Source organism: Paenibacillus albiflavus, from assembly GCF_004344915.1.
Lineage (GTDB): Bacteria > Bacillota > Bacilli > Paenibacillales > NBRC-103111 > Paenibacillus_AM > Paenibacillus_AM albiflavus.
The window spans coordinates 57,672-115,342 of record NZ_SKFG01000016.1 but is presented as its reverse complement, the minus strand read 5'-3'; the positions used below and the strand labels follow the sequence as shown (position 1 = coordinate 115,342).

General features: G+C 41.7%; 58 protein-coding genes, 1 riboswitch and 1 other annotated feature (2 of these 60 cut by a window edge). Of the genes, 41 read left to right on the top strand and 17 right to left on the bottom strand.

The genetic code is table 11. The features are described 5' to 3' along the window. On the bottom strand, positions 1 to 735 hold the 5' portion of the coding sequence (locus E0485_RS15935) for a methyl-accepting chemotaxis protein (RefSeq protein ID WP_132419058.1). The gene continues 519 nt to the left of window position 1, outside the view; 735 of the gene's 1,254 nt are visible here — the first part of the coding sequence; its start codon is at positions 733 to 735; its stop codon lies beyond the left edge, outside the window. Between the two features lie 275 nt (positions 736 to 1,010). On the opposite strand from E0485_RS15935, the gene E0485_RS15930 reads away from it, so the two are divergent. Further along, positions 1,011 to 1,388, top strand: coding sequence for an O-methyltransferase (locus E0485_RS15930; RefSeq protein WP_207910995.1), 378 nt, complete (start codon positions 1,011 to 1,013; stop codon positions 1,386 to 1,388). A gap of 95 nt (positions 1,389 to 1,483) precedes the next feature. Here the strand turns inward: E0485_RS15930 and E0485_RS15925 are convergent, their stop codons facing one another. Continuing rightward, positions 1,484 to 1,708, bottom strand: coding sequence for an alpha/beta-type small acid-soluble spore protein (locus tag E0485_RS15925; RefSeq protein WP_132419057.1), 225 nt, complete (start codon positions 1,706 to 1,708; stop codon positions 1,484 to 1,486). 176 nt (positions 1,709 to 1,884) lie between these two features. Here E0485_RS15925 and rnhA point away from each other — a divergent pair, with 176 nt between their 5' ends. Both rnhA and ilvD read left to right on the top strand, forming a co-directional pair. Continuing rightward, positions 1,885 to 2,529 (top strand): ribonuclease H, encoded by a 645-nt coding sequence (gene rnhA / locus E0485_RS15920; RefSeq protein ID WP_132419056.1) that lies wholly within the window; start codon positions 1,885 to 1,887, stop codon positions 2,527 to 2,529. Between the two features lie 115 nt (positions 2,530 to 2,644). Then, complete coding sequence (gene ilvD, locus E0485_RS15915; RefSeq protein WP_407944856.1) at positions 2,645 to 4,315, top strand: dihydroxy-acid dehydratase; 1,671 nt, start codon at positions 2,645 to 2,647, stop codon at positions 4,313 to 4,315. Between the two features lie 67 nt (positions 4,316 to 4,382). Here the strand turns inward: ilvD and E0485_RS15910 are convergent, their stop codons facing one another. Then, complete coding sequence (locus E0485_RS15910; protein WP_132419054.1) at positions 4,383 to 5,339, bottom strand: aldose 1-epimerase; 957 nt, start codon at positions 5,337 to 5,339, stop codon at positions 4,383 to 4,385. A gap of 138 nt (positions 5,340 to 5,477) precedes the next feature. Next, positions 5,478 to 5,737, top strand: a binding site (T-box leader). A 70-nt stretch (positions 5,738 to 5,807) separates the two neighbouring features. On the opposite strand from E0485_RS15910, the gene trpS reads away from it, so the two are divergent. Continuing rightward, positions 5,808 to 6,788 (top strand): tryptophan--tRNA ligase, encoded by a 981-nt coding sequence (trpS, locus tag E0485_RS15905; protein WP_132419053.1) that lies wholly within the window; start codon positions 5,808 to 5,810, stop codon positions 6,786 to 6,788. A gap of 25 nt (positions 6,789 to 6,813) precedes the next feature. On the opposite strand, the gene E0485_RS15900 is transcribed toward trpS, so the two are convergent. After that, complete coding sequence (locus E0485_RS15900; RefSeq protein WP_132419052.1) at positions 6,814 to 7,020, bottom strand: DUF5325 family protein; 207 nt, start codon at positions 7,018 to 7,020, stop codon at positions 6,814 to 6,816. A 111-nt stretch (positions 7,021 to 7,131) separates the two neighbouring features. On the opposite strand from E0485_RS15900, the gene E0485_RS15895 reads away from it, so the two are divergent. Continuing rightward, positions 7,132 to 7,341, top strand: a complete 210-nt coding sequence (locus tag E0485_RS15895) for an alpha/beta-type small acid-soluble spore protein (protein WP_132419051.1) — start codon at positions 7,132 to 7,134, stop codon at positions 7,339 to 7,341. Between the two features lie 154 nt (positions 7,342 to 7,495). Here E0485_RS15895 and E0485_RS15890 read toward each other — a convergent pair whose 3' ends face one another. Further along, the gene (locus E0485_RS15890; protein WP_132419050.1) at positions 7,496 to 8,479 is read right to left on the bottom strand and encodes a metal-dependent hydrolase; all 984 of its coding nucleotides are present in this window, start codon (positions 8,477 to 8,479) and stop codon (positions 7,496 to 7,498) included. A 336-nt stretch (positions 8,480 to 8,815) separates the two neighbouring features. Here E0485_RS15890 and cyoE point away from each other — a divergent pair, with 336 nt between their 5' ends. Then, positions 8,816 to 9,787 (top strand): heme o synthase, encoded by a 972-nt coding sequence (gene cyoE / locus E0485_RS15885; RefSeq protein ID WP_132419049.1) that lies wholly within the window; start codon positions 8,816 to 8,818, stop codon positions 9,785 to 9,787. Positions 9,788 to 9,790: 3 nt separating this feature from the next. After that, positions 9,791 to 10,447, top strand: coding sequence for an SCO family protein (locus E0485_RS15880; protein WP_132419048.1), 657 nt, complete (start codon positions 9,791 to 9,793; stop codon positions 10,445 to 10,447). 27 nt (positions 10,448 to 10,474) lie between these two features. On the opposite strand, the gene E0485_RS15875 is transcribed toward E0485_RS15880, so the two are convergent. Next, the gene (locus tag E0485_RS15875; RefSeq protein ID WP_132419047.1) at positions 10,475 to 10,834 is read right to left on the bottom strand and encodes a toprim domain-containing protein; all 360 of its coding nucleotides are present in this window, start codon (positions 10,832 to 10,834) and stop codon (positions 10,475 to 10,477) included. Positions 10,835 to 11,015: 181 nt separating this feature from the next. Next, positions 11,016 to 12,170, bottom strand: a complete 1,155-nt coding sequence (locus E0485_RS15870; RefSeq protein WP_132419046.1) for an MFS transporter — start codon at positions 12,168 to 12,170, stop codon at positions 11,016 to 11,018. 113 nt (positions 12,171 to 12,283) lie between these two features. Here E0485_RS15870 and E0485_RS25170 point away from each other — a divergent pair, with 113 nt between their 5' ends. From E0485_RS25170 to E0485_RS15830, 9 genes are all read left to right on the top strand, one after another. Beyond that, positions 12,284 to 12,436, top strand: coding sequence for a hypothetical protein (locus E0485_RS25170; RefSeq protein WP_165921203.1), 153 nt, complete (start codon positions 12,284 to 12,286; stop codon positions 12,434 to 12,436). A gap of 39 nt (positions 12,437 to 12,475) precedes the next feature. Beyond that, complete coding sequence (locus tag E0485_RS15865) at positions 12,476 to 12,910, top strand: hypothetical protein (protein WP_132419045.1); 435 nt, start codon at positions 12,476 to 12,478, stop codon at positions 12,908 to 12,910. Between the two features lie 135 nt (positions 12,911 to 13,045). Further along, positions 13,046 to 14,062, top strand: a complete 1,017-nt coding sequence (locus tag E0485_RS15860; protein ID WP_235857597.1) for a transglutaminase domain-containing protein — start codon at positions 13,046 to 13,048, stop codon at positions 14,060 to 14,062. A gap of 23 nt (positions 14,063 to 14,085) precedes the next feature. Further along, on the top strand, positions 14,086 to 16,395 hold the full coding sequence (locus E0485_RS15855) for a peptidoglycan D,D-transpeptidase FtsI family protein (protein WP_132419043.1): 2,310 nt from the start codon (positions 14,086 to 14,088) through the stop codon (positions 16,393 to 16,395). A 169-nt stretch (positions 16,396 to 16,564) separates the two neighbouring features. Beyond that, positions 16,565 to 18,439, top strand: coding sequence for an asparagine synthase (glutamine-hydrolyzing) (gene asnB / locus E0485_RS15850; RefSeq protein ID WP_132419042.1), 1,875 nt, complete (start codon positions 16,565 to 16,567; stop codon positions 18,437 to 18,439). A gap of 53 nt (positions 18,440 to 18,492) precedes the next feature. Beyond that, positions 18,493 to 19,236 (top strand): Cof-type HAD-IIB family hydrolase, encoded by a 744-nt coding sequence (locus tag E0485_RS15845; protein ID WP_132419041.1) that lies wholly within the window; start codon positions 18,493 to 18,495, stop codon positions 19,234 to 19,236. A gap of 1 nt (position 19,237) precedes the next feature. Then, positions 19,238 to 19,717 carry a DUF456 domain-containing protein gene (locus tag E0485_RS15840; protein WP_132419040.1) on the top strand — a complete coding sequence of 160 codons (480 nt, stop codon included), beginning with the start codon at positions 19,238 to 19,240 and terminating at the stop codon, positions 19,715 to 19,717. 30 nt (positions 19,718 to 19,747) lie between these two features. After that, positions 19,748 to 21,418: a putative polysaccharide biosynthesis protein gene (locus tag E0485_RS15835; protein ID WP_132419039.1), complete on the top strand. Its 1,671-nt coding sequence runs from the start codon at positions 19,748 to 19,750 to the stop codon at positions 21,416 to 21,418. Between the two features lie 121 nt (positions 21,419 to 21,539). Continuing rightward, entirely contained in the window at positions 21,540 to 23,063 is a 1,524-nt protein-coding gene (locus E0485_RS15830; protein ID WP_132419038.1) for a copper amine oxidase N-terminal domain-containing protein, read from the top strand. A gap of 75 nt (positions 23,064 to 23,138) precedes the next feature. Here E0485_RS15830 and E0485_RS25535 read toward each other — a convergent pair whose 3' ends face one another. Both E0485_RS25535 and E0485_RS15820 read right to left on the bottom strand, forming a co-directional pair. Beyond that, positions 23,139 to 23,354: a hypothetical protein gene (locus E0485_RS25535; RefSeq protein WP_132419037.1), complete on the bottom strand. Its 216-nt coding sequence runs from the start codon at positions 23,352 to 23,354 to the stop codon at positions 23,139 to 23,141. 9 nt (positions 23,355 to 23,363) lie between these two features. Continuing rightward, positions 23,364 to 24,221 carry an SPFH domain-containing protein gene (locus E0485_RS15820; protein WP_132419036.1) on the bottom strand — a complete coding sequence of 286 codons (858 nt, stop codon included), beginning with the start codon at positions 24,219 to 24,221 and terminating at the stop codon, positions 23,364 to 23,366. 224 nt (positions 24,222 to 24,445) lie between these two features. On the opposite strand from E0485_RS15820, the gene E0485_RS15815 reads away from it, so the two are divergent. Genes E0485_RS15815 through E0485_RS15805 form a run of 3 tightly spaced genes read left to right on the top strand, consistent with a single transcriptional unit; the run spans position 24,446 to position 26,630 of the window. Continuing rightward, on the top strand, positions 24,446 to 25,369 hold the full coding sequence (locus E0485_RS15815; RefSeq protein ID WP_132419035.1) for a COX15/CtaA family protein: 924 nt from the start codon (positions 24,446 to 24,448) through the stop codon (positions 25,367 to 25,369). Between the two features lie 31 nt (positions 25,370 to 25,400). Beyond that, a complete protein-coding gene (locus E0485_RS15810) occupies positions 25,401 to 26,102 on the top strand; it encodes a Cthe_2314 family HEPN domain-containing protein (RefSeq protein ID WP_132419034.1) in 702 nt (233 codons plus the stop codon). Between the two features lie 27 nt (positions 26,103 to 26,129). Continuing rightward, complete coding sequence (locus tag E0485_RS15805) at positions 26,130 to 26,630, top strand: GNAT family N-acetyltransferase (protein ID WP_132419033.1); 501 nt, start codon at positions 26,130 to 26,132, stop codon at positions 26,628 to 26,630. A gap of 42 nt (positions 26,631 to 26,672) precedes the next feature. On the opposite strand, the gene E0485_RS15800 is transcribed toward E0485_RS15805, so the two are convergent. Further along, entirely contained in the window at positions 26,673 to 26,918 is a 246-nt protein-coding gene (locus E0485_RS15800; protein WP_132419032.1) for a NifU family protein, read from the bottom strand. A 121-nt stretch (positions 26,919 to 27,039) separates the two neighbouring features. Here E0485_RS15800 and E0485_RS15795 point away from each other — a divergent pair, with 121 nt between their 5' ends. Then, a complete protein-coding gene (locus E0485_RS15795) occupies positions 27,040 to 27,276 on the top strand; it encodes a YuzB family protein (RefSeq protein ID WP_132419031.1) in 237 nt (78 codons plus the stop codon). Between the two features lie 20 nt (positions 27,277 to 27,296). On the opposite strand, the gene E0485_RS15790 is transcribed toward E0485_RS15795, so the two are convergent. Continuing rightward, positions 27,297 to 28,361: an NAD(P)/FAD-dependent oxidoreductase gene (locus tag E0485_RS15790; RefSeq protein ID WP_132419030.1), complete on the bottom strand. Its 1,065-nt coding sequence runs from the start codon at positions 28,359 to 28,361 to the stop codon at positions 27,297 to 27,299. A gap of 18 nt (positions 28,362 to 28,379) precedes the next feature. Next, on the bottom strand, positions 28,380 to 29,480 hold the full coding sequence (gene mqnE / locus E0485_RS15785; protein ID WP_132419029.1) for an aminofutalosine synthase MqnE: 1,101 nt from the start codon (positions 29,478 to 29,480) through the stop codon (positions 28,380 to 28,382). Positions 29,481 to 29,808: 328 nt separating this feature from the next. Here mqnE and E0485_RS15780 point away from each other — a divergent pair, with 328 nt between their 5' ends. Together E0485_RS15780 and E0485_RS15775 are read left to right on the top strand one after the other, a co-directional pair. After that, on the top strand, positions 29,809 to 30,000 hold the full coding sequence (locus E0485_RS15780) for an aspartyl-phosphate phosphatase Spo0E family protein (RefSeq protein ID WP_235857596.1): 192 nt from the start codon (positions 29,809 to 29,811) through the stop codon (positions 29,998 to 30,000). A gap of 120 nt (positions 30,001 to 30,120) precedes the next feature. Continuing rightward, positions 30,121 to 30,480 (top strand): HesB/IscA family protein, encoded by a 360-nt coding sequence (locus tag E0485_RS15775; protein ID WP_132419027.1) that lies wholly within the window; start codon positions 30,121 to 30,123, stop codon positions 30,478 to 30,480. A gap of 431 nt (positions 30,481 to 30,911) precedes the next feature. Here E0485_RS15775 and E0485_RS15770 read toward each other — a convergent pair whose 3' ends face one another. Then, positions 30,912 to 31,913 carry an NAD(P)/FAD-dependent oxidoreductase gene (locus E0485_RS15770; RefSeq protein ID WP_132419026.1) on the bottom strand — a complete coding sequence of 334 codons (1,002 nt, stop codon included), beginning with the start codon at positions 31,911 to 31,913 and terminating at the stop codon, positions 30,912 to 30,914. Positions 31,914 to 32,235: 322 nt separating this feature from the next. Between E0485_RS15770 and E0485_RS15765 the strand changes: the two genes are divergently transcribed. From E0485_RS15765 to dnaI, 5 genes are all read left to right on the top strand, one after another. Continuing rightward, positions 32,236 to 33,432 (top strand): NAD(P)/FAD-dependent oxidoreductase, encoded by a 1,197-nt coding sequence (locus E0485_RS15765; RefSeq protein ID WP_132419025.1) that lies wholly within the window; start codon positions 32,236 to 32,238, stop codon positions 33,430 to 33,432. Positions 33,433 to 33,434: 2 nt separating this feature from the next. Next, the gene (locus E0485_RS15760; protein WP_132419024.1) at positions 33,435 to 33,716 is read left to right on the top strand and encodes a hypothetical protein; all 282 of its coding nucleotides are present in this window, start codon (positions 33,435 to 33,437) and stop codon (positions 33,714 to 33,716) included. Positions 33,717 to 33,920: 204 nt separating this feature from the next. Then, positions 33,921 to 34,199, top strand: coding sequence for a YuiB family protein (locus tag E0485_RS15755; protein ID WP_132419023.1), 279 nt, complete (start codon positions 33,921 to 33,923; stop codon positions 34,197 to 34,199). Positions 34,200 to 34,304: 105 nt separating this feature from the next. Beyond that, the gene (locus tag E0485_RS15750; RefSeq protein ID WP_132419022.1) at positions 34,305 to 35,840 is read left to right on the top strand and encodes a replication initiation and membrane attachment family protein; all 1,536 of its coding nucleotides are present in this window, start codon (positions 34,305 to 34,307) and stop codon (positions 35,838 to 35,840) included. A 39-nt stretch (positions 35,841 to 35,879) separates the two neighbouring features. Next, positions 35,880 to 36,827: a primosomal protein DnaI gene (dnaI, locus tag E0485_RS15745; protein WP_132419021.1), complete on the top strand. Its 948-nt coding sequence runs from the start codon at positions 35,880 to 35,882 to the stop codon at positions 36,825 to 36,827. A gap of 85 nt (positions 36,828 to 36,912) precedes the next feature. On the opposite strand, the gene E0485_RS15740 is transcribed toward dnaI, so the two are convergent. Continuing rightward, positions 36,913 to 37,059: a YqzM family protein gene (locus E0485_RS15740; protein WP_132419020.1), complete on the bottom strand. Its 147-nt coding sequence runs from the start codon at positions 37,057 to 37,059 to the stop codon at positions 36,913 to 36,915. 226 nt (positions 37,060 to 37,285) lie between these two features. Here E0485_RS15740 and trxA point away from each other — a divergent pair, with 226 nt between their 5' ends. The 4 genes from trxA (at position 37,286) to E0485_RS15720 (ending at position 42,134) form a co-directional block, all read left to right on the top strand. Then, positions 37,286 to 37,597 carry a thioredoxin gene (trxA, locus tag E0485_RS15735; protein WP_132419019.1) on the top strand — a complete coding sequence of 104 codons (312 nt, stop codon included), beginning with the start codon at positions 37,286 to 37,288 and terminating at the stop codon, positions 37,595 to 37,597. A gap of 138 nt (positions 37,598 to 37,735) precedes the next feature. Further along, positions 37,736 to 39,622 carry an excinuclease ABC subunit UvrC gene (uvrC, locus tag E0485_RS15730; protein WP_132419018.1) on the top strand — a complete coding sequence of 629 codons (1,887 nt, stop codon included), beginning with the start codon at positions 37,736 to 37,738 and terminating at the stop codon, positions 39,620 to 39,622. Between the two features lie 166 nt (positions 39,623 to 39,788). Further along, positions 39,789 to 39,989, top strand: a riboswitch (cyclic di-AMP (ydaO/yuaA leader). 88 nt (positions 39,990 to 40,077) lie between these two features. Then, positions 40,078 to 41,430, top strand: a complete 1,353-nt coding sequence (locus E0485_RS15725; RefSeq protein WP_235857595.1) for a TrkH family potassium uptake protein — start codon at positions 40,078 to 40,080, stop codon at positions 41,428 to 41,430. A 35-nt stretch (positions 41,431 to 41,465) separates the two neighbouring features. Next, positions 41,466 to 42,134 (top strand): potassium channel family protein, encoded by a 669-nt coding sequence (locus tag E0485_RS15720; protein WP_132419017.1) that lies wholly within the window; start codon positions 41,466 to 41,468, stop codon positions 42,132 to 42,134. A gap of 92 nt (positions 42,135 to 42,226) precedes the next feature. Here E0485_RS15720 and E0485_RS15715 read toward each other — a convergent pair whose 3' ends face one another. Continuing rightward, the gene (locus tag E0485_RS15715; RefSeq protein WP_132419016.1) at positions 42,227 to 43,126 is read right to left on the bottom strand and encodes a LysR family transcriptional regulator; all 900 of its coding nucleotides are present in this window, start codon (positions 43,124 to 43,126) and stop codon (positions 42,227 to 42,229) included. A gap of 195 nt (positions 43,127 to 43,321) precedes the next feature. Between E0485_RS15715 and E0485_RS15710 the strand changes: the two genes are divergently transcribed. The 4 genes from E0485_RS15710 to E0485_RS15695 all read left to right on the top strand — a co-directional run bounded on the left by E0485_RS15710 (position 43,322) and on the right by E0485_RS15695 (position 47,540). Continuing rightward, on the top strand, positions 43,322 to 43,969 hold the full coding sequence (locus E0485_RS15710; RefSeq protein WP_132419015.1) for a succinate dehydrogenase cytochrome b558 subunit: 648 nt from the start codon (positions 43,322 to 43,324) through the stop codon (positions 43,967 to 43,969). 64 nt (positions 43,970 to 44,033) lie between these two features. Further along, on the top strand, positions 44,034 to 45,794 hold the full coding sequence (gene sdhA, locus E0485_RS15705) for a succinate dehydrogenase flavoprotein subunit (RefSeq protein ID WP_132419014.1): 1,761 nt from the start codon (positions 44,034 to 44,036) through the stop codon (positions 45,792 to 45,794). Positions 45,795 to 45,796: 2 nt separating this feature from the next. Next, the gene (gene sdhB / locus E0485_RS15700; protein WP_132419013.1) at positions 45,797 to 46,552 is read left to right on the top strand and encodes a succinate dehydrogenase iron-sulfur subunit; all 756 of its coding nucleotides are present in this window, start codon (positions 45,797 to 45,799) and stop codon (positions 46,550 to 46,552) included. Between the two features lie 100 nt (positions 46,553 to 46,652). Beyond that, positions 46,653 to 47,540 carry an EamA family transporter gene (locus E0485_RS15695; RefSeq protein WP_132419012.1) on the top strand — a complete coding sequence of 296 codons (888 nt, stop codon included), beginning with the start codon at positions 46,653 to 46,655 and terminating at the stop codon, positions 47,538 to 47,540. 27 nt (positions 47,541 to 47,567) lie between these two features. Here the strand turns inward: E0485_RS15695 and E0485_RS15690 are convergent, their stop codons facing one another. Continuing rightward, positions 47,568 to 48,341: a hydroxypyruvate isomerase family protein gene (locus E0485_RS15690; protein WP_132419011.1), complete on the bottom strand. Its 774-nt coding sequence runs from the start codon at positions 48,339 to 48,341 to the stop codon at positions 47,568 to 47,570. 256 nt (positions 48,342 to 48,597) lie between these two features. Here E0485_RS15690 and E0485_RS15685 point away from each other — a divergent pair, with 256 nt between their 5' ends. After that, entirely contained in the window at positions 48,598 to 50,280 is a 1,683-nt protein-coding gene (locus tag E0485_RS15685) for a hypothetical protein (protein ID WP_132419010.1), read from the top strand. A gap of 255 nt (positions 50,281 to 50,535) precedes the next feature. Beyond that, positions 50,536 to 51,912: a hypothetical protein gene (locus E0485_RS15680; protein ID WP_132419009.1), complete on the top strand. Its 1,377-nt coding sequence runs from the start codon at positions 50,536 to 50,538 to the stop codon at positions 51,910 to 51,912. 164 nt (positions 51,913 to 52,076) lie between these two features. Here the strand turns inward: E0485_RS15680 and E0485_RS15675 are convergent, their stop codons facing one another. Next, positions 52,077 to 52,565 carry a metal-dependent hydrolase gene (locus tag E0485_RS15675; protein ID WP_132419008.1) on the bottom strand — a complete coding sequence of 163 codons (489 nt, stop codon included), beginning with the start codon at positions 52,563 to 52,565 and terminating at the stop codon, positions 52,077 to 52,079. A 115-nt stretch (positions 52,566 to 52,680) separates the two neighbouring features. Here E0485_RS15675 and E0485_RS15670 point away from each other — a divergent pair, with 115 nt between their 5' ends. From E0485_RS15670 to E0485_RS15655, 4 genes are all read left to right on the top strand, one after another. Then, positions 52,681 to 53,403 (top strand): hypothetical protein, encoded by a 723-nt coding sequence (locus E0485_RS15670; protein WP_132419007.1) that lies wholly within the window; start codon positions 52,681 to 52,683, stop codon positions 53,401 to 53,403. A 235-nt stretch (positions 53,404 to 53,638) separates the two neighbouring features. Continuing rightward, positions 53,639 to 55,270: a hypothetical protein gene (locus E0485_RS15665; protein ID WP_132419006.1), complete on the top strand. Its 1,632-nt coding sequence runs from the start codon at positions 53,639 to 53,641 to the stop codon at positions 55,268 to 55,270. Positions 55,271 to 55,467: 197 nt separating this feature from the next. Then, complete coding sequence (locus E0485_RS15660) at positions 55,468 to 55,797, top strand: ArsR/SmtB family transcription factor (protein WP_132419005.1); 330 nt, start codon at positions 55,468 to 55,470, stop codon at positions 55,795 to 55,797. Between the two features lie 169 nt (positions 55,798 to 55,966). Then, positions 55,967 to 57,671: the 5' portion of a SulP family inorganic anion transporter gene (locus E0485_RS15655; RefSeq protein WP_132419004.1), read on the top strand. The gene runs 26 nt beyond the window's last position; the window shows 1,705 of its 1,731 coding nt (coding positions 1-1,705); the start codon lies at positions 55,967 to 55,969; the stop codon falls past the right edge of the window.

Below are 57,671 nucleotides of genomic sequence, written 5' to 3'. Positions count from 1 at the left end.
CTCCGCAATTTCGGAAATAACACGGGTAACCTTCGAAATGCCAACAACTTTTTCAGCAAGCAGATGAATAGCAGTGGATACTTGAGAAGTAGCATCTACGTTACGTTTCATCCCTACCCCTTGTTGCTCTACAGCATCTTGACCTTTGGTAATAAGCGAAATCATGTTCGTCGAGTGAGAATCCATTTCTCTAGTGGATTGCGCATAGCCAGCAACCTTATGTTCAATATCTTTAGTCGATTGGGAGACCGATGATACTTCCTCAGAAATTTGACCTGCTCCAGAAGCTAGTTCATTAGATGATTGACTTACTTGCTCCATTAAATCTCTTAAATGCTCATTCTTGGTGTAGATGTCTCTACTAGAATCGGTTACACGTTTCGTGATTCCACCTGTTTCTTTCAAAATATCCCGCAGTTTATCAATCATTTGGTTGAATGATTTACCTAACTCGCCAAAAGCATCATCTGAATTGACATCAACCTTCTGAGAGAAATCGCCTTTGGCAATATTTAGTGCAACACGAGAGATACTATTGACATTCTCTGACAGACTAGCTTCAATCCATTTGACGAGTGGAACACTAGAAATCGCCATAAGTGCTATAAAGAAAATCCCTAATACGGTGTTTCCGAAAATAAGCAATAATAACAAAAAAAGGATTTCAATTGCTACTAGCGTGTACAGAATATAATGCAGCTTTTGCTTAAAAGAAAGAGAAGAAAATCGATTCATATCGGTGGTCTCCTTTTTTTCTGATAATATATGTACATTTTATGAATGTGTTTAATATGATCGAATTATAGCATTTTTTGGTTATTAGGGTCTACAACAATAAAAATATCAATTTTCGACAGCATTAAATTAATAATGTCAATAAAATGTCTTTATTTTTACAAATAATGTGATAATATTGAATATTATGATTGTTTGATACAAATTAACACATTATAATGTAAATACTAACATAACCTGCAGAAAAAATTTCATTTTTAAATGAGAGAGAGGGTATGATGTTATTGAGTCCATTTTCTTTGGCGAGGCAAGTCGATTTAGCTTTTTGGGAGCTGAAGGACGAATTATGTCAGATTCGGTCTGGAACGATTACGATTCAAGTACGTGATAATGTGATTGGAAAGTTTGGTGTGAAACATCTGCCAATGGAGAGTCGGGATGGGAGATTGGAACATCATGATGAGAAAGGCTTGTCTGAAGCACAGTTTATCTCACTCAAAAGTATGGCTATCGACAGCCTGAAGTACAAGAAGAATTGGACACATGGTGAAATCGCTTTTGATTTTACAATCAGGAACAACGTATTATTTGCTTCCGTACAATTTGAATCTAACTACAATATGGCGAATTTGACCAAAAGTAAGAGTGTATAATTTAGGTGTCAAATGAACAGGGCTGTCTATAGGGTCAATGAATTGACCTGTAGGCGGCCCTGTATTTTGTCTGAATTAAGTTTAAGTATAAACGATCAACTGTAACGACCTGCTAGATTTTGTTCCGCCATTTGTACAAGACGGCGTGTAATGTTGCCTCCGATGTGGCCTGCATCTACTGTCAAAATATTACCGTTGTAGCCGTCCTTGGATAGTTGGATTCCAAGCTCTTGCGCTACTTCATATTTCATTTGATCAAGTGCTGCAATTGCTTGAGGTACAACTAGCGTATTACTGTTGCGGGATTGACCTTGAACCATGTTATCACCTCCAGTAATAGGTAGTATAAACGGAAAAAGGATTATTACGCGGACTTGGAATTGGTAAATTAAAGGAGATATTAAGCGGTGGCAAATGCACCCGACTTAAAGGACGGTGAAACCGTTTCTTCTTGTTTACCTATAGTTCTGATATAATTTTGACGAGGTGTTGAGATATGGCGAAGAGCAAATATTACGTTGTCTGGGTTGGACATGAGCCTGGCATTTATCAAACATGGGCAGAGTGTCAAGCTCAGGTGAATGGCGTTACGGGTGCAAAATACAAATCTTATGAATCTAAAACGGAAGCAGACGAAGCTTATAAGCGTGGATGGAAGCAATCCTTAAACTTTACGAATAACAGCAGCAAATCGAATGGAGCAAGTAAAGCAACGAATGTCACGAGCTCGGAAGAGATTGATTATGATAGCTTATCTGTAGATGTGGGCTGTTCCGGTAACCCTGGGATTGTCGAATATAAAGGTGTCGATACAAGGACCGGAGAAATCTTATTTTATCATGGACCCATATCGAAAGGCACAAATAATCTCGGAGAGTTTCTAGCAATCGTACATGGACTAGCTTATTTAAAACAGCTTGGCAGCGAAAAGACGATTTATTCGGATTCGATGACTGCGCTTAAATGGATTCGGACTAAGCAGGTTGCTACAAATTTAGTTCGCGATGAATCAACTGCTGAAATTTGGGAACTTGTGGACCGGGCCTTGATGTGGCTAAATACGAATTCATATCCGAATAAAATCTTAAAATGGGATACCAAACGTTGGGGAGAAATTAAAGCTGATTTTGGTCGTAAATAGTATCTTTGTGATAAAGTTTATGTTAGAATTTTATAAATTTAAAGTAATAAAGTTATAAAGTTATACCCATATGGGATGGGAGAAACATAGGAGGAATCGGAAGATGGCAACAAAAATGCGAAGCGACATGATCACCAAAGGTTTTGACCGTGCTCCTCACCGCAGCTTGCTTAGAGCGGCAGGAGTGAAAGAAGAGGATTTTGGCAAACCGTTTATTGCGGTATGTAACTCCTATATTGATATTGTACCTGGTCACGTTCATTTACAGGAGTTCGGTAAAATTGTTAAAGAAGCGATTAGAGAAGCGGGCGGCGTGCCGTTCGAATTCAATACAATTGGTGTAGACGATGGGATTGCCATGGGCCACATTGGAATGCGTTATTCGCTGCCAAGTCGTGAAATCATTGCAGATTCACTTGAAACTGTCGTAAATGCACACTGGTTTGATGGAATGGTATGTATACCGAATTGTGATAAAATCACCCCTGGAATGATGATGGGAGCATTGCGCGTTAATATTCCGACAATGTTCGTATCAGGCGGACCAATGAAAGCTGGTAAAACAAGTGATGGACGCTCCATCTCACTTTCATCTGTTTTTGAAGGAGTAGGTGCTTACCAAGCAGGCTCTTTGGATGAAAAAGGATTGCTGGAGCTTGAACAATATGGTTGCCCAACTTGTGGATCTTGTTCAGGCATGTTTACTGCCAACTCAATGAACTGTCTAGCAGAAGGATTAGGACTTGCAATGCCTGGTAATGGGACGATCCTTGCTGTTTCTGAGGAGCGCAAAGAGTTCGTTAAGCGTTCTGCTAAACAATTAATGGAATTGATTAAGCTGGATATCAAACCTCGTGATATCGTAACGGTTGAAGCGATCGATAACGCATTTGCACTTGATATGGCAATGGGTGGATCAACGAATACAGTTCTCCATACGCTTGCATTAGCACATGAAGCTGGTATTGAATATCCGATTGCACGGATCAATGAAATTGCAGCTCGTGTTCCGCATCTAGCCAAAATTGCGCCAGCATCTGATTACCACATCGAAGATGTTCATAATGCTGGTGGGGTAAGCGCAGTTATTCATGAGCTGCTTAAGAAGCCTGGAGCTATTCATGGTGATCAAATTACGGTCACTGGCCAAACACTGCGTGAGAATGTTGCTGGTTGCGAAATTCAGAATACTGATGTTATTCATACTCTTGATAATCCACATAGCGAACGCGGCGGACTTGCTGTATTATTCGGTAATCTGGCTCCTGAAGGATCGATTATTAAGGTTGGTGCAGTTGATAAATCCGTCGGCGGACGCCATGTTGGACCTGCGATCTGTTTCGATTCACAAGAGCAAGCGCTTGAAGGGATCGCAAGTGGCAAGGTGAAGGAAGGTCATGTTGTAGTTATCCGCTTTGAAGGACCTAAAGGCGGACCTGGTATGCCGGAAATGCTAGCTCCCACCTCCCAAATCGTAGGTATGGGTCTTGGCGCGAAAGTCGGTCTAATTACAGATGGTCGTTTCTCTGGGGCTTCACGCGGTATTTCGATCGGGCATATTTCTCCGGAAGCAGCGGAGGGCGGACCTATTGCCTTTGTTGAGGATGGAGATATCATTGAGCTTGATTTAGACGGTCGTAGAATTGAACTTCAGATCTCTGATGAAGAAATGGAGCGCCGTCGTGCGAATTGGAAGGGATTTGAACCGAAGATTAGCAGCGGCTATCTAGCTCGTTATTCGAAGCTTGTAACGAATGCATCAATGGGTGGCGTTTTGAAGATCTAATTGGATAAAAGAGTGAAGGAGCAGCTTATTGCTGCTCCTTTGCTTTATTTCGGCTGTCCACCGCTGCTTATTTGTATGAAATATCCAAAAGGATATCTAATTCGATCGATTCTCCAGATGGAATACCGATGATGCCCGTTAACTCAGCATCCCGAGGCACATTTGGTGCATTCGTCACCCAAGTGTAAGGCTCGGCACAGATGAAATTATCTGCTTCTCCTTTTGTATAAATGACCCAATGCTTGAATTTATCAGATGGCGCGGAGTAACGAATGATGCATCTGTCATCTTCAAGTGTCGCAACATGAGGATATTCTTCATTGCCGATATGGAATACAGTGTCAAAGTCCGTTCCTTTAAGGGATATTCCCTCAGGTAAGCCTTGTAATTCGCCAAGCGGTAGGATTTGCCCTGTTGGCATGAGATCACTTCCAAGCTCCCATATTCCAGAAACGGGGAGTGTGAATTTCCAGTCTTGCGGTTTGTGATCGAGCAAGAACCAGGTATGTAGTCCATAGCCAAATGGTGCCTTGAGTTCACTATAGTTTGTCGCCTTCACTTTATGATTAAGTGTGGAGCCAACGAGCTCATATGTAACCTCTAATTCAAAATCATGCGGAAATTGCTCCATCACCACGGGATGGTCGAATGTACGGAAAGTGGAAGTAATGGAGATGACTTCTTGATCCTCGTGTACCTGTTTAACTTTCCATGGAAGCGCCTGTAGGACGCCATGATTATGCATATTGTTCGGACGGTTAATTAAGAATTGATAAGGTCTTCCATCAAATGTAAATGCCCCACCTATAATCCGATTCGGCGGCATAAGGATTGGTGTGCCAAAATGCGCCGGATTCGCACGTAACGCTGCTGGATCATCAGGAACGCGGAGCACCTCGCGCTCTAATGTTTTGTCCCAAATGCGAATTAAGTTGTTGTTGATTGCGGGACATAGGGTGATTGACAGCTTGTCGTTCTCGAGAATATGTACGGTTTCTCCATGCCAGATCTGTTCTGTAATCATAATCTGATCCTCCTAAGTATGCTAAATAGGAATAGCGTATCCTACTATAAGTTTTATAGCATTGACAAGCTTTGTCAAATGAATTATTTGTAAGCTGGTTGACTTTACGTAAGTTGTGGGTATAATAGTAAAAAATAAGAACTGGCAATGAGAGGAATTAGTACTCCGCATATGTGACGACAGAGAGCCGATGGTAGGTGCAAATCGGTGGAGCAGGCGGGTGAATGGATCCTTGAGCTTAGATCAGAACAGGAATAAGTCATGATTGAGCTTATTTCTTAGTATGTAATACGGCAGTCCTCCGTTAACAGGGCAATAATGAGGCTTTTTGAGCGTATTGGTGTAGGTTTGAGCTCAAAGAGTAAATTAGGGTGGTATCACGGTCTTTCGTCCCTTGCGGCGGAAGGCCTTTTTTGGTTTCTTTTTTGGTTAGCTATGAAATTAATTTATATATGGAGGGTTCTAAAAATGGCTAAAGTACTTTCAGGTATTCAGGCAACAGGAAATCTAACGATTGGCAACTATATTGGAGCATTGCGTAACTTTGCCAAGCTTCAGTATGATCATGAGTGTTATTTTTCAGTAGTGGATTTGCATTCGGTAACTGTACCTCAAGAACCAGCAGCATTTCGTGAGAATGTAGAAGCGGCAGCGGCGGTATTTCTTGCGGCAGGGATTGATCCCGCTAAATCCGCATTATTCCTGCAATCGCATGTACCCGCACATGCAGAGCTTGGATGGTTGATGACGACGCTCACGTATATGGGTGAGCTTGAGCGAATGACGCAATTTAAAGATAAATCAGAAGGAAAAGAATCTGTTGGAGCGGGATTATTTACGTATCCATCTTTAATGGCAGCAGACATCTTACTCTACCAGGCTACACTGGTTCCAGTAGGAGACGATCAGAAGCAGCATTTAGAACTGACTCGTGATCTAGCTAATCGGTTTAACAATCGTTTTGGTGAAACATTTGCCATTCCAGAAGCTTATACGCCTGAGTATGGTGCTAGAATTATGTCGCTTGACGATGCAAGCAAAAAGATGAGCAAGAGCAATCCGAATGCAGGCAGCTTTATTCTGATCTTAGATGAGCCGGATGTCATTCGCAAAAAATTGTCTCGCGCTGTAACGGATTCTGGTCGAGAAGTTAAATATGATCGCGTAAATAAGCCGGAAATCAGCAACTTGATGAGTATTTTCTCAGAGTGCTCGAATTTATCAATCGCTGATATTGAAGCGAGATATGAAGGACAGGGCTATGGACAGTTCAAGAAGGATGTAGCGGAGGCTGTTGTAGAGACGCTAGCTCCAATTCAGGCGCGTTACCGCGATATTCGCTCATCGGGCGAACTTCCTGCCATTTTGCGTGATGGAGCTGAGCGTGCATCTGAGACAGCTAATCAAACTTTACGATTAGTGAAAGAGCGTATGGGTTTTCATCTTTAGAAACATCGAATTTATAACGTTCAGTTTATAAATTCTTTGCGTCCTGATTCTGCTCAGACTCTTGCTTGCGTCTCATTCTAGCCTTATAGGCGAAGCTAAAGCCGAAGAATCCTAGTGCGAGCAGGGTGGATGCTAACAGCATCCAAGGCTGGCGTGATGAGATGAAATAAGCGATTGCAAGAAGGAATACCGTACCGATAATAGCAAAACCAAAAGCAAGTGGACGTTGCATGAGATTCATCACTCCTTTGTGTATATTATTTAGGCTGCATCGCATAATAAGGGTGCAAGCTTGCAAAATACATCTACACAATCATCATACTGAAAGGAGTGTTATTCCACAATGGCTAGAAGCAACAATCTAGTAGTTCCACAAGCACAAAAAGCAATTCAACAAATGAAGGTTGAAGCTGCTCAAGAGTTAAACGTACAAATTCCTCAAAATGGATACTATGGCAATATGACTTCTCGTGAAACAGGATCTTTGGGAGGCCAAATTACTAAGAAATTAGTACAAATGGCTGAACAATCCATGTCAGGACAAAGCTCATAAACTATAGTCATCTATATCACAATCATGACAGGCCCAGGAGAACTCGATTGTTCTCTTGGGCCTTTATTTGCTTTTTTTGCCGATAAATCAAAAGAAATCCCAATACGAATGAGAATCAATTGTGATTCTTCATACGGATTGGGTATATAATCGTTTATTGAAAGTTCATACCGAGCTTCTTCTCAAGCTTCTCTTCATTCAACCATCCAATGTACGAGCCTATCGTTTGATATTGGTGATCCATAAGCAGGACCGCGACGAATGGATATTGCTTGCGATGACGATAACGCACATCGACCCAACGCACCTCAAACCCATAATCATGCTCGCGAACTTCTGCGCAGGCAAAAGAAGTAAAATATAATAAAGCTTGAATGTCTGGATGCAGCTTCGATTGTTCAACTGCAGGATGCTGATGACAATCCACTTGATCAATCCAATTCAGGCGTCCTCGTTTCAGTTCACCTAACTGGTAGGAAGCATCTGCTCGTCGTTTCACAATGTTCCAATTGCCAATTTGTATAGTTGGAATCAGATAATATTTATCGCCATTTAGATACGTATGATCTTTGTGATAAAGATTTCGTTCAATCACCTGATGGGCTAATGTTCGCCAAATATAATATAGGCCAATCAAGATATAGAGAAAAGGGAAAATAACCGCAGGTTCGCTCCATCTTATGGCCCAGATCACGATAGCAATCACATGAGTTCCAAATATAAATGGATCAAAGATATGGATGATGTTCCAGGAAATCCACTTTTTGGAGAATGGCCATAACATTTGAGTTCCGTAGGTGTTGAACAAATCCATAAACACATGAACGAATACGGCTATTCCAACCCACATGGCAATATGCCAGAAAGGCAGTCCATGGACAAAGAGCATTATCGTGAGTGTAATTAGGGCAGTCCAGATTACAAGAAGAGGGATGGAATGGGATATGCCGCGATGCATTCGAATATACGCTGCATTGTTTTTAAGTCGAAAGACACTATCGCTATCTGGGATTTGAGAGCCGATCGATGTGCCGAACAGAACAGCTACCATAGCAGTTGAATCATTTGCGATTACAGGGTCAATATGGGCGAGTCCAGCTAGCCCGAGACCGATCACGAAGTGTGTAGCTGAGTCCAATAAGTCCCCTCCTAGATGACGTGAAGTCAATTGCAAGACGAACATTTATAAGATTAGTTTACCATGTTTTGACCGAAACCAATCAGCCCATTTTTAAGTGATGCGGAGGAATCGACAAATTCATGACAAGTGGGGCAAGTTTGTTGTCAATGAATTAAATCATTTGGTATGATAAAATAATATTGGGGCAAATAGGCTGTTTGTTAAGTATTATAGAATTTATAACATTCGTCTTATAAATTTTATGTAATACCTTAAGAAACGCAATCGTCTTATAAAGACGGTGGAACCGTTTCTTCTTGTTATAGACTTGTTTGGAGGAGTGAGTTTTCTAGAATGGATAAAACAATAAGCATGGATGAAGCTGCATCAGAAGCTATAGAGGGTATGTCTAATAGCTTAGAAGAAGCTGCTGCGCATGGAGAAGTGAAACAGCGTGCAACAATAAAGGATTATTATAGATTAACGAAGCCAGGAATCGTTATCTCCAACTCAATTGCAACATTTGCAGGTTTCTGGATCGCATCTGGCAAGCATATTGATAGCTGGTTAGTACTATTCTGTTCCTTAGTGGGTACAGCGCTTGTGATGGCTTGCGGAACCGTACTAAACAATTATTTAGACCGTGATATGGATGCCAAAATGGCTCGTACTAGCAAACGTGCATTGCCAAGCGGGCTGATGAAGCCTTCGGTCGTACTCACTTATGGGATCGTGCTTGGTATTGTTGGACTAACGATGCTGTTTTTTGGCACGACGATGCTTGCAGCTTTGTTTGCAATACTTGGACTTTTCATCTATGTATGGATTTATACGGCATGGTTTAAGCGGACTTCAACATGGAGTACCTTTGTGGGTGCTTTCTCTGGTGCAATGCCTCCAGTAATTGGCTACTATTCTCTTGATAATACACCAGGAGTAGCGGGTGCGTTGATTTTATTTGCATTTTTGTTTCTGTGGCAGCCACCACATTTTTGGGCGCTTGGCATTATGCGTACAGAGGATTATCGTGCTGCAGGATTTCCGCTTCTCCCTGTTGTTAAAGGAGCGGTAGTTACGAAGCTCGCAATGATGCGATATATCGTGATCATTGTACCGGTTTCTATTTTACTAACTGTCTATGGTTATACGGGGATCTTCTATTTGATCGGGGCAACAGTGCTAGGATTAGCTTGGGCAATCATAGGTTTTATCGGTTTGAAGAATGAAAATGAAGAGAAATGGGCGAAGAAAATGTTCCTTTTCTCCATTAATTACCTGACGATATTATTATTGCTTATGATTCTTGATACAGTGAAGGTGGGTTAGTAAATGGCCGCTTTTATGCAGAAAAATTGGTTCAAAGCAGGTATTATCATTGTCCTTCTGCTTATCATTGCATCATTCGGCTATCGGTTATTGGCTAGCTCGGATAAGGGTAGCGGTCGTTTGATCTCCACTACGAATGCGAAGGGCGAAGATACTCGTATCTATGCAGCTGACTTTGAATTAGAGGATTCAAATGGCAAGACAGTTAAATTGGCGGATTATGATGATAAAGTAAAGGTAGTTTATTTCTTCTTCTCTTTCTGTCCAGATGTATGTCCTGCTACAACACAGAATTTAACGTTCTTACAGAAATCGCTAATAGACAAAGGTTTGTTCGGGGACAAGGTGAATATGATTTCGATATCATTCGATCCTAAGCGCGATACAGCGGCAAGGCTTAAACAATTCGCCGAAAGCTATGGGGTAGATGAGAAGGGCTGGACATTCCTTCGCGGGAATGATGAGGAAGAAATGAAGAAGCTTGCTGAGAAGTATGGAATTGGTGTTATGAAAGATGATAAAGGCAATTTCATGCATACCAATATCGCTCTGCTAGTTGATAAACATAACGTCATTCGGGCTTATTATGATATTCTGGATGAAGCTATTACACCTGATATGATCGTCAAAGATATGAAAACCTTAATTAAAGAAAAATAATCATGCAGCTCAGGAGGCTTATAATAGCTAATCCCTGAGCTGTTTGTTTTCATCAGGAGTCGTAACAATATAGTCGCCAAGCCCAGCCTTATCGAGCTGCAGCAAGAGGTATTCATCTGGCGTACCTTCGACTCCAGCGTAACCTTTACGCGTATAGATCTGCTCAGCATCAGGGAAAATGTCGCGGAGTAGTCCTCTGATCTTTTTGCCTGACGAATCATTATCGGTGAATAGAAATACTTCCCGTTCCTTGACGATATGCTTAAGCTTCTCTAACCGATCCGTGCTAGGTGTTCCATATGTACAAACAATTTCGATCTCAGAGTTAAGGATATGACGGAGTTTAGAACGATCATTCTTTCCTTCAACAATAATGACGATAGACAATTGGCTCAGTTCCTTTCATTGCTGAATGCATAAATAAGAGGTGTGTAACAATCAGGATCTGGAAATAATTATGGTTAAAAGTAGTATTCACAAGAAATAGAACGTTCTATGAATAGTTAAGCATAAACAAAGCTCGGGTGCGAGCAGTTTGTTGCCCACACCCGAATATGATTTGTGCCGTCTATCGACTTACGAGAATGGAGTTAAATTTACGTAAAGGAAGCACAAGGAGTGCGATCATGAGTATCATAAATGCAATATAGTAGGAAGAGACGACACCCCTTAGATTTCCCGCCAGGATTGGACCGATAAATGAGCCAAGCGAGAAAGCAATGGATAAGAAGGAGAAGGCTCTGCCGTATTTGGAGCTAGGCGTTATCGCCGCAAGTAAAGTAGATAGTGCAGGGAAAATAATCCCTTTAGTCATGCCGATCATAAACAAGGCAGCATAGAGCGGAATGGGCCATTGCACAGCGATACCAAAGAAGATAAAGGCAAGCGTTAAAGCGCCGAATACCGTTCGATATAAAGGCGAAAATCGGTTCAGAAAGACGAAAGATAGCGTTAATAAAGCACCAAGACTGACGAGCGAGAACAGAATGCCAGCTGTGACAACAGCGCTGCGTGTTGTAGCGATGAGTGGCAGCTCAAAAAACAGAATTCCTTGAGAACAAGAAATCGCAAGCGGAATTAAAAAGAAAAGCCAGGGAATCTTACTGCCGCGCGCATCTGCTTCTAATTCGGGTACGGGGAGCGGTTCAGAGAGAGCGGATTTATTGGACTTTGTTGTAGAAGTTTCCCTAACGCCGATAATAGCAAATAAACCAGTTGCGATTAGAATCCAACCGAGAATGGCAAATGCCGCTGTAAAACCTACTTTAGAAACAAGTAAAGCTCCTGCTGCAGGTGATACGACGGAAGCGAGTGTATGTACAAGGCCATTGCCCGCCATCAACTTACTTTGATGAATGCGATCCCTGGCTATTTTGGCTAGTAATGCTAGACAAGCAGGTGATAGAAAAGCAAGGACAAATCCGGATATAGAACGAATATAAAGAAGTGTCCAAGGATCTGTAATCTGAGATTGGAAAATGAGAATAATCCCTGCTACAATCAGTGAGAGGACAATGAAAGCTTTGCTGCCCCATTTATCAATTCCAAAGCCGGCAATAATATTGCCAGGAAGATGTGTTAAGGAATAAACACCCATGATATATCCAATAAAAGATGGTGCAGCACCTAAGGATAAGGCAAATGGGGAAAGTATGGGGTATTGTGCATGCAAGTCAAACATGGCTACAAATATGAATAAATATAGCCATAATGAAGTCTTCATTTTCGTCACCTCACTTAGAGTTGATGTTGCGCAAATAAAGGCAAGCCTCATATTATTTAAGGTTATGTTACTTGTCCAATGCCTATGACATATTCTAAGGAGGATAATTGGGAATGGATGGTCTTGTATGGCTCGCAATTGCATGCATATTTATTATGGTAATTGTGCGGTTTAGACACACGAAGCGTAAATCCAAAGTACATATGGATAAAGCAGCGAAGATTCAAGCTGAGCTCAAACGACTACGAGATAAACGGAATGAATAAATTAAAAATCAATAATTAAAGAAATCAGGGGGGTAAAGGATGGATCAGTTGATCTCGTTCGTAGAAGAAAAATGGGTTATCTTGTTAATTATTTTAGTGGTATTAATTGTTATTACGACAGTAGTCAAAACCGTAGTAAAATGGATACTTGCACTTGCAATTATTGCAGGGGTTCTGATCTATGGTTTTAACTATACACCAGAATCGCTTAAGACCATTGGCACTGATATCAGCGAGAAAATTATTAATGATGTTAAAGGCCAAGCATTAAAATATTTAACAGATGATGCAAAGGACGCGAAGTTTGAAGCAAATAAGGATGGCTCCTTCACCATTTCATCACCTCACTTGAAATTAGAAGGCAAGGCTAATGATAAGGAAGTGAAGGTAACCATATTAGGTCAGACCTTCACGATGGATGCAGATACTGCAGTCAAATCTTTTATCGAGCAAGCCAAGAAGAATGCAAAGTAATGCTGTAAGGAGGTACTTACAACGATTACCAACTCTATAAGCTTTATTACGCTGCTTATTGCAGCGTTTGTCGTTATATCCATCATTCAAGGTATGAGACGGGGAACATTCGGTTCAGCCAGGCAGCTAATATATATGGTTGTTCAGGGCTTAGTAACGATTATCTCCTTAATCGTGGCATGGCTTGTGAGTCACCGATTATCAGACTTCCTACATGAATGGTTGGTAGGTAAAAATATTGAAGTGCCTATTGGCGAAATTAGTATGTGGAAGCAAATATATTACACGGTTGTGACAGGTTTCCGTGACTTTCCTCTGTTTCGATTAGGAGTTCTGCTCCTTGTGATTTACCTGGTTCTTAGACCACTCTTATCTTTAGTTGCAACGCCTTTGTTGTTTGTTTTTCAAGAAAGGCAGAGACAATCCACCTCCAGGAATGCATCACTTCTAAGTCTCGTAATCGGTGGTTTAATCGGTTTCCTGATTGGCTCTGTAAGAGCGATTATTCTCATCATGATCTTGTTCATCGTCGCCACGTTATTTCCTCAATCAAAGCTAGCAAGCCATATTGAAGCCTCGTCCTTATATCAACAGGGAGCCAAGCAGATTATTGAACCTTTTGCTGGTAGTTTAATAGCGGATCATTTGCCTCTGCTATCGGAAGCTTTGGAGAAGGAATACCAAGGCATTCTGGGTCGCAAATATGAGGTGCTAGATGCCAATATCTCCGATTCTGTAATTGAAGCTGCCAAAGAGGTAACGGCCAAAGGGGAAACACAGGAAGAAAAGGCGCGTTTGTTGTACAATTGGGTAGGAACACGTATTCAGTATGACTTCGATAAAGTGAAGCAGTATGAAGAGAAACGAATATGGAAAGAACAAACGCCAGATGATACCTTTGCTACCCGTCTGGGAGTCTGTATTGACTACTCACGACTCTATGCTGTAATGGCCAAAACAGTAGGGCTTGAAGCGAAGGTTGTAACGGGACTCGGACTTGACGGCAAGGGCGGCTCAGGTGCGCATGCTTGGAATGAAGTGTGGATTGAAGAACAGAAGGCATGGATTCCTCTTGATACGACATGGGTATCGGCTGGTGGTAACTGGTTTAATCCACCTCATTTTAATGATACACATATTAGAGGTTCTTAGGTGCTTCAGAAAGGAATTAACGTATGAAACATCAACAATTGCATACAGATGGCGACCCGCAAAAGCGTGAGCAGGTGAAGAAGCGCCATTTTTCATTGCGAATTAATTTATTCTTTTTTGTTACATTTGTATTATTCTCTGTTTTACTTGTACGTCTGGCGATTCTGCAGTTTGTTGACGGTAAAGAGCTTGTCGCTGCCAAAAATAAACTGTTATATCGAAACACACAAATTGCGCCGATTCGAGGCAATATTTATGATAAAGATGCTTTTCCATTAGCGTATACCGTATCCGTACAATCTCTTTTCTTTCGGGTTGAGGTTGGTCAAAGCAAAATGCAGGATGAGGTCATTAAACTCGCATATGATCTGGAGAAAGTATTCAAGGAAAAGGGCAATCCAGGTTCTAAAATGCCAACAGCCGAAGAAATCATCCTTGCAATGGACGTTGGTTATGACCTAAACAAGAATAAGACGAAGGATCCAGGCTCCATTTGGATTCCACGCCGCATTAAGGCGGATCTATCCAAGCAAGAAATCGCTTATATCATGGAGCACCGGGATGAATATAAGTGGCTTGAAGTTTCAGAGGAAAGTATTCGTTCGTATACAACAGAAGATGATGGCACAACAATTGCTTCCCAACTCATTGGGTATATGCGTCCATTCAGCGTAGGTAAGGAGAGCAAGTCTGGATTGGAGAAATATAAGGACCCTGCCCTTCTGGATGAATACGTTCCGGAAGAGTTTGTCGGTTATGACGGATTAGAATTGTTGTATCAAGATGAGCTTAGAGGCAAATCAGGATCGAAGAAGTATCCTGTCAATGCGGGCGACCGTATTATTGGTAAACCTGAAATTACGATGCCTGAGAAGGGCCATAACTTGTACCTGACGATTCAGAAGGATATTCAGTCGACAACTGAAAAAGCGATTATGGATCATTTGGCATATATGCGCTCATCTAGTGCACCTAAATATTACAATAATCCGAATGCCTATACAGGCTACGCGGTGGCGATGGAAGTGAAGACTGGCAAGATTGTCGCGATGGCTTCCATGCCTGATTATGATACGAATATTTGGATTCCGAGTATTTCGGGCAAAGATTACAACGAAATATTACCGATTATTAATAACGGAACGATTCGAACAGCGTTTCCAAAGCTGCCGCCAGAACAAAGAACGAAGCGAATGAGTTCTATCGTGTATATGGGCTCGGTTATTAAGCCTCTGACTGTGTTAATGGGATTGAATGAAGGTTTGATCACTACATCGACTCCCTATAATGATACGGGCTCTTTCTCATACGGTATTATAGGTAAGCAAGCGACTATTAGAAACTCTGGCGGTAAAGTGAATGGTGTAATTGGTCCAGCTAAAGCGATTGCAGTATCTTCCAACACTTATATGGCTGAAAAAATTGGTTATGCATTATATCAAAGGGATAAGCTCAAAGGTATTAAAGTGCTTGATAATTACTTTAATAAATTTGGTCTAGGCGTTGTGACGGGCAGTGATCTTCCTTATGAAAGTGCTGGAATCAGTGAATATCAAACTCTTGCTGAATCGGAAGGTTCATTATCAGCATTAGTTCGTGCCTCATGGGGACAGAACGAGAAGTACACGACACTTCAGTTGGCACAATATGTTGCTACACTTGCATCCAAGGGCAAGCGAATGAAGCCGCAATTCGTCGAGAAGATCACCTCCTACGAAGGTGATGTTTTGCAGACGTTTGAACCAGTTGTACTTGACAATTCCGAATTCCCTGATGCTTATTGGAACGTGCTCGTTAATGGGATGAAAGATGTTAAGAAACAAGGTTTTGAAGGCGTGAAATATACAGTAGCGACGAAGACGGGTACATCTACGCAAACCTTAAACGGTAAAGATGTAGATAATGCCGTGTTTATTGCTTACGCACCAATCGAAGATCCAACCTTGGCGATTGCCGTAGTTGTGCCTGAAGGCGGATTCGGTGCATACGGTGCAGCGCCAATTGCTCGTAAGATGTTCGATGCTTATGATCAATACATTGGATTAGATGGTGTTCCGAAGGGCGCTCCGCCAGCAGATGAAGTGCCAACAACAGGCGTTCCTGTTGCAGATGTAGGTACGGATACAGGCACTAACGCTGGAACAAATCATGAGACTGGCAATACAACGAATAAGAACAATACACAGGCTCCGGCTAATAAGCCAAACCAAGCAACTGGTGAGCAAGCGCCTGCAAATGATGCTCCAGTTCATGATGATTCAACTGTACGCCAAAACGATGTACCAATAATGCGTCCAGAAGATGAAACGACAACTGAAGGAACTAACCCATAAATTGTTAAAAAACATATTCATACATGTTACCTAAAGAAACGCTGCGCTATGTAAAAGGACGGTGAAACCGTTTCTTACAAGATGTTGCGTTTCTTTGGGTAAAGGTATGTTATACTAGTATATCGGCATCAAGATGTCCGGAAACGTAATGACGGGAGTGAGTAACATCATGTGTGGAATCACTGGTGTATTATATTTTGAAGATCGAGAACCATCTGAATCAATGCTAAAGAACATGACGGATATTATTCATCACCGTGGTCCAAATGATGTTGGATTCTGGACGGAGAATCGTATCGGTCTAGGATTCAAGCGTCTATCTATAATTGATCTTGGAGAAGGGCATCAACCATTATCCAATGAAGATGATTCCGTATGGATCGTATTTAATGGTGAAATTTATAACTACAAAGAATTAAGAGCTATGCTGCTAGATCGCGGGCATAAGTTCAAAACAAATAGTGATACCGAAGTTATTGTTCATCTCTATGAAGAGTTTGGAGAAGAATGTGTCAAGTATATGCGCGGGATGTTCGGTTTCGTGATTTGGGATCGGAACAAGAAGGAACTGTTCGGAGCAAGAGACCATTTTGGAATTAAACCATTCTATTATCATTATTCGGGTCGTCAGTTCTTGTTCGGATCTGAAATTAAGAGCTTGCTAGCTGCTGAAGGCATGAATCGTTCTATCCATCAAGACAGCTTGCTTAATTACTTAACTTTCCAATACGTGCCTGAGCCGAATACGATGTTCGATGGTGTGCAGAAGCTGCCTCCAGCGCATTATGTGAAGGTAAGCTTTAATGGACAAATGTCCATCCATCGTTATTGGGATCCGATGTTCGATCCGGTTGATCGTCCATTCGATGAATATGTCGAGCAAATTCGCCATACGCTTCGAGATTCTGTTAAACATCATTTGGTTAGTGATGTTGAACGTGGATGCTTCTTATCGAGCGGGATTGATTCAACTGCAATCGCAACGATGATCAAGGAAATCGAGCCGCTTCGTACGTTCTCGGTTGGTTTTGAAGGCGCGAATAACGAGACGATCATCGCCAGACAGACAGCTGCAGCAATCGGTACGATGCATTATGATAAAATGATTTCAGAAAAAGATTTCTTCTCCACTTTACCGAAGGCTGTCTGGCATCAAGATGAGCCAGTCGCGGATCCATCTGCAATTGCCCTGTACCATGTAGCAGGGCTGGCTAGCGAGCACGTGACTGTCGTGCTCTCGGGTGAGGGAGCGGACGAGCTGTTCGGCGGTTACCGTATTTACCGGGAACCACAAGCCCTTCGTCCGTTACAAGCGCTGCCTGTTCCACTGCAGCGCGTCATTCACCGCATGGCACAAGCCTTGCCAGGCGGATTCCCGGGCCGCGGCTACATGCTGCGCGGGACAACACCGCTTGAGGAGCGATTCCTGGGCAACGCGAAGATTTATACGGAGGATATGAAATCCGAGATTCTTCGGATGGACCGTGAAGCGCTCCGCCAATATAAGAATCCGTTCCAAATCGCGGGAGACTATTATAACAAAACGATCGGACAAGATCCGGTTACACGGATGCAGTATATTGATATGAATCTGTGGATGCCTGGTGATATTTTGATGAAAGCAGATAAAATGACGATGGCGCATTCACTTGAACTGCGCGTGCCATTCCTCGATAAAGAGGTGTTTGAAATTGCTCGCCGCATTCCTGCCAAGTATCGCATTGCAAATGGAACAACGAAATATATTTTCCGCAAAGCAATGGAAGGGATTATTCCCGATTTCATCTTGAATAGACCGAAGCTAGGCTTCCCTGTTCCGCTGCGTGATTGGATGAAGGGAAACAGTGGACTAGCTATTCTAGAACAAATTAAAGCAAGCGGTATTGAGGATTACATTCAAATATCTGCAGTTGAAAACATGCTTGCTAAGCATCGTGCGGGTCAAGGCGATTATGCTCGCCGCATCTGGACCATTTATATTTTCGCCTTATGGTATGTTGCTTATATGAAAGAGGATATACAGCTTGCAGTATCTTTACGTTAATAAGACTATGAACATCATGCAGTAAAGTTTTGGCTACGAGGAGGACTTAACAAATGTCGACAAAATATAAATTACTTGCGCTAGATATGGATGGGACTGTTCTGAATGAGGAGCAGAAGATTTCCGAGGAGAATCGTCAAGCGATTGCAGCAGCAATCGAAGCTGGAATTACCGTAATGTTCTCAACCGGGCGTGGTGTGCAAACCGTATTGCCTTACGTAGAGCAGCTTAATCTTCAATCTCCGCTTGTATCTGTTAACGGCAGTGAAGTATGGCGTGCTCCGCATGAGCTGCATAAGCGCGTTGAGATGCCTCGTGAGATTATTGCTAGATTGCATAAGATGGCAGTAGAAACAGGTTCATGGTACTGGGCATATTCAGTTGCAGGGCTGTTCAACCGCGATCATTGGGCTGAATCGATAGAGGATAATGTTTGGCTGAAGTTTGGCTTCTGGGAAGAGAATGCAGAACTGCTTTCCAAGATTCGCGCAGAGGTAGCCTCATGGGATCTGTTTGAAATTACGAACTCGAATGTGAACAATATTGAACTCAATCCGAAAGGCATCTCCAAAGGAAGCGGAATGCTTGAGGTATGCAAGCTGCAAGGCATTGGCATGCACGAGGTAATTGCAATGGGCGATTCACTTAATGACCTGTCCATGATTAAGGCTGCTGGACTTGGAGTAGCTATGGGCAATGCGCAGGAAGAGTTGAAAGCTAATGCAGATCTTGTGACCGTCACAAACGATGAGCATGGCGTTGCCAAGATTATTCGTGAGTATATGTTGAACCCATAAGATGGCGATATTCGCTTGGGTACTGATCATCCTATTGTTTATCATCGGAATGATAGGAAGTGTAGTACCGGTATTGCCGGGATCATTTGCCATATATGCGGCCTATTTCGTATATGGGTGGCTCATTAGCTTCGAGCCATTCGGCTGGTGGTTCTGGATCCTTCAGACCTTAATCGTTGTGATCCTCATCGTTTCCGATTATGTGGTATCGGCAATGGGAGTTAAGAAATTTGGCGGTTCCAAGGCTTCCGTATGGGGCTCGACGATTGGCTTGATCATAGGGCCGTTCGTCATTCCTGCCTTCGGTTTAATTCTCGGACCGTTCATCGGTGCGGTGATCGGAGAGCTGATCGTTGGGGCGAGCTTCGGCAACGCGGTTAAAGCAGGGATTGGTTCGGTACTGGGCTTCTTTGCGAGTACTGCTGTCAAAATTGTATTGCAAATTATCATGATCATTTTATTTTTTATCTGGGTGTTCTAGTGAGCCGTAGGATAGGAAGAAGGAACAACATTGAGTAAAGATTCGCTTATTAAAGGAACGATTATTCTCACCGTTGCCGCGCTAATTGCGCGGTTTCTTGGCGTGTTTCAGCGCATTCCTCTCGTTTACCTGCTGGGGGATGAGGGGATGGGCTCGTATGCGATTGCTTTTAACTTATATTCCGTACTGCTAGTTGTCGCAACTGCTGGAATCCCAAGTGCGCTTAGCAAAATGATATCTGAACGCACAGCGATTGGTCGTCATGAAGAGGCGGGTCGTATTTACAAGGCTGCTATTGGGTTCGCGATTATTGCAGGTATCGTGATGGCGATCATTCTATTCGTGTTAGCGCCGTGGTTTGCTGCTGACTTGTCTGGCGATCCCAAGGCGATTCTCGCCACCAAGGTGATTGCTCCGACGCTGCTGCTATTCCCTTTGATTGCCGTCATGAGAGGCTATTTCCAAGGTCGTCAGCATATGATGCCTAACGGTGTATCGCAAGTTGTTGAGCAAGTATTCCGTCTTGTGACTGCCGTTGGTCTGGCTTATGTGCTGCTGCAGGTTTCAGATGAATGGGCGATAGCGGGCGCGTCCTTTGGCGGTGTGATGGGCGGTATCGCTGCATTAGGCGTGATGATTTACTATACGCTAAAGCTGCGTAAGGAAGATGAGAAGGAACTGCTGCAGACAAGCAACTCGCCAATTTCAAGTGCAGGAGGGGCTTCATCCTCCGTACCTGTGCTGCAAGGTAACAAACAAATTTTGATGAGCATGCTTAAGCTGTCGATACCAATCGTTATTTTCTCAATTACGGTAACGCTTATATACAGTATTGATTCTTCGTCTGTTATCCCATTACTGCAGGATCGTTTTACCAGTGAAGGTGCTCGTGAATTGCTGGGGATTCTGGGAGGACGCGCGCAGTCGCTGGCTGGGCTGCCGATTATTCTCGCGATCGCACTTAGCCAATCCATCGTACCGCTTATTTCCTCGACGTATTCACAAGGTCGTATGGATCAAGTGAAGCATCATACGTCACGTGTGATGCAACTCGCGATTCTTACAGGGCTGCCTATGGTACTAATTGTGGCAATTGGGGCGAGACCGCTAAACGGGTTTATTTTTGGCTATGAACAAAGTGCATACGGCTATGCCAATGGTCACTATATTATTAGTCTGTTAACGGTTAGCGCTATGTTCCAGATCGTGATGCAAACTTCTGGTGCAGTACTTATGGGATTAGGTCGTATGAAGCCGCTAGTATGGGGCGTTGTTGCTGGTATTGCGACTAAGCTTCTGCTGAACTTCCTGTTAGCTCCGATTATTGGCATTTACGGGATTGTGCTTGCGACTGGACTTTGTTTTGTGGTGATGTCGATCATCAATCTCGGGGTACTGCGTAAAGATATTCCATTTGTAGCTTTCGGCAAAAAATGGATTGGATTAATCGCATCAACCATTATCATTGTGATCATAGGTTATGGACTTGAGTGGCTAACGCATACGTATCTGCATATTTCCACGATCGATCGTTTGAATGAAATGGTTAACGCGATCATTGTGTGCGGTATTGTGCTCGCATTATATCCACTGATGTTGGCGCTAACGAGAGTCGTAACGAAGGACGACGTGGCGAGCTTCCCTGCTCCGCTCCGCAAACTGATTAATAAATTTGCTCGTCTGAAACAAACAAGCAAATAATAGGATTGAAGACTCATCATTGTAATTGCAGTGATGAGTTTTTATTTTCCAAATTCTTTCGTATAATATATATGTATGTTCATAACTATTAATATGTGGAAGAAGAGAGGAGAAGTTTATATTGCTGAAAAAAAGCTATAAGCAAGTCATGAGTGTTCTACTTGCTGCGATGCTAGTTATTCTAGCAGGTTGTCAATCTATTGCAGGAGTTGACCTTTCGAAACTAGTCGCTAACAATATGACGGCAGTGAGTGGAGAAGGCGATATGTCACTTGCAGTAGAGTTGGTAACAGCTGCTGGATATAAGCCATCGGGAGAAGAAGCTGCTATTCTTGCCATTATCAATTCTACTAAGATTACCATTGATAATATGAAATCAGAAGATAGTACACATGTCTCCATGACAGGTAAGCTTACGATTAAGGACAAAGATATTCCGTTTAAGCTGTTCTCAACAGATAAATCAATAACGATACATATGGACGGCGCTAAGAAGCCGATTGTTATGCCGCTTGAAACGGCTAATGGAGCTATTTCTACTGAATTAACTAAGAGTTTAATAGGTTTGGATAAGAAGGCGGAAGCTCTTCTTCCAACAGTAGTTCAGTATTTTGTTAAACAACTGCCTGATGTCAAAATTGATTCCTCCAAGGTATCTGAGAAGATCAATGGTCAATCCGTACCTTTGACAAAGCTGCATATTGAGCTTAGTGGCAGCGATCTGGTTAAATTGCTTAAAGGATTGTTAGACAACATCATCAAGGATGAAGCAGGTCTAAAAGGACTAATTGGCCAATTGTTTGATATCGTAGTGCCAATCTTAAAAGAAAACAATGACCCTAGCATGGCGATGATCCTTCCATTCCTAGATGACAAAGAACTGGCACTTTCAATGGTTCTACCAGTTATTATGGACAGCTTGAAAAAAATGTCTGCTAGTTTCGATTTGAATGATCCACAAGTGCAACAATTGAAGGATTCAACCCTTAAGTTGGATTTATATGTGGATAGCGACTCCTATATCCGTAAGACTGCAGTGGATCTGAATGTTGTCTTCCCTCAAGTTGCAGGATCGAGTGGGATTAAGGGGATGAAAGTTACTGCATCAAACAGCATGTGGAACATAAATAAGCCTGTGAAGGCCGAGCCGATTGATGTATCGGGCGGTACGCTCAAAATCAATACGGGAGATCCGGAGCAAAGCGTATCTTTTGGCAAGTTAATGGGTAATTTTGATAAGAACTCAACGTTCTACAAATTGATTAAAGACGACTTGAAACTGCTTAACAAGAATGTACAGATTCATGTAGCGAAGAATACAGCAGAATCCGTTATTGGTCAGGCATATGTGAACGAAGAGCAGTACACAATGGCACCAACACGCTTGCTGCTTGAACAATTAGATGCCGATGTGAAGTGGAACGGTGAAAAACACGAAATTACCGTTGTTGACTACATAAGCGACACAACAATCGTGATGCATGTTGGTTCGAATAAAGCGACTGTTAACGGAGCTGAGAAGGAGATGCAATCCGCAGTTGTGAGCAAAGATGGCTATTCTTATGTTCCGCTTCGTTTCATTGCACTCGAATTCGGATTTGATATTAATTATGATGCAAATGTTGTAACGGTAACACGCAAATAAGCATAGACAGACGATCGAAGGGACTATCTTCGCAGATCAATCATCTGCTGAAGATAGTCCCTATTTTTATACCTTTCATTCTTGGCTGTTATTCTCGTCTGGCGCTGAAGGCGTCATTCTGTTTGCATTTGTGTTAGGTCTTCCAGGCAAACGCCCAGCATTTTTTAATGCTTCACGGAGCACGAACTCGATATGGCTGTTGACACTGCGGAATTCATCTGAAGACCATAATTCTAGTGCTTCGTAGATCTTAGGGTCAAGGCGTAAAGGAAATTGCTTCTTGGCAGACATAACATTGTCCTAGTATAACGATCCTGTGTTAATTACAGGTGTCGCAGAGCGGTCTGATACGATGGCAACCATCAGATTGTTAATCATGGCTGCTTTACGTTCCTCGTCAAGTGCAATACCGCTTGCTTCGATATCCGCCACGACCATTTTGACCATACCGATCGCACCATCCACAATAGTTTGACGAGCTGCAACAATGGCATCGGCTTGTTGACGCTGCAGCATAGCCGCTGCAATTTCTGCAGAATAAGCAAGGTGTGTCAGTCTTGCTTCAATTACTTCAAGGCCAGCAACCGTTAAGCGTTGTTGTAATTCATTCACTAATTCAGCAGCTACTTCTTCTGAATTTCCGCGCAGGGAGTAGCCATCATCGAAGTTATCGTAAGGGTATTTAGTCGCAACGTGACGTAGTGCTGTTTCGCTCTGAATTTCAACGAACACTTCATACTTGTCTACATCGAATAGCGCTTTGGCTGAATCGATGACACGGAATACAACAACTGCAGCGATCTCAATTGGATTACCGTTAATATCGTTGACCTTAAGCTTAGCTGAGTTGAAGTTGCGCATACGTAGGGATACTTTCTTCGCTGTTGTAAACGGTACTGTCATCCAGAAACCTGCTTCACGAACACTTCCGATATAACGGCCAAAGAATGTCAGTGTAATCGCTTGATTCGGTTGGACAACTTTGATGGAACTAAGGGTAATTACAGCGAGGATGGCTCCTAAAATGCCAGGAATAGCGTATAGTGGCTGGTTCTCGGAATCAAGTAAATAGAAGCTTCCTGCTGCTATGCCAACGAAGATTAAAAATAACAGAATCGCAACAACACCATTAAGTTTCCATGCATTGGTTTCTTTCATGTCTGTTTCCCTCTTTCGTCATAATATCTAAGTTATATTATTATGATATCACTTTTGCAAAATAATGTAAACCTATAAAAATGAGAATTTGTATAGTTTGTCACAAATATGATTGGAATTGCTAGACTAATATCGTTATAATTAATGTAAGAATGAATCAATTTCACTCTGAAATTGATTCATTCTTGTGATTCATACGACATAAAGAAGGGCAGAACATACATATGCAGAGACGAATTAGATTTGTGTCATTTGCGGCAGCGTTCTTCATGATGCTTGTCGTGCTTGGCGGTGCTTTAGTAACCAAGACGGACTCAGGCAAAGCTTGTGGAGATACGTGGCCGTTATGCAATGGTGAGTTTATTGCAGCTTTTACGATTCCACAGATTATTGAATCAAGTCACCGATATATTACAGGAATTTTTGGAATATTATTGTTATTGCTAGTTTTCCTTGTATTTAAGTATGTGAAACGCAAGGACGCTTGGTGGTTTGCAATTATCACTGGGATCTTCACCATTATTCAGGCTTATCTTGGGGCATTAGCAGCACTAAGCGCACAATCTTCAATCGTTATGGCGCTTCATTTTGGTATATCGCTTGTGGCGTTTGCAGCGACATTCTTGCTTGCACTTGTTTTTACCAAGTGGGGGGATTATTTAGGTGAAGCGGGAGCTAAACTTAGCGTAATGTCGCGAGGGTTTAAAGCGTTAATTTGGATTTCTGTCATTTATTGTTATATTGTAGTATATGTCGGGGCATATGTTAGACATACGAAATCTTCAGCTGGTTGTCTGGATTGGCCGCTATGCAATGGAGAACTCATTCCAGATCTCGAAGGGGCAACAGGCATTGTGTTCATGCACCGAGTAGCTGCATTCCTGCTTTTTGTACTTCTACTTGTCATGTTCATTATTGCTCGCAAGCATTATAGGGGACTCGATAAGGTGTACAAAGGGATTCAATTAGCATTTGTGATAGTGGTGCTGCAAATTCTAAGCGGGGCGGCTGTAACTTTTACTTTATTAAGTGAAACTTGGTATTCACATTTGCTTGCTACACTTGTTCATGGTCTTTTGATCGCGGGACTATTTACGGTACTTGCCTATTTAGCTGTACTGACGATATTCGCCCGCAAGCATAAGTAATAGGATGTATAACTGAAACGGAGTGACAGCATTGCTTAGATTTCTATTTAATGAACCAAGACGACTCGATTCAGAAGAACTTGTAATGGTCCAATCGGCAATTAATTCATTTCGTAAGGTTATTTTTTCAGGCAGAACACGCGTAGAAATTCCGAGAGATCGTCAAGCTCGCTTCGATATTTGGTGCCAGGGTTTTATTGATGCGGTGAATGAACTGGAGCAGAGTCAATATGTAGCGCGTAAATATGCGAATAAAGTGCACAAAAAATTTATCGAGCAAATGACGATTGAGGAGTCAGACGATTATCATCGGTTCATCTACTTTTACAAAAATGCACTTATTCGAATGTTCTCTATCTTAGATAAACTCGGTTATTTTATGAATGAAATATTTAATCTTCGAACCGAAAAGGTGAAAGCGAAATTCTCTTATTTTACGGTTCTACGTAATATGCGTGGAGGCAGCGCTAATTATAAATGGTTGGAGCAGCAGCTCACGAGAATCAAGGATGAGAATAAGAGCAAGCTGGACAAGCTGCGCAATCAACGCAATATGGAGATTCATTTTATTAATGTGGATATGATGGATGATTTAATGGATGAGAATCGTCGAGGTGGAGATCGAATTCGGCTTGAGGATGCGCAAGCGAATATGTTAGATTTAGACCATGGCTGCCATATGGTGATGCAAGCGATGAAGATCGTTTTTACTTATTTGTCACGGAGCCGATAAAACCATACGAATGGGGGCGATGTCGCAATGATCATAAGAGATGCTGCATATGATGATCTCGCCGCAATTGTGAACATATACAATTCAACCATCCCTGGAAGGCTCGTAACGGCTGATTTAGAGCCGATTACTGTTCAGTCAAGACATAACTGGTTCTATGAACACAACGCTGCTAATCGGCCGCTATGGGTCGTAGAAGTGGAAGGCCAAGTCGCAGGATGGTTAAGCTATCAAAATTTTCATGAACGCCCCGCTTATTCGGGAACTGCGGAGCTAAGTATTTATATATCCCCTCATTATCGCAGGCATGGACTAGGACGTATTCTGCTGACCAAAGCTATTGACGCATGCGCTGAGCTTGGAATTCATTCCCTGATCGGATTAGTATTTGGCCATAATGAGCCGAGCTTAAAACTATTTGAACAGTTCGGATTCTCTAGATGGGGGCACTTGCCGAGCGTCGCTAATTTAGATGGCGTTCAGAGAGATTTAATCATTATGGGGAAACATGTATGTCTTATAAAGTAAAAAAACGCGCAACCCTGATGGGTGCGCGTTTCTTTGAGTAAATTAGAATACTTGAACTACCTCTTGAACGCCTTCTACTTCTTCAACAAGTGCACGCTCGATACCAGCCTTAAGCGTAATTGTTGAGCTTGGGCAAGAACCGCATGCCCCCATCAAGCGAAGCTTTACGATGCCATCCTCAACGTCAACTAATTCAACGTCACCGCCATCACGTTGCAAGAATGGGCGTAATTTATCAAGAACCTCCAGCACTTCATCATACATGCTATCTTGTGTATTTGTACTCATGTTCAGTTATCTCCTTTCGTTACAATAATTCTATTATAGTACATGAAATGCTAATTGAAAACGATCCGACACCTATGCAATACTATAAAGTATTGTAATAATTCACTGAGGTGACAAAAGTATGAGACCCGTTATCGAATTCTGTGTGGCAAATTCCTTTCACGGCACTGATGATATCATGCGCAAGCTTGAAGCTGATAATGAAATCGATGTCATTGAATATGGATGCTTAGGCAATTGCGGTGAATGTTACATGTTCCCGTTTGCTCTGGTCAATGGCGAAATCGTATTTGCAGAAACAACTGAAAGCTTATATGCGCAAATTGTGAGAAAAGTGAGAGAAATAAAAGCAATTTAAATCAGGTACTTATCTATAATTTATCCAAAATGCTGCTTGGACATCCACAGAACGCCGTTCTTCAGCAATCGAGGAACAGCTCCCGTCATGACGGTATTCTTCCCCATCACGCCGAAACCGATTTTTTTCCCTAGTGAGCCTAATGTGCCTTTTAGTTTGATTTTACCAAGCTTAGGCTCCACATTATTCCACTCCGCTACAATAACGTCAACGATCTGCTTGCCTTGCGCTTCAGCAGCCTGACCACTTGGTGAGAACGGTAGTGAAGCACAATCGCCAACGACGAATACTTCTGGATGATCAGGGATTTGGTGATAGCTGTTCAGCACAACACGTCCTTGCGCATCTTTAGCTACTTGCAGCGCTTGAACGATTGGACTTGGCTGAATGCCGGCTGTCCAGATCGTCTGATCCGTCAAAATGATCTCATCCTGATTATAAAGCTCTGTACCCTCAACTCGTGAGAGTGAGATATGTGATCGCATTTCAATATCATGCTCAATCATCCAGCCGCGGACAAAGTTCTGTAGCTTATTGGGAAAAGAAGAGAGGATACTTGGGCCACGGTCCAATATCCTGATATTCAGATCACTTCTGCTCTCCCGCAGCTCGGCTGCTACTTCAACACCGCTTAATCCGCCGCCAACAATGGTCACTTGACCGTAAGGGTGGATATCATTGATGCGCTGATAGGTCATGCGAGTTTGTGAAAAGCTTTGAATAGAGTTCGTGAACTCGGCTGCGCCAGGGATATCATGATACTTATCTGTACAGCCAAGACCGATGACAAGCCAGTCATACTCAAGCGGCTCTTGATTAGAGAAATGCACGGTTCTACTACTTAAATCAATGCTAGTTACGGTTCCATAGATACGGGTAAGCTGCGGATTACTTGGGTAAGCAATCCGTAAATGAACGTCTGAAGCTGTTCCTGCTGCTAAGGCATAGTACTCTGTTTTGAGCCCTTGGAATGGCATTTGATCTACTAGTATGATTTGGGTGTTATCGGGACAGTCTTTGTCGATTAATTGCTGTGCAATTGTATTTCCCCCATATCCACCGCCAAGTATGACGAATTTTTTCATGACTTCCCCTTCTGATCTCTAATATGTTGTAATTTCGTTATAGAATGAATCGCGTTCTACAGGAATGCGATCTGCACCTTTAATTAACCAAATCAGTTCCTCACGAGTCATACCTTCTGGTGATAAAGCGCCAGCTGCATGGGAAATGCGCTCTTGTACAATCGTTCCATGTACGTCTGAAGCGCCGAATGTAAGCGCGATTTGCGTAGTTTTGATCCCCATATTAATAAAATATGCTTTAATATGTTGGATGTTATCGAGCATTAACCTTGAAATTGCAATCGTTTTAAGCTCGTCCCAAGCAGATACGTAACGTTTAAGACTTGCTTTCACATTCGCGGGTTGAACGGAGTTCGGGATAAATACCATGAAGCCGCCTGTTTCGTCTTGCAGCTCACGCAATTGCAGCATGTGATCGATACGTTCTTCCTGCGTTTCAATCGAACCGTAGAGCATAGTAGCAGTTGTACGAATGCCAAGGCTATGCGCATCACGTTGAACTTCCAGCCATTGCTCTGAGGTTGCTTTACCCACGCCCATTTTTTTGCGATAGCGCTCAGACAGGATTTCAGCACCGCCGCCTGTTAGAGTAGAAAGACCCGCATCAAGTAATTTCTGAAGAACTTCCTTGTAGCTTAGACCAGATAATCTGGAGAAGAATTCAATTTCAGCGGCAGTATGTGCTTTAATTGTGATATTGGGGTAGCGCTCCTTTAGAGCACGAACATAATTAACGTAATAGTCAAAAGAAACATGCGGGTTATGTCCACCTGTAATATGGAACTCCCGAAGCTCTGGATGAGCATGCTCGTCAATATAAGTGAACATATCCTGAGGAGTAACTGTATAAGCTCCTTCTTGCCCCTCATCGCGACGGAAGTGGCAGAAAGCACAGTGCGCCTCACAAACATTGGTGAAATACAGACTCATCGTTTCAATAAAATAGACTTTCTTGCCATTCATTCGCAGATTAACCTCGTTGGCAAGTTGTCCAATGGTCAATAAATCGTCTGACTGGTATAAGTAAACGCCGTCTTCCTTGCTTAACCGTTGACCATTATGTACTTTGTCAACTATTTCCGCCATGCGTTTATCCAGATTTGCCGTAGTAATTGTCATTTGTGCGTAACCTCCCTTGAAATTGAATCTGTTTATCAGAATTGATGTGAACGCCCCCGTTGTGAAGACGGTTGTATCGTTTCTTATGTGATATCAGATTTATCCAACATCTTATTATAAACCTTTCGTCCAAAGAGTGGCAATACGAAACGACTGTCAAATTTTATTGTAAATGTCGAATTTAACAGGTTCTTTTGGATGAAATTCATAAAGAAATCACAAATCGTAGACACTTAGGAAAAAACAAAATAAAAAGTAGAAGTTTGGATTGATTTGGGACAAATTTCCTGTATACTAAGAAATGAATAAACATACAAAGGTGATATTATTGGGAACGAGCAGTACGGCACCGTTAGAAGCAATTGTATCCTCACAAATTGAGTATTTGAGGGGACGAATGGTTTTTCTAGGAACACGCTATGGATTGCGCCATCCAGCAGTACAGCAATGTAGCGAACAGCTAGATGAGCTATTACTGGAGTTTTACAACTCCAAACAAAAGCTGGTAAACAGAGCCTGATTCAGGTGAGTGTGATCTATCGCATTGCGTGTACGCTGTCTTTGTCTCTTGAGTCGTCATTCATTTCGAGCTATACTAGATCTGAAGAAACATGAGGATTTAGGATAGGAGGATGTTACGATGATCCAGATAAGTGAGCAAGCAAGCGAGAAGATCAAGGAATTGCTTGCTGAGCAAGAGATAGCAAATCTGTTCCTTCGACTAGGGGTTAAGGAAGGCGGCTGTAGCGGATTCTCCTACGGCATGGGATTTGACGATGCACAAGTCGAATCTGATCAAGAATTTCTTATTCATGGTGTCAAAGTTGTTGTCGATCATGATAGCTCCAAATATTTGGACGGCGTCCAAATCGACTATAAAGACTCTGGCATTGGTGGTGGGTTCACCATCGATAACCCGAATGCAATCGCCACCTGCGGATGTGGTTCTTCGTTCCGTACGAGAGCTGAAGCAGGGAAGAAAGAGAAATGTGACGATTAATAGCAATTGAAGATTATTTTCTAAATATTAACCTTCCAAACTAGCGGATGATGGCTAGATTGGAAGGTTTTTTATTTCATCTATAGTAAGGTTTCTTCAATTTGTAGAGTGAATTGATAATCACATTGCTCACATCGCATGATATGTGTACATGTAGTAGGGGAAGAGGCATGAATACGATTGCTTTGTGTCAGGTCGTCAATATCGCGATAGGGTGAATAAGGTCCAACGTAATCATCGTATCTTCCGTAATCAATTGAGGGCTGATTGCATTTGGGGCAGGTCGCTGTCAGGCTAGTCAATCCATTGCAAATGGAGCATAAATAAGACAAAGAGCATTCCACCTTTATGCCGATAATAAGATCGGTTGATAAAGAATAGAATGCCCTTTTTAAGTAATATAGAATCTATAATTTTTGTGATGATTATGATTAGAACTTCATGTTGGAGCTATGTCCAGGTGATACTCTCGCTTTTGGATCCAAATATACTTTGGCATTGTTAACGGCTGTAGGCGCTTCACCAAATCCGACTGCGATTAGCTTCGCTTTACCAGGATAAGTCGTAATATCGCCAGCGGCAAAAATACCAGGAATGTTCGTTTCCATACGAGTATCGACAACGATTGATCCCGTTTCGATATTCAAGCCCCACTCCGAAATAGGTCCAAGCGATGACACGAATCCGAAGTTAACGATAACGGCATCCACGTCGATTGTTGTTTCTTGACCTGATTTAACATCTTTGATGGTCGCTTGCGTGATTTGATCATCACCATGCAGCGCACTAATTTCTGTCGGTGTAATGATATTGACTTTGGATTTCATCAAATTCTCTACACTATGCTCATGCGCACGGAAATTATCGCGACGGTGAATAAGCGTAACTTGCTTCGCAATCGGCTCAAGCATAAGTGCCCAGTCAACTGCAGAGTCGCCACCGCCAGAGATCAGGACATTCTGACCCGCAAATTGATTCAAATCATCGACGAAGTAATGGAGATTCTTCTTTTCAAATTTTGATGCTTCTGGAAGCTCAAGACGCCTTGGCTCGAAAGCGCCAACGCCACCAGTAATGATGACAGCCTTACAATAATGCGTACCACGATTTGTAACGATTTCAAACAAGCGTTCTTCCTTCTTGTTCACTTCGATTACTTTTTCTTCTAGACAAATTTGCAGGCTTGGAAACAGCTTCATTTGTGTTTTCAAATTATTGACGAGTTCTTGTGCTGTAATTTTCGGAAAACCTGCAACATCATAAATGTATTTCTCGGGGTAGAGTGCAGCTAATTGTCCGCCAAGCTGTGGCATATTTTCGATGATTTTTACCGAAGCTTGTCGCATACCGCCGTAGAATGCTGCAAACATACCTGCCGGTCCACCGCCAATGATAATGATGTCAACCGGTTGTTCATTTAATTCTGCTGTCAAGCTAAACACCCCTTATTGATAATTACATTAATTCCACTCTGTTCCATTATAAATCGAATGATTACCTAATTGATAGAGCAAACTTTTGGAGTTTTAAAAAATATGGCGAAAGTATGATAAAACCTATTGATCTTTAGAAAATAAAATTATATGATGATTTGGATTGAATACTTATTGGTGAGAAATGTCACTGTCGTTTCGATTTTGAACCAATCTGCATATCATATAACAAATAGATTAATCACAATTTCTCGAAGCAATATGTGTAATTTTTCACATAATTCAAATAAATTATACCATATGGAAGTGAGAAAAACATACCATGAACAGAATTCCGAAAATTGTTATTTTAGGAGCAGGTTACGGCGGAATTTTGACTGCACAGCGTCTGCAAAAAACACTTAATTATAATGAAGCCGATGTAACGCTTGTCAACAAGCATGACTATCACTATATTACAACATCTCTGCATATTCCAGCGGCAGGCACTGGCAATCCTGAGAGTTCCCGTGTGAACATCAGCAAGCTAATCGATGAATTCAAGGTTGATTTTGTGAAATCGACAGTTGTACAAATCAATCCAGAAGAGAAGAAAGTGATTCTGACTGAAGGTACGCTTTCTTATGATTACTTAGTTGTCGGACTTGGCGGTGAGACCGAAACCTTCGGTATTCCAGGGCTTAAGGAGCATGCATTTAATATCCGCAGCATCAATTCGGTTCGCCATATTCGTGATCATATTGAGTATCAATTCGCTAAATATAAGCGTGAACCAGAACATACAGAATATTTAACTTTCGTCGTAGGTGGAGCTGGCTTTACTGGCATTGAATTTGTTGGTGAGTTATCAGATCGTATTCCTGAGCTATGCAAGGAGTATGATGTGAATCCATCTCTCGTCAAAATATATAATATTGAAGCAGCACCCACTGCGTTACCGGGATTTGATCCTGAGCTTGTACAATATGCAATGGAAGTCTTAACTGCTAAGGGTGTAACATTCAAAATTGGCACAGCTATTAAAGAATGTACGGCAGAAGGCGTACTTGTAGCTGGGGATGAGTTCATCAAATCCGCTACAGTTATCTGGACTGGCGGTATTCGTGGTAATCATTTGCTTGATGAAGCAGGCTTTGAGACGATGCGTGGCAGAATTAAAGTGGATGAGTTCCTACGTATCCCAGGTCACGATAATGTATTTGTTCTGGGTGATTGTTCGCTCATGATTAATCCGGAGAATGAGCGTCCTTATCCGCCAACTGCTCAAATTGCGATGCAACAAGGCGTTGTATGTGCTTTTAACTTAGCTGCCTCGATTCGTGGCGGTCAATTGAAGAAATTTAAATATGATAATAAAGGTACAGTTGCCTCCCTAGGCAAGGGTGAAGCAATCGGCATTATTGGCACACGGAAAATTAAGGGATTCGCAGCTGCATTTATGAAGAAAGTGATCGATATCAGATACCTCTTCATCATTGGCGGCGTAGGATTAGTACTTCGTAAAGGAAAGCTGTTCTAATTATGAGACATTGCAGTGTTCAAGTTAGAGGACTTCTAACAAGGCCGGAGCTGGATCGGTATAACGCCCTGTTCGATGTAGGTCATTATTTGGAAGAACAGAATCGATACGATCTGGTACAAATTGTGCAAAAGGAAATCGATATTCTCATCCTTCCTGCGATTGAACGTCTGAAGGAGAAAAGTCGGAGACGTGACCGCGAGACGGAAGAATATTTGGCTCGCAAAGCACAGATAGAAGCTGAGCTTAAAGCGCTCGAAGATGAAGACAACGAGGATGAATGAAGATGAGGCTGTCCCTTTAGTAGTTGATTCTGCTGAGGGGAAGCCTTTTGTGCGTAAACAAGCGTATAGGATCACCAGGGTATGAGATGTTCATATTGTAGACACTTTACCTTGATGTGTTCTTACTATAAAATTAGTCACAGTTATTGTAATTTTGTTTATATTAGCATTTATTGAAATAATAGATTGAGAGGAGATGACGATATGATTCAGGCAGCTATTGCAACTGTGCTCATTTTCGTGCTTGTATTCGGAATTGGCTTCATTCTTAACATGTTGATCAAAACAACATGGTTCCCTATTTATTTGTACATCATCGTTGTTGCTATTTATGTGATCTATCAAGGTTGGGGCGACATCCCAGCGCAACTAGGAAAGTACACCATCATTGATATTATTCCGGGGATCGGTGGACTTCTTGGCGGTTATGCAAGTGGAGCTGCAATAAGCAAGCTTCGCAAAGGCGGCTACAAAATGTTCTAATTCCCAAAGCTTCCATTTCATTTGGAAGCTTTTTTTTGTCTTTGAAGTCGGAGTTTGTGGTAAGATGGATATTAAGACTTTGAAGAGAGGAAAGATGCAGAGACTATGAAAATCTCAAACATGCTGCAATTTACAGAGAAACATCGCTATTGTGTGTTTCGAGACTTTGCAATCAGTCCGCTGCAGCAGAAGATGCTGACTAGCGTATACCAACCGATGATCGGCGGGTTAGCTGTATCCTTCTATCTAACGTTGTACGGCATGCTCCCTCCTGACAAAGCTGGCTATTCATCGCTGGAACAGCAGCGCAAGCTATTTCTTCATCTTGATTTGGAGCAAGGTGAACGTGGAAGGGCAGCCCTGCTAGAGCTTGCTTCCAAGCTCGAAGCTGTCGGCTTGCTGCAAACGATGCGCAGGCAGGATCCTTTTGAAGAAGATTATATGTATGAATACTTGTTGTACATGCCTTTATCGCCTAATGAGTTCTTCCAAACGGATCATCTGATCTGGCTGCTTCATGACCGTGTAGGCAAACATATGCTGAATACGATTCGTGAAGAGTTATGGTCGCCAGAGCCTAAATGGTATCAGGATCGTAAATGTGAAGATATTACATCAGCCTTCTTTGATTTATTCCGAATCAGCCCTTACACAGCAGATACCGAAATGGAACAAATGATGCAAGAGGCGGCAGTAAGCCAAGCAACAATTTCACGCGATTCGCATGCTGAAGATACATCTAAATATACGCTTGATCAAATATTACTAGGAATTCCACACTTCATGGAAAATCGCAAATATATCGAAGCATTGGATCAAAAGCCTGAGCAGCTATTTTTGCTGAATTTCGTTGCTGCCAAGTATGATTTGGATCTAGCTGATTTAAGATATGTGCTTGATTCCTCGAAGTTGTTTGATGAGAAGGGTGTCCTACATAAGCAGCGACTTGAAGAAGAAGCGAAGCTGATCTATTTGCAAAGGGAAAAACGAAGTGATCGCAGAGCTATTCTCGCTGGCCGGAAGGATGAGCTAATTGCTCAGGATGTAGACATAAGTGATGAGAAGTTAACCTTGATGCATCAGGTTCAGGAGCAATACATGCTTGATATTCCGCCATTGCTTCAGAGTCAATATAACGACCCTCATCGCTATAATTTACATCTTCGCAATTTACCTTATACAAAGGTATTAGAGCTTCATTTTCCGGGGGGAGTAACGCCAGATGTGCGTGAAGCCTTTCTTGAATTGAATTCATTATATAAATTACCTGATGAAGTCATCAATGTTCTCATGCATTTTATCAGTGTTGAAGGTAAACTATGGGAGCGATTCCCGATCAAGAATTTGGCGACGGACATGATTGGCAAGCAGAAGGTCAATTCATTTGAGTCGGCTGTTGAATATATACGCAATCGAATTCGAACAAGGCAGCAAGCAGAAGCAAGTGCACGAGAAGCATCAGCAAGAGCTAAGAATCGGAGTCGAACTACCGGGGTAAGAACAGGTGGAGCGGCGAAAAATCAGCAGAAGCCACAAATTCCGATTGTTAAGCCAAGTGGCGGCATGAGCAATAAGCCTACGGAGCAAGAACTGGAAGAGATGCGTAAGCTAGCACGCAAACTGGATGAGAAATTCAAATAAAGAACAAACGGAATAGAGCAAAGCAGGAGGTGATCGTAAATGGAGTCATTATCGGGTGTGTTAAAAAGATTCGCAGCTAATTCCAAGCCAATTCAAGATAGTGAAGAACGCGTAAAGGAGCTGCTGCAAGATCCGCTTATTCAGAAATTCAGACAGAAGTATCCTGAGGTGGATGACTTAACGTTGAAGCTGAATATGAATCGGCTCTATCAATATGTCAAAGAATTTCGGACATGCTCGAACTGTCCTGGATTAGAGAACTGTCCTAATGATCTGACGGGCCATTATACATTATTGCAGGTAGAGACGCTTGATCGTTCCTATATCCATGAGACGAAGGTCGCATGCAAGAAGCAAATTGCAGAGAATGCCAAGCAACTGCTCAGATCCCGTATTCGAACGTATTATATGGATGATAAAGCGTTCTTTGATGGATTCTCCTTTGGCGATATTCTTGAAAAAGATCTGGATCGTATTGGTGCGGTGCATCAGATTAACCAGTATGTTGACCTTACGGTTGAGAAAGGCCTTCAGAATAAAGGGCTCTACTTATACGGATCATTTGGAACGGGCAAAACATTCCTCATGTGTTATATGCTGTACAAGCTAGCTCAGGAAGGCTACACAAGCGCAATTGTGTATATGCCTGAGTTCGTAGAAGATTTGAAGAGCATGTTCGGAGATAGTCAGAAGCTTAGAGAAACCTTGGAGGCGCTCAAAGAAACTGATCTGCTCGTATTTGATGATATCGGAGCAGAGAATTTGAATCCATGGCTTCGCGATCATGTTCTAGGTACGATTCTCAACTATCGGATGAACCGTAAGCCGACCTTTTATACCTCTAATTATAACTTAGAAAGCTTGGAGAAGCATTTTTCATTTACGGCAAAAGAAGGCGGAGAAGAGGAAAAAGGACAGCGCTTGATGGAACGGATTCGACCTTTTGTACAAACTGTAGAAGTTCTGGGAACGAATAAAAGGGGATAAATAGTCTTGAAAAGGTATTTAGAAAACGCTACCTCCTTCTAGAAAGAGGGTAGCGTTTCTTCTTGTTCGAGTATGTAAGTTTGTATTAGCCAATTAGCAGTTTAACGACTACTGCTCCAACAAAAATAACGGTCAAAACACCAGAAAATACGCCAAAACCAACCATTAAATCAACAAAATCATGACGTGGTTCTTCATTGATATGTTGTTCGGGATGATTATATTTGCTCATTGTAATACCTCCATGCGAACTTATCATTATTATCAGTATACTCAAAATAATGGTTTATTGTAAAGGAATAGAAGTGACAATTGTAAGAACTTCAATGAGGTAACTCACAGTTTAACGATTTGAATTTAGATAGGTATATGATATAATTAGTAATTATTGAACTATATAATGTAAATACTTATGGAGTAGATTGTTTGTTCCATAACAGACTTAGGAGGTTATACAAATGGCAATAGTTAACGTAAGTGACCAATCATTCCAGGCTGATGTAGAAAACGGCGGCGTCGTATTAGTGGATTTCTGGGCTCCTTGGTGTGGACCTTGTAAAATGATTGCTCCAGTACTAGATGAATTATCTCAAGAAGTTACTGCTACGATCGCAAAAGTAAACGTTGACGATAATCCTGAATCAGCTGCTCGTTTTGGTGTAATGAGCATTCCAACTCTGATCTTGTTCAAAGACGGCCAACCCGTTGATAAAGTAGTTGGCGTACAATCCAAAGACGCTCTTAAGAGCTTGCTTGCTCGTCACCAATAATCGATTCTCGAATCGATCTATATAAAATCAATTCGATTTTGAACTCTTTATCCACTTGGTGGGTAAAGAGTTTTTTTAGGTTTCTACTTACTTGCCATTTCATGCTATTCTATGGAGAAGGAGTGTGAATGAAGTCCTATGACGAAAAAGGCGGATGAGCGGGAAGACGAGCAGTATAAAGAGCTGATTAAGCACAAATTATCGCTGCTTCCAGATCGACCTGGCTGTTATTTGATGAAAAATGAAGAAGGCACCATTATATACGTCGGCAAAGCGAAGGTTCTGAAGAATCGGGTTCGCTCTTATTTCTCAGGATCGCATGATGCGAAGACACAGCGCCTTGTGATGGATATCCGTGACTTTGAATATATCGTGACCGAGAGCAATATGGAGTCACTTATTTTAGAATGCAACTTGATCAAGCAGCATTTGCCTCACTACAATGTGCGGCTCAAGGATGATAAGACGTTCCCTTATATCAAGGTAACGAATGAGGAGCACCCGCGTCTGGAAGTGACGCGGCGTGTCGTGAAGGATAAGGGCAAGTACTTCGGCCCTTATCCGAATGCTTTTGCTGCCCAGCAGACGAAGCGCCTGCTGGATAAGCTCTACCCGCTGCGCAAGTGCAGGACACTGCCTGACAAGGTGTGTTTATACTACCACCTTGGGCAGTGTCTCGCGCCGTGCGCGTATGAGGTCACAGCAGCGCAGAATGAGGCGCTGGTGAATGAGATTGTCCGCTTTCTAAGCGGCGGACATGAAGCGGTTAAAGCGGAGCTGACGGAGAAAATGCTCGCTGCGTCAGAGGAGCTTGAATTCGAGCGCGCGAAAGAGCTTCGCGATCTGATCCAGTATATTGAAGTCGTGATGGAGAAACAAAAGATCAATATGCAAGATACTGTGGATCGCGATGTGTTCGGTTACAGCGTCGATAAGGGCTGGATGAGCGTGCAAATTCAGTATATGCGGAGCGGTAAGTTGATTGAGCGGCATGTATCTTTATTTCCATTTTATGGAGAAGAATATGATGATTTCATCTCTTATGTTTCCCAGGTATATAGCGAAAATCCAGCAATGCCGAAGGAAATTTTCTTGCCGATGCCTCCTGTATCGGATAGTCACGATAATGCTGCAGCAGAATCACAGATGATTGATGTAGAGGAGATTAAACATTCACTTGAAAGTTGGCTTAATGTCAAGGTCCAGTTCCCTCAGCGTGGACTTAAGAAGCAGATCGTTGATATGGCAATAAGCAATGCTAAGGTCGCGCTTGAAGAGAAGTTCCGACTAATTGAGCGCAATGAGCAGCGTACAACAGGGGCTTCAAGCAGTCTTGGCAACTGGTTAGGGATCAGTGACATGTCGCGTATTGAGGCATTCGATAATTCGAATATTCAAGGCGTGGACGCAGTATCCGCGATGGTTGTATTTACAGACGGGAAGCCGGATCGCAAGCAGTACCGCAAATATAAAATTCGAACTGTGCAAGGACCAGATGACTATGAATCGATGCGGGAGGTTATTCGCCGCAGATATGAGCGCGTGCTCAAAGAAAATTTACCGCTGCCCGATCTGATTATCGTCGATGGCGGCAAGGGGCAAATTTCGGCTGCATTAGATGTGCTTGAGAATGAGCTCGGGCTCTATATTCCAGTCTGTGGATTGAAGAAAGATGAGAAACACAAGACCTCTCAATTGCTGATGGGGGAATCTGCAAGTGTGGTGCAATTACCACGGGATTCACAGGAGTTTTATTTGCTGCACCGCATTCAGGATGAGGTGCATCGATTTGCGATTACTTTTCATAGACAGACACGTTCCAAGAATATGGTCACCTCGCAGCTTGATTCGATTTCTGGTATTGGTGAGAAGCGTCGGAAGAAGCTGCTGCAGCATTTTGGCTCCCTGAAAAAAATAAAGGAAGCAAGTGTAGCTGATTTCCGCGAGGTGGGAATCGGGGATAAGCTTGCGGCGCAAATTTTGGAAGCCTTGAATGAACCCAAAGATGAGGCGGATCAAAAGTGATTCCGAATAGAATAATAAAGAAATAACTAGCAAATAGATGAAAAAAGTGTTATTCAAGGATAAAGCCAATGTTTCATGAAGAAAACAACCTATGGAATCCTTAAATTGACTAATTTTCGTAAATTACGTCATTGTATCCTTATGTTTGAAGAGCTACAATAAGAATCAATTGAATAAGCCGAATTTCTAAATTAGAAAACGGGGGAACCAACCAAGAAGCGATAATTCTGCTTTCCATGAGCAAATACGTTTCGATAGGGGTGAATGTTGCTAGAAGGATCCATAAGCATGGAGGATCTTCTATCAATTAGGGCGTAACTGCCGTCCGAATCCGTCAGCTAACCTCGTAGGCTTCGTGTCAGTTTATTTACTAATGACACTTGTTTCGAGGTGTCTTTTTTTTTTGCGCATTTGGAGGATAATATGTTCATTTAGGTGACTTGGAGGAGTCTTGATTGAAACTAAACACGATTCTACAGCGGTTAACGCCTTCTCAAACTTTAGTCATCGGGTTCGCACTTATTATTCTGGTCGGAACTTGTTTGCTTATGCTGCCATTTGCTTCAACAAGCGGAGAATCGCTTCGATTTGTTGATGCATTATTTACAGCAACCTCTGCTACTTGTGTGACAGGGCTTGTTGTTGTTGATACAGGGTCCTCGTTCACGATGTTTGGGCAAATCGTTATCATCTGTCTGATCCAAATCGGTGGTCTTGGGTTTATGAGTTTTGCAACACTGTTTGCATTAGCCCTTCGTAAGAAGATTTCGTTAAGAGAGCGCCTGCTTCTCAAAGAATCGCTAAATGCAGGCTCCATGGAAGGGATTGTCCGTTTATTCCGCAAGCTGGCTTTGTATGCTTTTACGATTGAGGGAGTCGCAGCAGTTATTTTATCGATTCGCTGGTCGTTTGACTTAGGGGTATCCAAGGGAATCTACTTTGGGATATTTCATGCAATCTCGATGTTTAATAATGCAGGCTTTGATTTGTTTGGATCCATTTCAGGTGAATTCAGCTCTCTAACGAGCTATGCGAATGATATAGTCGTCAATGTGGTTGTGATGGCGCTTATTATTCTTGGAGGTATTGGATTTATCGTCATGGCAGATGTCATGGAGAAGAAGTCTTTTAAGAAATTCTCTTTACATACCAAAGTGGTGCTCACGACCACAGGATTCTTGATCGTGTTTGGTGCGTTGATCATATTTATTTTTGAATATTTGAATGCGAGCACGATGGGTCCGCTTGATGTAGGTGGCAAAATATTAGCCTCATTCTTTCAATCGGTAACCACGCGGACTGCAGGGGCGAATACGGTTGATCTTAGCTCGCTAAGGCAGGCAACGCAATTCTTTATGATCATTCTGATGTTTATCGGTGCATCGCCTGGATCAACAGGGGGCGGGATCAAGACCACGACCTTTACTGTCCTGATGGGTGCCTTAATTTCAATGATTAGGGGGAAAGAGGATATTGTATTATTTCATAATCGTTTAGCGAAGGACCGTATTTTGAAGGCCGTAACCTTAACTTTATTTGCCTTAGGGCTAGTCATTATTGTATCCATGGTATTATCCACGACGGAGGATCGCTCGTTCCTAGCTATCTTGTTCGAAGTTACTTCAGCATTCGGCACAGTTGGCTTGACGATGGGCATAACGGCTAGTTTAACAACCGTAGGTAAGATTTTAATTTTACTGACGATGTTTATAGGTAGGCTTGGGCCATTAACGCTAGCTATTGCTATCGGGCCCAAAAATGATAAAGAGTTATTTCGCTACCCAGAGGGTAAAATTACTATAGGATAAATGGGTTTACAGGAAAGGATTGAAGGGGAACATCCATGATTGAGAAACAGTACGCAGTAATTGGATTAGGGAGATTCGGCTCCTCATTATCACGTGAGCTAGTTAAGCTCGGATATGAAGTGCTTGGCATCGATATTAATGAAGAAAGAGTTCATGAAATGAGTCAAGTACTGACGCATACGGTGGTTGCGGATTGCACGGAAGAAGAAGTGCTGCGCTCATTAGGTATTCGTAATTTTGACTGTGTCGTTGTTGCGATCGGCAATGATATGCAGGCAAGTATTCTAACGGCCATTGTCTTGAAGGATGCAGGGGTTACGAAGGTAGTTGCCAAAGCACTATCGGAGCTTCACGGTAAAGTATTGCAAAAAATAGGTGTAGATCGCGTCATCTATCCTGAACGGGATATGGGGATTCGTGTAGCACATCAGCTTGTTTCGCCTAACTTGCTTGACTATATAGAGCTGTCAGATGACTATACGATTGCAGAATTGTCCGTACCTCAAAAAATGTGTGGAAATACCCTTCATGATATGAACCCACGCGCCAAGTATGGTTGTTCTGTCGTGGCAATCATTAAGAAAAGCGGTGTTATCGTTGCTCCTTCTGCAACGGATATGCTTGAAATGGATGATTTGATGGTTGTCATTGGCAAGAATGATGGTATTGAGAAATTTGAAGATGATCTGGAACGCAGCTCATAACTGAATAAGCTCTGGTTACATAAGGCTGTCCCAAACGCAGATTCTGCCTAGGGGGAGCCTTTTGGCTGTGTGCCACTTGAGGCAATCCTTCGTTATTCATTCTGATAGCTATAGTAGGTTTTAGCTGTGTGGACAAAGGATTGCACCGTTTCGTTATCCATCGCATCACGTGGGAAAATAAGCGATGTTGTCCTCTTCATAGCTTCAAGCTCAGGAAAATGGCAAATAACAAGTTCGTTATTTTCTTCAAGGTGTGCGCGTACATAGGATTGAGGCAGTAGAGTTGCTGCATTGCAGGATACAACCAGCCTTATGATGGCCTCGAATGAATCAATTTCCATTTTGATATTTGGATAGATGTCATACTGCTGGAACCACTCATCAGTTAACACACGATACCATGTCCCTCGCGAGAACAGAATTAACGGTAAGCTCTTTAGATGATCAATTGTAATTGTTAGCTGATTCGCATAAGGATGACCAATCGGTAAAATGAGGCAAAGGTGATCATCAAATAATGGGTCGCAGATGAGTCCATTAACTTCAATAGAAGAGGCGACAAGTCCAATATCGACTTTGCGGTCTTTGACCATCGTCACGATTTCATGCGTTTTACCTGTTGAAGCCTTGACATCGATCATAGGAAATCGATTGAGATGTGCTGACAATAAATCTGGTAGAGTTGATTGCAGCGTTGTTAACGAAGCGCCAATGGTAAAGGAAATGTTCTTGTCTGAGCCTTTGAACTGTTTCAAATTCCGCATTAGTTGATCCTGCAGATGAATAAATTTCAACGCATGCTCATAACAGATCTCACCAGCGCGTGTAAGCTCTAGGCGCTTCCCTTTGCGTGTGAACAGCTTGACTTCAAGCTCTTCTTCTAGCTTCATAATTTGCCTGGATAGCGCAGGTTGAGAAATATTGAGTACACGAGATGCTTTATTTAGTGATGAAAGCTCTACAATTCTAGCAAAGGAATACCAATGTTCCACGATAGAACGTCTCCTTTTTTGGCGATTTGGAAGATAGGAAAGGACGATAAAACCCTCATATTATGCTTATGCAAGAAAGTTATAAATATTTATAATAAAACAGCACTTCCATTATAAGCTATTACGCGGTAGTATGTATACGTCACTAAAAATTCAGATTTTTATAGAAATTTTTACAAGGAGGTCATTGACTTTATGAGCAATTCTTATTTATTTCGCAAAATCCATTCTTTGCTCGGTATCGTTCCTGTAGGTGCGTTCTTAATCATGCATTTGATTTCGAACTATGCCGCAACTAAAGGCCACGGTGCATTCGTAGAAAAGGTCCTTTGGATTAATAGTCTTCCGCTTGTGTTCTTTCTGGAGCTATTGTTCATTTGGTTACCTCTAACCTATCATGCTGTATACGGTCTATATGTTGCCTATACTGCACGTCATAACGCGATCAACTATGGATACTTCCGCAATCAAATGTTCCTTTGGCAGCGCATTACAGGGGTTGTCACATTCCTGTTCGTTGCATGGCATGTCTTCGAAACTCGTGTACAGGTTGCTTTAGGCAATATCGATCACCAAGGACTTGGTGTGGCCATGCATGATATTTTTGCAAATCCTATATACCTAACGATCTATGTCGTGGCTGTTATCATGGTATCTTTCCACTTCTGTAACGGTATCTGGGGCTTCTTGGTATCATGGGGGCTTACAGTGGGTCCTCGCGCACAGAAAGTTTCTACGATTATCTGCATGCTGCTTTTCGTCGTGATGTCCGTTATGTTCATTCTTTCTATCGTAAGCTTTACAGGTGCTGAGTTTGAACAAATTCCAGCAGGCATTAAGTAGAAACGGATTTTCCCGTTATCATTCGTGAAATACATTATTAAACTATTGGGTAGGTGAACGATAAATGGCAACCTCAAAAGTAATTATCGTGGGTGGCGGTCTTGCAGGTTTGATGGCAACGATCAAGGCAGCGGAAGCTGGCGTGCATGTGCAACTCTTCTCCTTGGTACCCGTTAAACGTTCCCACTCCGTGTGCGCTCAAGGCGGTATTAACGGAGCGGTTAATACCAAAGGTGAAGGCGACTCCACATGGGAGCATTTTGATGATACTGTGTACGGCGGTGACTTCCTTGCGAATCAGCCTCCTGTTAAAGCAATGTGCGATGCGGCTCCAGGCATCATTCACTTAATGGATCGTATGGGTGTTATGTTTAACCGTACGCCAGAAGGTCTTCTTGACTTCCGTCGTTTTGGTGGTACACAATATCACCGTACAGCGTTTGCTGGTGCGACAACTGGACAACAGCTTCTTTATGCACTAGATGAGCAGGTTCGTCGTTTTGAAACAGAAGGACTTGTAACGAAGCATGAGCATTGGGAATTCCTTGGCGCTGTCATTGATGATGATGGTGTATGCCGCGGTATCGTAGCTCAAGACCTTCGTTCGATGGAAGTCGTTACTTTCCCAGCTGATGCGGTAATCTTGGCGTCAGGCGGCCCTGGTATTGTTTTTGGTAAAACAACGAATTCTGTTATTAATACAGGTACTGCTGCGTCTGCAGTGTATCAGCAAGGCGTTAACTATGCGAATGGCGAATTTATTCAAATTCACCCAACAGCTATTCCTGGGGACGACAAGCTTCGCTTGATGTCTGAATCAGCTCGTGGTGAAGGCGGACGTATCTGGACGTATAAGGATGGAAAACCTTGGTATTTCCTAGAAGAGAAATATCCTGCTTATGGTAACTTGGTTCCACGTGACATTGCGAGCCGTGAAATTTTTGCCGTATGCTACGATATGAAGCTTGGTATCAATGGGGAAAACATGGTATACCTTGATTTGTCTCATAAAGATCCTAAAGAGCTTGACGTTAAGCTTGGCGGTATCATCGAGATTTATGAGAAGTTCACGGGTGATGACCCTCGTAAGATCCCAATGAAGATCTTCCCTGCTGTTCACTATTCAATGGGCGGCATGTGGGTAGATTACAATCAAATGACGAACATTCCAGGTCTATTCGCTGCTGGTGAGTGTGAGTATCAATACCATGGTGCGAATCGTTTGGGCGCGAACTCGCTTGTATCTGCTATTTATGGCGGTATGGTTGCGGGTCCTAAGGCAATTGAATATATCAAAGGCCTTAAGAAGCATGCAGAGGATATCTCCTCGACAATCTTCGAACGTGAACGTATGAAGCATCAGTCCAAATATGACAGTATTCTGCGTATGAACGGAACGGAGAATGCTTACGTTATTCATAAAGAGCTTGGCGATATGATGACTCAGAATATGACCGTTGTTCGCTACAATAAAACGCTTGAAGAAACCATTGGCAGAATCAAAGATTTGAAGCAAAGATATGCGAAAATTAATGTTAACGATACATCAGGCTGGAACAACCAAGGCGCTTCCTTCACACGTCAGCTATGGAATATGCTAGAGCTTGCTGAAGTAATGACTACAGGTGCGTTAATGCGTAATGAAAGCCGCGGTGCTCATTTTAAGCCAGAGTTCCCTGAGCGTGATGATGACAACTTCATGAAGTCAACCATCGCAACTTGGACACCAGATGGGCCGAAGATCTCTTATGAAGATGTCGATGTTTCGCTAATCGCTCCACGTAAGCGTGACTACACAACAGACAAGAAGAAGGGAGAGAAATAATCATGGCTGAAGCAGCTCGTACAGTGAGGTTTATCGTAACTCGTCAAGATGGACCTGATGCGACTCCTTATACAGAAGAGTTTGAAGTTCCCTATCGTCTGAATATGAACGTAATCTCTGCTTTAATGGAAATTCAACGCAATCCAGTTAATGCGAATGGACAGCACACAAAACCCGTTAACTGGGAATCGAACTGTCTAGAAGAAGTATGTGGTGCTTGTTCGATGGTCATCAATGGCAAGCCTCGTCAAGGTTGTTCAGCACTTGTTGATAACCTAGAGCAGCCGATACGTGTCTCTCCAATGAAGACATTCCCTGTTGTACGTGACCTCGTAGTTGATCGCGCACGGATGTTCAATGCTCTTAAGAAGGTTAAGGCATGGATTCCTATCGATGGAACCTACGATCTTGGTCCTGGTCCCCGTATGGCGGAATCGAAGCGTCAATGGGCTTATGAGCTTGCGAAATGTATGACTTGCGGCGTATGTATGGAAGCATGTCCGAACGTTAGCGAGAAAACTACTTTCATCGGTCCAGCTGCGATTTCTCAAGTTCGTCTATTCAACTCCCATCCAACAGGAGAAATGAATAAGGATGAGCGTCTAGATGCACTTATGGAAGATGGCGGCATCGAAGGCTGTGGTAACTCGCAGAACTGCGTACGTTCTTGTCCGAAGGGGATTCCGCTTACAACTTCAATCGCTGCAATGAACGCAGCGACAACGAAGCATCTTTTCAAAAAGTGGTTCACGGTATAATTAAACTATGTTATGATAAAGGGCACTTCTGTTACTTCATAGTAGCAGAAGTGTTTTTTAGTATGGCTTATAACTTTGTTACCTGAAAGAAGGTCAGTTCATGATCTATGCATTTCTCGTCTTTATTGGAGGCTGTTTCTACGGCATTCTATCGACAATTGTTAAATTCGCCTATGCTGAAGGTTATACAGTAAATGAAGTGATTGGTGCACAATTCTTCTTTGGCTTCATTCTGCAATCTATTCTTGTACTGATCGTATCTCGCAAAAAGGTAAGCTGGAAACAGGCGGGCTTGCTGATGTTAGTTGGTACAACGATGTCGGGTACAGGTATCTTATATGGTGCAAGTTTAGTGACAGTGCCAGCATCGATTGCAATTGTTCTTCTATTTCAATTTACATGGATTGGAATCATTATAGAAGCAATCACGAATCGCAAACGTCCAAGTGCAGGTAAAGTAATTTCGATTATTATTCTATTGATCGGAACTGTCTTATCAGCAAATGTGATCAATGGCGAATTTGGAGCAATTAGTGTATGGGGAATTGTGCTGGGGCTATTATCCGCAGTAACTTATGCGCTATTCATCATTGTTTCAGGCAAAGTGGCAACGAATGTACCTGCATTTAATCGTACGATGTTAATGTCCATGGGCGGCATGCTGCTTGTGTTTGCTGTATATCCACCAACTTTTTTAATTGATGGCGCTTTGCTGGATGGATTATGGAAATATGGAATTCCGCTAGCATTAGTCGGAACAGTTATTTCAAGCACTTGTATGATTGTTGGTGTTCCTAAGGTTGGACCAGGACTGTCATCCATCTTGTCCTCATCTGAATTGCCTGTGGCGGTTGTTGCTTCTGCATTAGTTCTTCACGAAAATGTATCCACTTGGCAATGGGTAGGGGTTCTATTAATTTTCGTCGGAATTGCGATTCCACAGCTTAAAGTATTTCGTGAAAAAAAACAAAGTCCAGTGCATATTTAACTCATTATAAAATGATCCTGCTGACTCCTAGGAGTTAACAGGATCATTTATTATTAATCGCTTCAATCCTTCGAGTGGATCGTCTAGCGGAATATATTCAAGTCCAATATAGCCGTTATAACCTGTCGAATCTATGGTACGAAGCAGGTTAGGATAATGAATCTCCCCATAATCTAACTCATTGCGACCAGGGTTGCCTGCAGCATGAAAATGACCAATATGCTTAATGTTCTGCTGAATTCTTGCCGCAAGATGTCCTTCCATTACTTGTTGATGATAAATATCGAATAATACCTTAACATGCGGGCTATTCACCTTGCCTACGATTTCAAATGCTTCATCAGAGCTCCATAAAAAATACCCTGGGTGATCAACAAGTGTATTAAGCGGTTCAATGACCAGTGTAATACCTGCCGCTTGAAGCAAAGGAACGCAAGCCTTTAGACCTGTGACGATATTGTAGTGCTGCAAGCTTCTGGAGAGACGTGGGATTTCATTGCCAACTTGTGTGATGATCGTTGTGCATTGCAATTGTTTAGCGATCTGAATCGTTTCACTTAAAGCCTGTATATAAGCATGTCGCTCAGCTGAGTTAACTAAGCTAATAAATTTGGTACACATGGCGGTTAAATGTAGATTCAAGCTCTCCGTTTCACGCCTTAGAAGATCAATATCTTTATCCCACCAGCTCCAAATTTCATAATTACGAATACCTAGCTGTGCAATCGCTTCTAAGCTTGATTTCAGGTCACAGCCTGCAAAAACCGCATCCATGCAAACCGAATAGGAATGTTTCATCATAGCCTCCTTGGGATCAGAATATGGAATCGCTTACAAAATAAATAAGTGAATAATGAGATTTATTACTAGTATCTCATACATGAAGTAAGTGCTCAAGGGTTAACTAATCATTCATATAAGAATGATCGGCAATCTTGTCTTGGGTAGTGTGTTTATAGGTTTTTTTGATAATAATTAAGAATATTGCAACAATTTAGAGCTTTTGTAAGTTTATATAGTTAAAAGGCTTTAATATGATGATAAAGAGGTGTAAGGCTTGAGAAATCGAAATACCTTAATTGGTCTAATCATCGTTATTGTTGTTTTGCTTGGACTTATTACATGGAAGCTGATAACGAATGAGCAAGATCAATTAAAGGCTAATGCAGAACTTCCGCAGACCGACAATGCTTCTACATTAGCAATCAACACTCCACAGCCGACTGCTCCTGCAGTAGAAGCTTCTCCCATTCCAACCATTACTCCACTGCCAGCTCCGGACGTTTATCCAGAAGCGACGGTGGAAGAGCAGCAAGCTTATACCGCAGAATATGCGATGAAGGCGCCAGCAGACCCTCCAACGATTGAATGGACGAGGGATAAGGACGCCGTATTTCGGCTTGATTCAGACCCGCGTATCATCAGAACTACTATATTCATGCCACTAGTTAAACGTGATGAGGAAATCACGATATTTTTCCAGAATGCAATGGATCGCAAGTCAGTTGAAGATAAGATCAAGGAGATGTCACAGAGTAATCACTGGTACCGTGTGTATCCTAAGCTGTTGATGCATTGGTCGAGTGATACGGAGCTGCATATTAAGGTGCTTGCTTCTAAAGTGGATACTTTGCCGAATCTATCCGATCGATTCTATATTGATGTAAGCGGCAGCAAGAGACAAGATGGCTATTCGATCAATCGGCATCTCTTTGTCGGCTCTTTGGTAGAACCAAGTCAAATATGGCAAGCAGCAATTGACTTATCGAGTTTAAGCAAAATAAGTGATTTTGTTGAGTCTTATGACATTGAAAAGCTCGACCTCGAAGGCAAATATTATTTATTAAATCGCAAAGTCAATTCTTGTTATGAGTGTGATGCTCAGCCTGTCAAATATTTGAGTTTATACGATTCTACAAAACAGAAGAAGACGGATTATCCATTTGAAATACAGTTGACGACGAATTACCGTGGAAGCGGTAATTTCAGGGTAGATAAACGTGGTTTTTTCTATGAAGTGCCTAAAGCTGTAGGTGTGAAAGCTCCCGTTAACGATCCAATAATCGAATTTAACTTGACGGATTTTGTACATGGCGCAGCATTCACCCGAGATGCAGAGTCCATTATTTTAATCACTGGACCTCAAGATGCAACAGCAGAGACGAAGTTAACGATCAGGTGGATTGATTTAACGACTCGCAAGGAGACGGTTCTTAAAGAGGTTGTAAGCGGGGGTATTCCTCAAAGCCAAGTTGATGATACTCGATTTCCTATTTCATTTATCGACGATGGAACGGACGTATACTTCGCCTTATATGATTATCAAAAAGACGAATATATTCGTTATCGACTCAATTGGAAGTCGCAGCAGCTGACGAATTGGACATTAACGGTCCCTCCTGATAAATGGAGAGGGTTTGAGTCTTCTGATGATGGCAAGTATCGACTGTATACTAATTATGCGCTATATCGGCATCAAGAGAATGAAGATCAATTGCTTAAGCTGTATGAGGAGCTGGGGTTACTTGGAAGTGTCTGGATCCCGCAGTCGCATGATTTTCTAGGCATTTCTCGAATTGGCGCAGGCAAAGAGCTTACATCCTATGGCTCGATTGTACGCGTGAACGCAGATACGATGCAGCAAACGAATTATGCGAATACGGCATTATTGAACCCGCGGATTGTTATGATCTCCAAGGATGGCAAGACGGTATATTTAACAGCAAAGGATGCACTATGAGCCTATGAAAGCGTATTCTATTTTGTTACATAAATGAAATATTTCTGTTATGTTCCTATAATGTTGTTGGAGTAATATAATAGGCAAGACCCCCTTTTTAATATAAAACATTATGGACCTGCCCCGTTGGCGAGGTCCTCCTTTTTTTGTGTGCCAGATCAGAAGGCATCTCTATATTCGACATTAATTGACGTAATATTCAAACAAATGGTAGTATTTTCTTAATTGGTTAGAAGTACTTTGGAGGGATCATAAATGATATCCGTTTTTAATACGAACAAAAAGAAAGTTTTTATGTTATTTATATCGATTATCCTTTTATTTGTGATAGACGCTAAGACATTTGCTAAGGATAACAGTTCTTCGACTACAGAAAATGTAGTTAAGCAATGGGAGTTAGATCTCATGAAGTTATATGGACTAAGACCATTTATGCGTGATATGCCCAAAATAGCACCTGACGGAACAGCTTATATGGCTTTGAATAACATTAAAGCAAATAAGCTATCTATAATTTCTTTTACTTTAGATGGACATATCAATTGGAAGAAAGATTATGATTATTACGATTTAAGCCAAAGTTCATATAGAAATTTCCAACTTGATAATAAAGGAAATATATATTATATCTCCGTAAGTGATAAAAACTTAACTACTCTACATTGTTTAAAACCGGATGGAACAGAGAAATGGTCTCGTAGTGTTATTAACACAAGAACAGGGGATAAACTGAGACCTGAGGTATTAAGTCAGATTAACAGCTATTCTCCTTCCATAAGAAATAGAGAATTAAAGGCAGGATCTGAGAGATCCTATCACTTTAATGTAAATAATGATGGCACAGTCACAATGTTATCAAGTAGTGGGTTGACAATAAATTTTGTTTATCAAATCGATGATCAGGGTAATATCCTCACAATGAAGGAAATTAAATCTGAAGGTCTTTCTGCAGCAGGCATATACTTAATTGGTGGGAAAAATGACTTTTATTCTCAAAATAACTACATAGATTTTTATGATACTAAAGGTAATAAATTATTTGATTTTAAAATGAATGAAAATGAAATTGCACAATGGCACTTTTTACAAAATAAATCCATTATACTTGTATTGTCAGAACTTAAAAGTATTAAAAATAAAAAAGGTGAGATTGAACAAATAAGACTTGGTACCCGTCTTGTTGGACTTGACCCTAAAGGAAATGTTTTGTGGTCGAGGAAGGTGGTTGATTCTGGAACTTATGTTAGTAGCTATCTTATGGGGGATCGATTTTATTATCACTTAGATTATAGAGGCCCTAATATTTATGAAGTAGATCCTCTTACTGGTACCGAAAAAACAATAATTCAATCAGACGGATATCATAAATTTCAAATTCTTAAACCTAACGTGGAATTGGACAAAAGTCAGTTTACGCAAGATTCCAAATGGTTGCTTTTTGAGTCTGCAATTGATGCTTTCGATTCGCACGAGTATATTATAAATACGGAAACTGGTCAAACGGTATTATTAACGCAGGAACCGAGTTATGCGATGTTTAGTTACAAAGATGCTCTTTATTTTACACAATTAGGTCCTGATTGGAAATTGGAGCTTTATAAAATACTTCCGAAAGGTGAATCTTTTTACTAAGTATGATGTTTCCTTTAATATGACAATTTGTCTCACAAATGAAATATTCCTGTTATGATCCCATAATGTTCATGGCGTAATATAATAGGCAAGACCCCCTTTTTAATATAAAACATTATGGACCTGCCCCGTTGGCGAGGTCCTCTTTTTTTTATATTATAGTGTTAACGAATAATGATGGGGAGCAGAACTATGCTGACCAGAAGGAAGATTTGAATTAATCTTTCCGTCACTGAGCCTGTTTTAACAGCAAGAAACTTAGGAATTAATCGGAATTTCATTCTAAGCGGCCAAAGCAGCGCGACACCTTGTTCGTTAAATAGATCCAGCAGGGTGTGTGATGCATAGGCTAGTAAGCTGGCCCATAAATAAGTTTGGGGTAACGGTAATAGCAAAAAATACAGCCCTAATATACAGATTAGTGAATGTGTTAGTGTACGATGACGGATTTTGAGAAATCGTAATAAAGCCGATACTGGGAAAAAGATTCTAGCAATCGTCGATCCAGGCTTATCAATGTCCGCAAGCGGTCCGGCCAGACATCCGATCATAAGAAGTGCAGCGGATTCCCAAGAGATGAGAGGTTCGTTAAAATATAGGACGACGCTCTCCGCTGCTAATAAACCTGCGAGACTGTGTGTTTTCTGTAACATAAGATGATCTACTCCAATTTCTAATCTAAGCAGTATTTGTGTATTATGCAGATGCTAATTATAGCAAACATATGATCGTATTTATAGTGTGAGATCATATTTAAGGGGCGATTGTGTGAGAAGAGTTTATCTGATTTGGCTTATAACCGCATTGTATATGTTCGGGTTGATTATAATAAGCAATATTCATAAATCAAGCAACATAATGATTCCTAAAGAAGAAGCAGAAAGTATTGCAATGGAACAAGCATTAAATGAGGGATATAAGGAAGTAAGGCTATGGACTCGATTCAATGCGGAAACCACATCGATGTATGCTTATTCCGAGGAGGAGAAGACAGATATCAAGGTGTGGAAAGTAAGAATTGAAGCAAAGGATAATCCCCCAATAGCTAATAATCCTGCAGTTCTATATTATATTAAAGCTAAAGATGGATCTGTTCTTGCCGCGTTTCGAAGCTTGACTCAAGCAGGCATAGTAATAAAAATTGGGGATACTCAATTAAACTATAATGAGGCTGACAAGAAATTAGTTTATGAATCCAAGTTTATTAATTCTGGAGATAAGGATTATTTGATCGAATGGATACAACCGTTTTTAAATCAACATATACTAAGCAGGATAGAGGAAAGTAAATTAAAGATGAATATTAACAAAACCCTTCCTCATAATTCAGAATTATTAATAAATGGTGAGTTTGAAACAGAGGAGTTAGAGTCTAAATCCATAGAAGATTTAATTATTGGCTATTTGATAAAAATGAAGGAGGACGATGTACCTTTCTCGGTATATGACGAGCGCTATTGGAATGGTACAGATCTACAGTCATATCGTTAATCCTATTTTCTTATTGCTTGTAATTTGTATCACAAATGAAATATTCCTGTTATAGTCCTATAATGTTCATCGGGTAATATAATAGGCAAGACCCCCTTTTTTAATATATACCCTTGAGGACCTGCCCCGTTGGCAAGGTCCTCCTTTTTTTTGTGCAGGCATACAACTTTATTATGCTATTCTCGTCTATATAATTGGGATATATTTCAAATTTCTGTTGAAGGGGTATGAGAAGGTGAATAAGCGGCACAATTTTAGTGGAATCATTATTTTGCTTGTTGTCGTAGGTGCCATAATTGCAGGAACGTTATGGTTTAGTTCGATGAATCATGTTAGTTCAGTTCCCGCACCAACTTTAATCCCTATTGGTTCTGAAACCTCAACTATGTTTCCTAGTTCTCCACCACTGAAACCATCGAGTAGCCCAAGTCCAACTCCCTTTCCAGAAGTAACGATAGAAGAGCAACAAGCATTTGCCGTGGAAGTGAAGGAAGAGCCAATTATAACTGATTGGCCTGAGGATACAGAAGCACTGATTCGATTGGATTCTGAACCAAGAATGATAAAGGATTCATTGTCTGTCATTGTTCCTAATCGTGATGAATCCATTACGATTTTTTTCAAAAATCGAATGAATCGTGTTTCTGTTGAACAGTCGCTTAAGAAAATAGATACTAGTGATGCAATGCAGATATATCCCAAACTGCTATTACACTGGTCAAATGATTATCAACTTCATGTTAAGTTTCGGGTATCTCAAGAAGAAGTGATCCCTAACGTCAAGGATATGTATTATTTTGATTTGAATGGGGCTATGACTTATGATGGTCAAATGCTTCAGTTTCATCGATTTATTGGAAACGTTGCTGAACCTAATCAATGGTGGCAAGTAGCAATAGATGAGCCGAGTAAGATGAAGCCGTTAACATCTTTTGAAATTCCTTATCTGATTCAAAGTGTGGATCGTGATGGTCGTTATGTAATGCTCTCTAGAGTAATCGACTACTGTGGATGTGACCGTATGACATCATCCGTATACAGTCTTTATGACACAACGATGGGTACGTATGAGGATTATCCACTTGAAGTTCAATTAACCAAGGATTACAGAGGAAGCGGGTCGTTTGTTGCAGATCATCGTGGATTTTTTTATGACAATGAAGCTGCTCTTAAGTCACAGTTGCCAACTATTGATACCGCTGTTCAATTCCAATTGAAAGATTACGTACACCGAGCTTCATTTTCCAAGGATAATAGGTTTATTATTATGATTACAGGGCCTAAGGAACCGCAAGAGGGTAAGAAATTAGATTTAACGATTGTTGAGCTTGCAACTCGTCAAATTACAACCCTCAGCCAAGTGATCAATGGACGAATTCCTTATCCCTCAATGCAAGAATCTAATCTACACCCATTTATTGATGATGGCAAGGATGTATATTTATTTGTAAATGCATTGAAACCAGAGGATGGAGAAGTTCGGTATCGGTATAATTGGAATATGAAAAAACTGATTAAGTGGGAACCGCCTAAAACTGAAATTATTCCGCCTATTTATCAGGCTGGTTTTGTCCCTTCGGACGATGGGCAATATCGAATCTATTCAGGCGGCATATACGAAGGTGAGCGGCGCATCATTTCATATGAAGGTATACTGAATAAGCCATGGGAAATGTGGATTCCAAACTCACATCGTATCGTTAGATTAGAAGGTGATGATAGCGAACATACGCTCAGAATTTTCGATGTTGATACCAGAGTGGAAGTAAATTATGATTTAGGAACTTTAGTTATAACCGGGTCTCGATTCGTATCAGCTGATGGCAAGTATTTGTACACATCTGCAAGTAATTTGTCTCACAAATGAAATATTCCTGTTATGGTACCATAATGTTCATGGCGTAATATAATAAACAAGACCCCCTTTTAATATAAAACCTTGAGGACCTGCCCCGTTGGCAAGGTCCTCCTTTTTTTTGCGTAACGGGTTTGCACGATATTTAAACGGAGTTGTGGTATTATATTCATATATTCAAAAGTATAATGATTGAAGGAGCGTACGCGATGAATAACAATATCCAACAGTTTAAAGCTGATTTTTATAAAGCGTTGGCGCATCCGATGAGAATTCGAATTCTTGAGGTTCTTTGTGAAGGAGATAAGAACGTTAACGAAATTCAGAGCATTCTAGGTTCTGAAGGTTCCGCGGTATCACAGCAATTATCGGTTTTACGAAATAAGAATGTGGTCAGTTGTGTAAAAGAAGGTACTTCCGTTATTTATTCATTGCGCGATCCTCTGATTAAGGACCTGCTAGCTGTGACGAAGCAAATATTCGACAATCATCTTGTTGATGCTATCTCCATCCTAGAGGTAATCAGACAAGAGTCTTAAATGTAAAACAAGGGCATCCATGAGGCGTTACTAAGGATCACCTTGTTTTTTGCGTTTGAATAACAAGTGTTTTTTTTCTTCGTAAATTTAGCAATTGACTTTGCCGAGAGGGCGGAGTACATTTTATATATTCAAATAATCAAATATATGAATAAAAGAAGGTATAAAGATGAAGTGGGCAGGAAGATTTGAACATTACCATGCGGCTGCTTTTCGTAAAGATCTCATTTCGGGTTTAATCGTCGGTATTATTGCCATTCCATTAGGGATGGCTTTTGCTATTGCCGCAGGAGTTAAGCCTGAATATGGGATTTATACGACAATCGTAGCGGGTATTCTTATTTCTTTATTAGGGGGCTCTAAATTTCAAATTGGCGGCCCAACGGGGGCATTCATTCCGATCCTTTTTGCTATCGTCAATCAATATGGTTACGAGAACTTACTGATTGCTGGATTCTTGGCAGGAATAATGCTTGTTCTGATGGGCGTATTCAAGCTTGGCGTATTGATTAAGTTTATTCCTCGTCCTGTAACGATCGGATTCACTGCTGGTATAGCAGTTATTATTTTCAGCGGACAAATTGCCAATTTCTTAGGACTAAGTGGAATTGAGAAACACGAAAATTTCTTGCCTAACATGAAAGAGATTGTGATGCATCTGGGAACAACGAATATTTATAGCGTCGTTACGGCCTTGATTTGTTTAGTTGTCATCTTGCTTACACCAAGATTTCTACCGAAAGTTCCAGGTTCTCTGTTAGGACTGCTAGTATCCACTATTGTTGCGGCTCTGTTCTTCCAAGGAGAAGTTGCTACGATTGGATCGTCCTTCGGGGCCATTCCAAGCACCTTGCCGCAATTTCATTTTCCAGAAATCACATGGGAACGGATTGAGGTCATGATTCGCCCTGCATTTATTATCGCGATGCTCGGAGGTATTGAATCTTTGCTATCGGCTGTTGTTGCAGATGGCATGACAGGGAGTCGGCATAATAGTAATCGGGAGCTGATCGGACAAGGGATTGCGAATATGGTAACACCACTCTTTGGCGGTATTCCCGCAACTGGCGCGATAGCAAGGACGGCAACTAACATCCGAAACGGTGCGGTGTCACCGATGTCTGGTATCATACACGGTATCGTCGTTCTTCTGGTGCTTATTTTGTTTGCACCCTATGCATCAGGAATTCCTTTGGCAAGCATGGCTCCAATTCTAATGCTCGTTGCCTGGAACATGAGTGAACGTAAGCAATTTGCTCATGTGTTAAAAACCAAGACGACGGATTCGCTCGTACTTCTCATAACGTTTGTGTTAACGGTATTTACAAACTTGACTACCGCTGTTGAAGTAGGCTTAATTCTAGCTGTTATCTTGTTCGTTAAACGCATGAGTGATGTAATGCGAGTAGCCAAGGTACTGCCTGATCCTGACACAAAACATGAGAAAATGAAATCTCATATGGTAACAGAAGGTCATGATTGTCCGCAATTCGGTATTTACGCGATTGAAGGACCCTTGTTTTTTGGTGCGGCGAGTATGTTTGAGCAATCGATTATGGATACGATTCATAAACGACCTAAGGTTCTGCTGCTGCGCATGGGCAAAGTACCTTTTATGGATACAACAGGTGAGGCTAATCTAACTAGTCTCGTTAAGGATTTTCAGAAACATGGTGGGATCCTTCTGATGTCAGGGGTTCAACCGCAGCCACTAGAGGTATTAAAGAAAACAGGTTTGTATACACTGATTGGTGAGGAGCATTTGTTCGAACATACGGGCGATGCGATTGATTATGCGCTGTTCCAATTGGATCAGAATAAATGCTTGGGCTGCAAGCATTTTGCTTTCCGAGAGTGTACAAAATTATCGTATA

Bases quoted from the DNA above. Each gene is read 5' to 3' on its own strand.
- dnaI (WP_132419021.1), top strand. From the start codon at position 35,880: ATGGAGTCATTATCGGGTGTGTTAAAAAGATTCGCAGCTAATTCCAAG.
- E0485_RS15720 (WP_132419017.1), top strand. From the start codon at position 41,466: ATGATTGAGAAACAGTACGCAGTAATTGGATTAGGGAGATTCGGCTCC.
- E0485_RS15880 (WP_132419048.1), top strand. From the start codon at position 9,791: ATGGCCGCTTTTATGCAGAAAAATTGGTTCAAAGCAGGTATTATCATT.
- E0485_RS15925 (WP_132419057.1), bottom strand. From the start codon at position 1,708: ATGGTTCAAGGTCAATCCCGCAACAGTAATACGCTAGTTGTACCTCAA.
- asnB (WP_132419042.1), top strand. From the start codon at position 16,565: ATGTGTGGAATCACTGGTGTATTATATTTTGAAGATCGAGAACCATCT.
- E0485_RS15800 (WP_132419032.1), bottom strand. From the start codon at position 26,918: ATGAGTACAAATACACAAGATAGCATGTATGATGAAGTGCTGGAGGTT.
- trpS (WP_132419053.1), top strand. From the start codon at position 5,808: ATGGCTAAAGTACTTTCAGGTATTCAGGCAACAGGAAATCTAACGATT.
- E0485_RS15865 (WP_132419045.1), top strand. From the start codon at position 12,476: ATGGATCAGTTGATCTCGTTCGTAGAAGAAAAATGGGTTATCTTGTTA.
- ilvD (WP_407944856.1), top strand. From the start codon at position 2,645: ATGCGAAGCGACATGATCACCAAAGGTTTTGACCGTGCTCCTCACCGC.
- E0485_RS15695 (WP_132419012.1), top strand. From the start codon at position 46,653: ATGATCTATGCATTTCTCGTCTTTATTGGAGGCTGTTTCTACGGCATT.
- rnhA (WP_132419056.1), top strand. From the start codon at position 1,885: ATGGCGAAGAGCAAATATTACGTTGTCTGGGTTGGACATGAGCCTGGC.
- E0485_RS15795 (WP_132419031.1), top strand. From the start codon at position 27,040: ATGAGACCCGTTATCGAATTCTGTGTGGCAAATTCCTTTCACGGCACT.
- E0485_RS15815 (WP_132419035.1), top strand. From the start codon at position 24,446: ATGCAGAGACGAATTAGATTTGTGTCATTTGCGGCAGCGTTCTTCATG.
- E0485_RS15900 (WP_132419052.1), bottom strand. From the start codon at position 7,020: ATGCAACGTCCACTTGCTTTTGGTTTTGCTATTATCGGTACGGTATTC.
- E0485_RS25170 (WP_165921203.1), top strand. From the start codon at position 12,284: ATGGATGGTCTTGTATGGCTCGCAATTGCATGCATATTTATTATGGTA.
- E0485_RS15845 (WP_132419041.1), top strand. From the start codon at position 18,493: ATGTCGACAAAATATAAATTACTTGCGCTAGATATGGATGGGACTGTT.
- E0485_RS15690 (WP_132419011.1), bottom strand. From the start codon at position 48,341: ATGATGAAACATTCCTATTCGGTTTGCATGGATGCGGTTTTTGCAGGC.
- E0485_RS15675 (WP_132419008.1), bottom strand. From the start codon at position 52,565: ATGTTACAGAAAACACACAGTCTCGCAGGTTTATTAGCAGCGGAGAGC.
- E0485_RS15790 (WP_132419030.1), bottom strand. From the start codon at position 28,361: ATGAAAAAATTCGTCATACTTGGCGGTGGATATGGGGGAAATACAATT.
- E0485_RS15870 (WP_132419046.1), bottom strand. From the start codon at position 12,170: ATGAAGACTTCATTATGGCTATATTTATTCATATTTGTAGCCATGTTT.
- E0485_RS15820 (WP_132419036.1), bottom strand. From the start codon at position 24,221: ATGAAAGAAACCAATGCATGGAAACTTAATGGTGTTGTTGCGATTCTG.
- E0485_RS15660 (WP_132419005.1), top strand. From the start codon at position 55,468: ATGAATAACAATATCCAACAGTTTAAAGCTGATTTTTATAAAGCGTTG.
- E0485_RS15930 (WP_207910995.1), top strand. From the start codon at position 1,011: ATGATGTTATTGAGTCCATTTTCTTTGGCGAGGCAAGTCGATTTAGCT.
- E0485_RS15895 (WP_132419051.1), top strand. From the start codon at position 7,132: ATGGCTAGAAGCAACAATCTAGTAGTTCCACAAGCACAAAAAGCAATT.
- E0485_RS15860 (WP_235857597.1), top strand. From the start codon at position 13,046: ATGGTTGTTCAGGGCTTAGTAACGATTATCTCCTTAATCGTGGCATGG.
- cyoE (WP_132419049.1), top strand. From the start codon at position 8,816: ATGGATAAAACAATAAGCATGGATGAAGCTGCATCAGAAGCTATAGAG.
- E0485_RS15740 (WP_132419020.1), bottom strand. From the start codon at position 37,059: ATGAGCAAATATAATCATCCCGAACAACATATCAATGAAGAACCACGT.
- E0485_RS15680 (WP_132419009.1), top strand. From the start codon at position 50,536: ATGATATCCGTTTTTAATACGAACAAAAAGAAAGTTTTTATGTTATTT.
- E0485_RS15910 (WP_132419054.1), bottom strand. From the start codon at position 5,339: ATGATTACAGAACAGATCTGGCATGGAGAAACCGTACATATTCTCGAG.
- uvrC (WP_132419018.1), top strand. From the start codon at position 37,736: ATGACGAAAAAGGCGGATGAGCGGGAAGACGAGCAGTATAAAGAGCTG.
- trxA (WP_132419019.1), top strand. From the start codon at position 37,286: ATGGCAATAGTTAACGTAAGTGACCAATCATTCCAGGCTGATGTAGAA.
- E0485_RS15710 (WP_132419015.1), top strand. From the start codon at position 43,322: ATGAGCAATTCTTATTTATTTCGCAAAATCCATTCTTTGCTCGGTATC.
- E0485_RS15840 (WP_132419040.1), top strand. From the start codon at position 19,238: ATGGCGATATTCGCTTGGGTACTGATCATCCTATTGTTTATCATCGGA.
- E0485_RS15855 (WP_132419043.1), top strand. From the start codon at position 14,086: ATGAAACATCAACAATTGCATACAGATGGCGACCCGCAAAAGCGTGAG.
- sdhB (WP_132419013.1), top strand. From the start codon at position 45,797: ATGGCTGAAGCAGCTCGTACAGTGAGGTTTATCGTAACTCGTCAAGAT.
- sdhA (WP_132419014.1), top strand. From the start codon at position 44,034: ATGGCAACCTCAAAAGTAATTATCGTGGGTGGCGGTCTTGCAGGTTTG.
- E0485_RS15805 (WP_132419033.1), top strand. From the start codon at position 26,130: ATGATCATAAGAGATGCTGCATATGATGATCTCGCCGCAATTGTGAAC.
- E0485_RS25535 (WP_132419037.1), bottom strand. From the start codon at position 23,354: ATGTCTGCCAAGAAGCAATTTCCTTTACGCCTTGACCCTAAGATCTAC.
- E0485_RS15765 (WP_132419025.1), top strand. From the start codon at position 32,236: ATGAACAGAATTCCGAAAATTGTTATTTTAGGAGCAGGTTACGGCGGA.
- mqnE (WP_132419029.1), bottom strand. From the start codon at position 29,480: ATGACAATTACTACGGCAAATCTGGATAAACGCATGGCGGAAATAGTT.
- E0485_RS15760 (WP_132419024.1), top strand. From the start codon at position 33,435: ATGAGACATTGCAGTGTTCAAGTTAGAGGACTTCTAACAAGGCCGGAG.
- E0485_RS15750 (WP_132419022.1), top strand. From the start codon at position 34,305: ATGAAAATCTCAAACATGCTGCAATTTACAGAGAAACATCGCTATTGT.
- E0485_RS15775 (WP_132419027.1), top strand. From the start codon at position 30,121: ATGATCCAGATAAGTGAGCAAGCAAGCGAGAAGATCAAGGAATTGCTT.
- E0485_RS15755 (WP_132419023.1), top strand. From the start codon at position 33,921: ATGATTCAGGCAGCTATTGCAACTGTGCTCATTTTCGTGCTTGTATTC.